57 protein-coding genes and 1 pseudogene (1 of these 58 cut by a window edge) are annotated in these 54,634 nt (G+C 67.3%); 28 read left to right on the plus strand and 30 right to left on the minus strand.

All coding sequences use genetic code 11. The annotated features are described in order from the left end of the window. Positions 1 to 26: 26 nt before the first annotated feature. On the minus strand, positions 27 to 467 hold the full coding sequence (locus tag ABDZ36_RS09435; RefSeq protein ID WP_343749293.1) for a hypothetical protein: 441 nt from the start codon (positions 465 to 467) through the stop codon (positions 27 to 29). Between the two features lie 113 nt (positions 468 to 580). Here ABDZ36_RS09435 and ABDZ36_RS09440 point away from each other — a divergent pair, with 113 nt between their 5' ends. After that, positions 581 to 1,924, plus strand: a complete 1,344-nt coding sequence (locus ABDZ36_RS09440) for a DEAD/DEAH box helicase family protein (protein ID WP_211312630.1) — start codon at positions 581 to 583, stop codon at positions 1,922 to 1,924. Positions 1,925 to 2,043: 119 nt separating this feature from the next. On the opposite strand, the gene ABDZ36_RS09445 is transcribed toward ABDZ36_RS09440, so the two are convergent. After that, complete coding sequence (locus ABDZ36_RS09445) at positions 2,044 to 2,403, minus strand: hypothetical protein (protein ID WP_211312629.1); 360 nt, start codon at positions 2,401 to 2,403, stop codon at positions 2,044 to 2,046. Positions 2,404 to 2,457: 54 nt separating this feature from the next. Between ABDZ36_RS09445 and ABDZ36_RS09450 the strand changes: the two genes are divergently transcribed. Then, entirely contained in the window at positions 2,458 to 3,966 is a 1,509-nt protein-coding gene (locus ABDZ36_RS09450) for a DUF790 family protein (RefSeq protein WP_211312628.1), read from the plus strand. On the opposite strand, the gene ABDZ36_RS09455 is transcribed toward ABDZ36_RS09450, so the two are convergent. Next, the gene (locus tag ABDZ36_RS09455) at positions 3,963 to 4,481 is read right to left on the minus strand and encodes a DUF7122 family protein (RefSeq protein ID WP_211312627.1); all 519 of its coding nucleotides are present in this window, start codon (positions 4,479 to 4,481) and stop codon (positions 3,963 to 3,965) included. The genes ABDZ36_RS09450 and ABDZ36_RS09455 overlap by 4 nt on opposite strands. Then, positions 4,478 to 5,386, minus strand: coding sequence for an RsmB/NOP family class I SAM-dependent RNA methyltransferase (locus ABDZ36_RS09460; protein ID WP_211312626.1), 909 nt, complete (start codon positions 5,384 to 5,386; stop codon positions 4,478 to 4,480). Before ABDZ36_RS09460 ends, ABDZ36_RS09455 begins: the two co-directional genes overlap by 4 nt. Positions 5,387 to 5,514: 128 nt before the next feature. On the opposite strand from ABDZ36_RS09460, the gene ABDZ36_RS09465 reads away from it, so the two are divergent. Then, positions 5,515 to 6,261, plus strand: coding sequence for a proteasome assembly chaperone family protein (locus ABDZ36_RS09465; protein WP_211312624.1), 747 nt, complete (start codon positions 5,515 to 5,517; stop codon positions 6,259 to 6,261). A 29-nt stretch (positions 6,262 to 6,290) separates the two neighbouring features. Here ABDZ36_RS09465 and ABDZ36_RS09470 read toward each other — a convergent pair whose 3' ends face one another. From ABDZ36_RS09470 to ABDZ36_RS09485, 4 genes are all read right to left on the minus strand, one after another. After that, the gene (locus ABDZ36_RS09470; RefSeq protein ID WP_211312623.1) at positions 6,291 to 6,551 is read right to left on the minus strand and encodes a hypothetical protein; all 261 of its coding nucleotides are present in this window, start codon (positions 6,549 to 6,551) and stop codon (positions 6,291 to 6,293) included. Positions 6,552 to 6,836: 285 nt separating this feature from the next. Next, positions 6,837 to 8,099, minus strand: coding sequence for a digeranylgeranylglycerophospholipid reductase (locus tag ABDZ36_RS09475; protein ID WP_211312622.1), 1,263 nt, complete (start codon positions 8,097 to 8,099; stop codon positions 6,837 to 6,839). 211 nt (positions 8,100 to 8,310) lie between these two features. Beyond that, positions 8,311 to 9,177: a 2-oxoacid:ferredoxin oxidoreductase subunit beta gene (locus ABDZ36_RS09480; RefSeq protein ID WP_211312620.1), complete on the minus strand. Its 867-nt coding sequence runs from the start codon at positions 9,175 to 9,177 to the stop codon at positions 8,311 to 8,313. Beyond that, the gene (locus ABDZ36_RS09485) at positions 9,174 to 10,925 is read right to left on the minus strand and encodes a 2-oxoacid:acceptor oxidoreductase subunit alpha (protein WP_211312618.1); all 1,752 of its coding nucleotides are present in this window, start codon (positions 10,923 to 10,925) and stop codon (positions 9,174 to 9,176) included. Before ABDZ36_RS09485 ends, ABDZ36_RS09480 begins: the two co-directional genes overlap by 4 nt. Positions 10,926 to 11,143: 218 nt before the next feature. On the opposite strand from ABDZ36_RS09485, the gene ABDZ36_RS09490 reads away from it, so the two are divergent. Next, a complete protein-coding gene (locus ABDZ36_RS09490; RefSeq protein ID WP_211312616.1) occupies positions 11,144 to 11,662 on the plus strand; it encodes an NUDIX hydrolase in 519 nt (172 codons plus the stop codon). 39 nt (positions 11,663 to 11,701) lie between these two features. Continuing rightward, entirely contained in the window at positions 11,702 to 12,820 is a 1,119-nt protein-coding gene (locus ABDZ36_RS09495) for an aminotransferase class V-fold PLP-dependent enzyme (protein ID WP_211312614.1), read from the plus strand. Here ABDZ36_RS09495 and ABDZ36_RS09500 read toward each other — a convergent pair. After that, positions 12,817 to 13,551: a hypothetical protein gene (locus ABDZ36_RS09500; protein ID WP_211312612.1), complete on the minus strand. Its 735-nt coding sequence runs from the start codon at positions 13,549 to 13,551 to the stop codon at positions 12,817 to 12,819. The two genes, ABDZ36_RS09495 and ABDZ36_RS09500, sit on opposite strands and share 4 nt — an antisense overlap. A 139-nt stretch (positions 13,552 to 13,690) precedes the next feature. Between ABDZ36_RS09500 and ABDZ36_RS09505 the strand changes: the two genes are divergently transcribed. Continuing rightward, on the plus strand, positions 13,691 to 14,536 hold the full coding sequence (locus ABDZ36_RS09505) for an aldo/keto reductase (protein WP_343749294.1): 846 nt from the start codon (positions 13,691 to 13,693) through the stop codon (positions 14,534 to 14,536). A gap of 155 nt (positions 14,537 to 14,691) precedes the next feature. Here the strand turns inward: ABDZ36_RS09505 and ABDZ36_RS09510 are convergent. Both ABDZ36_RS09510 and gfcR read right to left on the minus strand, forming a co-directional pair. Continuing rightward, positions 14,692 to 15,036, minus strand: a pseudogene (locus tag ABDZ36_RS09510) (glutaredoxin family protein); the annotation flags it as partial. Between the two features lie 129 nt (positions 15,037 to 15,165). Then, positions 15,166 to 15,822, minus strand: coding sequence for a transcriptional regulator GfcR (gfcR, locus tag ABDZ36_RS09515; RefSeq protein ID WP_211312610.1), 657 nt, complete (start codon positions 15,820 to 15,822; stop codon positions 15,166 to 15,168). A 162-nt stretch (positions 15,823 to 15,984) separates the two neighbouring features. Here gfcR and ABDZ36_RS09520 point away from each other — a divergent pair, with 162 nt between their 5' ends. After that, the gene (locus ABDZ36_RS09520; RefSeq protein ID WP_211312608.1) at positions 15,985 to 17,196 is read left to right on the plus strand and encodes an HAD family hydrolase; all 1,212 of its coding nucleotides are present in this window, start codon (positions 15,985 to 15,987) and stop codon (positions 17,194 to 17,196) included. 48 nt (positions 17,197 to 17,244) lie between these two features. Continuing rightward, on the plus strand, positions 17,245 to 18,483 hold the full coding sequence (locus ABDZ36_RS09525; protein WP_211312607.1) for a mandelate racemase/muconate lactonizing enzyme family protein: 1,239 nt from the start codon (positions 17,245 to 17,247) through the stop codon (positions 18,481 to 18,483). 488 nt (positions 18,484 to 18,971) lie between these two features. On the opposite strand, the gene phoU is transcribed toward ABDZ36_RS09525, so the two are convergent. From phoU to ABDZ36_RS09555, 6 genes are all read right to left on the minus strand, one after another. Next, entirely contained in the window at positions 18,972 to 19,652 is a 681-nt protein-coding gene (gene phoU / locus ABDZ36_RS09530) for a phosphate signaling complex protein PhoU (protein WP_211312605.1), read from the minus strand. A 41-nt stretch (positions 19,653 to 19,693) separates the two neighbouring features. Next, positions 19,694 to 20,599 (minus strand): phosphate ABC transporter ATP-binding protein PstB, encoded by a 906-nt coding sequence (gene pstB / locus ABDZ36_RS09535; protein ID WP_211312603.1) that lies wholly within the window; start codon positions 20,597 to 20,599, stop codon positions 19,694 to 19,696. Between the two features lie 3 nt (positions 20,600 to 20,602). Beyond that, positions 20,603 to 22,225: a phosphate ABC transporter permease PstA gene (gene pstA, locus ABDZ36_RS09540; RefSeq protein WP_211312602.1), complete on the minus strand. Its 1,623-nt coding sequence runs from the start codon at positions 22,223 to 22,225 to the stop codon at positions 20,603 to 20,605. Next, the gene (gene pstC, locus ABDZ36_RS09545) at positions 22,222 to 23,289 is read right to left on the minus strand and encodes a phosphate ABC transporter permease subunit PstC (RefSeq protein ID WP_211312601.1); all 1,068 of its coding nucleotides are present in this window, start codon (positions 23,287 to 23,289) and stop codon (positions 22,222 to 22,224) included. The genes pstA and pstC overlap by 4 nt, the downstream gene beginning before the upstream one ends. Further along, a complete protein-coding gene (locus tag ABDZ36_RS09550) occupies positions 23,286 to 24,389 on the minus strand; it encodes a PstS family phosphate ABC transporter substrate-binding protein (RefSeq protein ID WP_211312637.1) in 1,104 nt (367 codons plus the stop codon). The genes pstC and ABDZ36_RS09550 overlap by 4 nt, the downstream gene beginning before the upstream one ends. 80 nt (positions 24,390 to 24,469) lie before the next feature. Beyond that, complete coding sequence (locus ABDZ36_RS09555; protein ID WP_211312599.1) at positions 24,470 to 25,558, minus strand: PstS family phosphate ABC transporter substrate-binding protein; 1,089 nt, start codon at positions 25,556 to 25,558, stop codon at positions 24,470 to 24,472. 217 nt (positions 25,559 to 25,775) lie between these two features. Between ABDZ36_RS09555 and ABDZ36_RS09560 the strand changes: the two genes are divergently transcribed. Continuing rightward, a complete protein-coding gene (locus ABDZ36_RS09560; protein WP_211312597.1) occupies positions 25,776 to 26,780 on the plus strand; it encodes a PhoU domain-containing protein in 1,005 nt (334 codons plus the stop codon). Between the two features lie 14 nt (positions 26,781 to 26,794). On the opposite strand, the gene ABDZ36_RS09565 is transcribed toward ABDZ36_RS09560, so the two are convergent. Further along, positions 26,795 to 27,133, minus strand: a complete 339-nt coding sequence (locus ABDZ36_RS09565) for a 2Fe-2S iron-sulfur cluster-binding protein (protein WP_211312596.1) — start codon at positions 27,131 to 27,133, stop codon at positions 26,795 to 26,797. 120 nt (positions 27,134 to 27,253) lie between these two features. Between ABDZ36_RS09565 and ABDZ36_RS09570 the strand changes: the two genes are divergently transcribed. The 3 genes from ABDZ36_RS09570 (at position 27,254) to ABDZ36_RS09580 (ending at position 30,574) form a co-directional block, all read left to right on the plus strand. Next, a complete protein-coding gene (locus ABDZ36_RS09570) occupies positions 27,254 to 28,624 on the plus strand; it encodes a geranylgeranyl reductase family protein (RefSeq protein WP_211312595.1) in 1,371 nt (456 codons plus the stop codon). A gap of 175 nt (positions 28,625 to 28,799) precedes the next feature. Beyond that, positions 28,800 to 30,302: a Na+/H+ antiporter NhaC family protein gene (locus ABDZ36_RS09575; protein ID WP_211312636.1), complete on the plus strand. Its 1,503-nt coding sequence runs from the start codon at positions 28,800 to 28,802 to the stop codon at positions 30,300 to 30,302. Then, positions 30,299 to 30,574, plus strand: a complete 276-nt coding sequence (locus ABDZ36_RS09580) for a DUF7513 family protein (RefSeq protein ID WP_211312594.1) — start codon at positions 30,299 to 30,301, stop codon at positions 30,572 to 30,574. The genes ABDZ36_RS09575 and ABDZ36_RS09580 overlap by 4 nt, the downstream gene beginning before the upstream one ends. A 162-nt stretch (positions 30,575 to 30,736) precedes the next feature. Here ABDZ36_RS09580 and ABDZ36_RS09585 read toward each other — a convergent pair whose 3' ends face one another. Beyond that, a complete protein-coding gene (locus ABDZ36_RS09585) occupies positions 30,737 to 31,072 on the minus strand; it encodes a 30S ribosomal protein S10 (RefSeq protein ID WP_211312593.1) in 336 nt (111 codons plus the stop codon). Between the two features lie 124 nt (positions 31,073 to 31,196). Here ABDZ36_RS09585 and ABDZ36_RS09590 point away from each other — a divergent pair, with 124 nt between their 5' ends. Both ABDZ36_RS09590 and ABDZ36_RS09595 read left to right on the plus strand, forming a co-directional pair. After that, the gene (locus tag ABDZ36_RS09590) at positions 31,197 to 31,622 is read left to right on the plus strand and encodes a bis(5'-nucleosyl)-tetraphosphatase (protein ID WP_211312592.1); all 426 of its coding nucleotides are present in this window, start codon (positions 31,197 to 31,199) and stop codon (positions 31,620 to 31,622) included. Position 31,623: 1 nt separating this feature from the next. Then, a complete protein-coding gene (locus tag ABDZ36_RS09595; RefSeq protein WP_211312591.1) occupies positions 31,624 to 32,721 on the plus strand; it encodes a DUF5787 family protein in 1,098 nt (365 codons plus the stop codon). On the opposite strand, the gene ABDZ36_RS09600 is transcribed toward ABDZ36_RS09595, so the two are convergent. Next, entirely contained in the window at positions 32,718 to 33,218 is a 501-nt protein-coding gene (locus tag ABDZ36_RS09600) for a DUF5797 family protein (protein WP_211312590.1), read from the minus strand. The two genes, ABDZ36_RS09595 and ABDZ36_RS09600, sit on opposite strands and share 4 nt — an antisense overlap. Before the next feature lie 102 nt (positions 33,219 to 33,320). Here ABDZ36_RS09600 and ABDZ36_RS09605 point away from each other — a divergent pair, with 102 nt between their 5' ends. From ABDZ36_RS09605 to ABDZ36_RS09640, 8 genes are all read left to right on the plus strand, one after another. After that, positions 33,321 to 34,094, plus strand: coding sequence for an enoyl-CoA hydratase/isomerase family protein (locus ABDZ36_RS09605; protein WP_211312589.1), 774 nt, complete (start codon positions 33,321 to 33,323; stop codon positions 34,092 to 34,094). A 173-nt stretch (positions 34,095 to 34,267) separates the two neighbouring features. Beyond that, complete coding sequence (locus ABDZ36_RS09610) at positions 34,268 to 34,525, plus strand: DUF5789 family protein (protein ID WP_211312588.1); 258 nt, start codon at positions 34,268 to 34,270, stop codon at positions 34,523 to 34,525. A 57-nt stretch (positions 34,526 to 34,582) separates the two neighbouring features. After that, positions 34,583 to 34,897 carry a transcription factor S gene (locus tag ABDZ36_RS09615; protein WP_211312587.1) on the plus strand — a complete coding sequence of 105 codons (315 nt, stop codon included), beginning with the start codon at positions 34,583 to 34,585 and terminating at the stop codon, positions 34,895 to 34,897. A gap of 286 nt (positions 34,898 to 35,183) precedes the next feature. Next, positions 35,184 to 36,938: a pyruvate kinase gene (pyk, locus tag ABDZ36_RS09620; protein WP_211312586.1), complete on the plus strand. Its 1,755-nt coding sequence runs from the start codon at positions 35,184 to 35,186 to the stop codon at positions 36,936 to 36,938. After that, complete coding sequence (locus ABDZ36_RS09625) at positions 36,938 to 37,156, plus strand: DUF7312 domain-containing protein (RefSeq protein WP_211312585.1); 219 nt, start codon at positions 36,938 to 36,940, stop codon at positions 37,154 to 37,156. Before pyk ends, ABDZ36_RS09625 begins: the two co-directional genes overlap by 1 nt. Before the next feature lie 43 nt (positions 37,157 to 37,199). Then, positions 37,200 to 37,754, plus strand: coding sequence for an NfeD family protein (locus ABDZ36_RS09630; protein ID WP_211312584.1), 555 nt, complete (start codon positions 37,200 to 37,202; stop codon positions 37,752 to 37,754). 335 nt (positions 37,755 to 38,089) lie between these two features. After that, a complete protein-coding gene (locus ABDZ36_RS09635; RefSeq protein ID WP_211312583.1) occupies positions 38,090 to 39,286 on the plus strand; it encodes an SPFH domain-containing protein in 1,197 nt (398 codons plus the stop codon). 44 nt (positions 39,287 to 39,330) lie between these two features. Beyond that, positions 39,331 to 39,927, plus strand: a complete 597-nt coding sequence (locus ABDZ36_RS09640; RefSeq protein WP_211312582.1) for a winged helix-turn-helix transcriptional regulator — start codon at positions 39,331 to 39,333, stop codon at positions 39,925 to 39,927. On the opposite strand, the gene ABDZ36_RS09645 is transcribed toward ABDZ36_RS09640, so the two are convergent. Next, positions 39,928 to 40,170 (minus strand): DUF7123 family protein, encoded by a 243-nt coding sequence (locus ABDZ36_RS09645; protein ID WP_211312581.1) that lies wholly within the window; start codon positions 40,168 to 40,170, stop codon positions 39,928 to 39,930. A gap of 216 nt (positions 40,171 to 40,386) precedes the next feature. On the opposite strand from ABDZ36_RS09645, the gene ABDZ36_RS09650 reads away from it, so the two are divergent. Next, positions 40,387 to 42,225, plus strand: coding sequence for a flippase-like domain-containing protein (locus ABDZ36_RS09650; protein ID WP_211312580.1), 1,839 nt, complete (start codon positions 40,387 to 40,389; stop codon positions 42,223 to 42,225). Here ABDZ36_RS09650 and ABDZ36_RS09655 read toward each other — a convergent pair whose 3' ends face one another. Together ABDZ36_RS09655 and ABDZ36_RS09660 are read right to left on the minus strand one after the other, a co-directional pair. Continuing rightward, positions 42,226 to 42,978 carry an SAM hydrolase/SAM-dependent halogenase family protein gene (locus tag ABDZ36_RS09655; RefSeq protein WP_211312579.1) on the minus strand — a complete coding sequence of 251 codons (753 nt, stop codon included), beginning with the start codon at positions 42,976 to 42,978 and terminating at the stop codon, positions 42,226 to 42,228. It abuts the gene before it with no gap. A gap of 39 nt (positions 42,979 to 43,017) precedes the next feature. Beyond that, complete coding sequence (locus tag ABDZ36_RS09660; RefSeq protein WP_211312578.1) at positions 43,018 to 43,545, minus strand: nicotinamide-nucleotide adenylyltransferase; 528 nt, start codon at positions 43,543 to 43,545, stop codon at positions 43,018 to 43,020. A gap of 173 nt (positions 43,546 to 43,718) precedes the next feature. Between ABDZ36_RS09660 and lonB the strand changes: the two genes are divergently transcribed. Then, positions 43,719 to 45,758, plus strand: coding sequence for an ATP-dependent protease LonB (gene lonB / locus ABDZ36_RS09665; protein WP_211312577.1), 2,040 nt, complete (start codon positions 43,719 to 43,721; stop codon positions 45,756 to 45,758). 121 nt (positions 45,759 to 45,879) lie between these two features. Continuing rightward, positions 45,880 to 46,311, plus strand: coding sequence for a DUF7575 domain-containing protein (locus tag ABDZ36_RS09670; RefSeq protein ID WP_211312576.1), 432 nt, complete (start codon positions 45,880 to 45,882; stop codon positions 46,309 to 46,311). An 11-nt stretch (positions 46,312 to 46,322) separates the two neighbouring features. On the opposite strand, the gene ABDZ36_RS09675 is transcribed toward ABDZ36_RS09670, so the two are convergent. The 6 genes from ABDZ36_RS09675 to trpC are packed head-to-tail and all read right to left on the minus strand — an operon-like array spanning position 46,323 to position 52,070. Next, positions 46,323 to 47,489, minus strand: a complete 1,167-nt coding sequence (locus ABDZ36_RS09675) for a 3-dehydroquinate synthase II (RefSeq protein WP_211312575.1) — start codon at positions 47,487 to 47,489, stop codon at positions 46,323 to 46,325. Positions 47,490 to 47,533: 44 nt separating this feature from the next. Continuing rightward, positions 47,534 to 48,322: an SDR family NAD(P)-dependent oxidoreductase gene (locus ABDZ36_RS09680; RefSeq protein ID WP_211312574.1), complete on the minus strand. Its 789-nt coding sequence runs from the start codon at positions 48,320 to 48,322 to the stop codon at positions 47,534 to 47,536. 42 nt (positions 48,323 to 48,364) lie between these two features. Further along, on the minus strand, positions 48,365 to 49,144 hold the full coding sequence (locus tag ABDZ36_RS09685; RefSeq protein ID WP_211312573.1) for a 2-amino-3,7-dideoxy-D-threo-hept-6-ulosonate synthase: 780 nt from the start codon (positions 49,142 to 49,144) through the stop codon (positions 48,365 to 48,367). Between the two features lie 24 nt (positions 49,145 to 49,168). Continuing rightward, positions 49,169 to 50,002 carry a tryptophan synthase subunit alpha gene (trpA, locus tag ABDZ36_RS09690; protein WP_211312572.1) on the minus strand — a complete coding sequence of 278 codons (834 nt, stop codon included), beginning with the start codon at positions 50,000 to 50,002 and terminating at the stop codon, positions 49,169 to 49,171. After that, entirely contained in the window at positions 49,999 to 51,273 is a 1,275-nt protein-coding gene (trpB, locus tag ABDZ36_RS09695) for a tryptophan synthase subunit beta (RefSeq protein WP_211312634.1), read from the minus strand. The genes trpA and trpB overlap by 4 nt, the downstream gene beginning before the upstream one ends. A 29-nt stretch (positions 51,274 to 51,302) precedes the next feature. Then, positions 51,303 to 52,070, minus strand: a complete 768-nt coding sequence (gene trpC, locus ABDZ36_RS09700; RefSeq protein WP_211312571.1) for an indole-3-glycerol phosphate synthase — start codon at positions 52,068 to 52,070, stop codon at positions 51,303 to 51,305. Between the two features lie 94 nt (positions 52,071 to 52,164). Here trpC and ABDZ36_RS09705 point away from each other — a divergent pair, with 94 nt between their 5' ends. From ABDZ36_RS09705 to ABDZ36_RS09715, 3 genes are all read left to right on the plus strand, one after another. Continuing rightward, complete coding sequence (locus tag ABDZ36_RS09705; RefSeq protein ID WP_211312570.1) at positions 52,165 to 52,620, plus strand: MGMT family protein; 456 nt, start codon at positions 52,165 to 52,167, stop codon at positions 52,618 to 52,620. 91 nt (positions 52,621 to 52,711) lie between these two features. After that, positions 52,712 to 52,888 carry a protein translocase SEC61 complex subunit gamma gene (locus ABDZ36_RS09710; RefSeq protein ID WP_211312569.1) on the plus strand — a complete coding sequence of 59 codons (177 nt, stop codon included), beginning with the start codon at positions 52,712 to 52,714 and terminating at the stop codon, positions 52,886 to 52,888. 3 nt (positions 52,889 to 52,891) lie between these two features. Continuing rightward, positions 52,892 to 53,329 (plus strand): transcription elongation factor Spt5, encoded by a 438-nt coding sequence (locus ABDZ36_RS09715; protein ID WP_211312568.1) that lies wholly within the window; start codon positions 52,892 to 52,894, stop codon positions 53,327 to 53,329. Between the two features lie 250 nt (positions 53,330 to 53,579). On the opposite strand, the gene ABDZ36_RS09720 is transcribed toward ABDZ36_RS09715, so the two are convergent. Further along, positions 53,580 to 54,634 carry the 3' portion of a zinc-binding dehydrogenase gene (locus tag ABDZ36_RS09720; protein WP_343749296.1) on the minus strand. 52 nt of this gene lie beyond the right edge of the window, so only the last 1,055 of its 1,107 coding nucleotides appear in the window; its start codon lies off the right edge, out of view; the stop codon is at positions 53,580 to 53,582.

A 54,634-nucleotide genomic window follows, 5' to 3' on the forward strand; every position in this document is an offset into this window, starting at 1 on the left:
CCAGACGGCGTCCAAATCCCCTGAAATCAGCGATACAATCCGCAGAGGGCGTCGGCGTTCAACGGAGCACCATAGGTGAAATCGGCCGCCATCGACCGCTGCCACGGCCAGAGGTTCCGTTCCTGCCCAACAGGAGTTACATCTCGGTATCGGAGAAGCATCAGGTTCACCCTGATTTCGGGCGGATCTTCGACCATCCCGCGGTATTCGTCGAGTATCAGCGGAAACAAAACCCCATCAAGCAGTGGCTCAAGTTTGTCGTCTGTCACTCGCCGCTGGCGGCGTAAGGAGTCAAAGTAGTATGCACCTCCAGCGAATACGACACCGGCGAAGACGAGCGTTATCTGAAGCCAAAGACGGTGAATCCCCGTAGCGACGAGCGAAACGATGATCCCGAAAGCGTAGTATCCGATGCCGATGATCCGGCGGACAGTGCGGCGTATTAACCTCCGAGACGTGCGCTTCATCACCAAATACGAAACGGTATTCCACACTTTGAGTGATCAATCTATCGACACGGGAGGGCCATCACCACGCAAAGAGCGGGGTGTTTTATCCGGGTAGTTCATACGGTGAGGCGATGCCGGTCACGCTCGACTACGCGGACGGAACGGTACGAGTCGGTGGCGACGCCGATGTCTATGGCCGCCTCCCGTACGTCGAGCGCGACGAGCGCACGGACAGCGGGCGCGTGCCGGGCTATCGCTACGGGCCACTGCGCGCCCACCTGCGAACGCTCGGCGTGACCGTCGAGGATTCGGTGCCGCGCTGGGAGCGCCTCGACGTCGCCTCGACGTACGACCTGCGCGACTACCAACACGAGGCGCTCGACGCGTGGGAGGACAACGACGAGCGCGGCGTCGTCGAACTCCCGACGGGCGCGGGCAAGACCGTCCTCGCGCTGAAGGCCATCGAGGCCGTCGGGGAGACGGCGCTCGTCGTCGTCCCCACCATCGACCTCCTTAACCAGTGGCGCGCGGAACTCGAAACGGAGTTCGACTGCAAGGTCGGCCAGCTCGGCGGCGGCGAGCAGGTGGTCGGCGACGTGACCGTCGCGACGTACGACTCGGCGTACCTCCGCGCGGACGAACTCGGCGATCGCTTCGGGCTCGTCGTCTTCGACGAGGTCCACCACCTCGGCGGCGAGGGGTATCGCGACATCGCGCGCTTGCTGGCCGCGCCCGCCCGCCTCGGTCTCACCGCGACGTTCGAACGCCCGGACGGTGCCCACGAAATCCTCAAAGAGCTCGTCGGCGACGTGGTGTACCGCCTCGACGTCGACGACCTCGCGGGCGAGCACCTCGCGCCCTACGACGTCCGCCGGATCGAAGTCCCGCTCACGGCCGAGGAACGCGAGCGCTACGAGGACGCACAGGGTACGTTTACCGACTACCTCCAGCAGGCGAACATCACGTTCACCTCGGGGAGCGACTACCAGGAGCTCGTCAAACGATCCGGGAACGACCCGCGGGCGCGGGAGGCGCTCCTCGCCAAACAGCGCGCGCGAACCATCGTGCAGGAGTCCGACGCGAAGGTCGCTGAGCTCGCGTCGATCCTCGACGACCACCGCGGGGACCGCGTCATCGTCTTCACGGCCTCGACGGACCTCGTCTACCGGCTCTCCGAGCGCTTCCTCCTCCCGCCGATCACCCACGAGACGGGCGCGAAGGAGCGCCGCGAGATACTGCGGAAGTTCCGCGAGGGGACGTACTCGCGGGTCGTGACCGCGAACGTCCTCGACGAGGGCGTGGACGTCCCGGACGCGAACGTCGCCGTCGTCTTCGCGGGGTCGGGGAGCGAGCGCGAGTTTACCCAACGCCTTGGTCGGGTGCTCCGCCCGAAGGCTGACGACTCGCGCGCGACGCTCTACGAGCTCGTGAGCGCCGACACGGCAGAAGAACGCGTCGCGGATCGCCGGCGATAGGCGCGTGTGGCGACCGCGATAGGCGCGTGTGGCGACCGCGGTAGGCGCGCGTGGCGACGGCGCGAGGTGCGCGTGGCGACGGCGGGGGTGTGAGGCCGGCGGTAGGCATGGGGCCGGCGCTACGCCCGCCGGACGTCGCGCAGCGAGACGTGTGGCGTCACGCTCGGCGCGTTCGCGCGGCGAACGTCCTCGTACGTCACCGTCACGGTTCGCGTACTGTTCGGCGCGAACGTCACCTCGACGGTACGCTCGCGCGTCTTACCGTCGACCTCGGGGTGGAAGACGACGGTCGCCGCATACCGGTCAGCCTCGACGTTCGAAACGATGGCCTCGACGGCGAGCGCGCCCTCATCGCCGAAGCTGATGTCGCTACTCGCGACGATGAGCGGGGCCGGATCGTCCGACGCCCCGAGACAGCCGGCGAGGCCGCAGAGGCCGGCGGCACCCGCACCGCGCGCGAGGAACGTCCGTCGGTCCATACTGCCACGATCGGTTCCCGGTGTCTTTTATCCGCCGGTCGTCAACGTCGTGGCGTGCTCACGAAGGACCTCCTCCGGGTGTCGCGCGCCGGCGGCGGCTACCGACCGCGCTTCGCCGACGCAGACGATACCGCCGTCGCTGGCCGGGTCCTCGACGCCTATCGCGACGCCGTCGGCGACGACCGTCGAGCGCTGTCGGCGGCCCTCACCGCCCTCGAACGCGACGCGCCCGACTTCAAGCTCGTGCGCGGCTTCGCGAAGCTCGTCGATCGCGACGCGACCTTCGAGGTCCGCGCACCTGTCGAGCCCCGAACGGCCCGCAACGTGGCGTTCGCCGCCGCGGAGGACGTCGGCGTCGTCACGGAGGGCGAACGCGAGCGCGCGCTCGCCGACGCCGCCGAGCGCCTCGACGCGACGCCTGACGACGTGGCGACCAGCCTCCACGCCGACCGCGACGCCCGCGAAGTCCTCACCGCCGTCGAGTCGCGCTGGGGCGCGGACGCGCTCGTCGCCCAGTACAACATCTCGCTCGCACAGACGGCGCTCTTCGACGCAACGGAGGTTCGCGTCCGCACGGACGATCCGCGCTCGCTCGTCCTTGCGATCAAGCGCCTCGGCCTCCTCTACGAGGTCCACGAGGTCGACGGCGGTGTCGGCCGCGAGGTCGTGCTCACCGGCCCGGATGCGCTCTTCCGCCGAACCAGACGGTACGGGACACGCTTCGCCCGCGTCCTCCGCGCCGTCGTCGGGCGCGACGAGTGGCGCGTGGAGGCGACGATCGACGACCGGGGCACCGAGCGGACGATGACCCTCAGCGATGCCGACCCGCTTCGCGTCCCGGACGCGGAGCCCGTGACCGACGTCTCCTACGACAGCGGCGTCGAACGCGAGTTCGCGGCGCGTTTCGCGGCGCTCGACCTCGACTGGGATCTCGTGCGCGAACCCGACCTCCTCGACGCCGGCGACCACCTGATGGTCCCCGACTTCGCCTTCGACTACCGCTACGCCGACTTTCGGGTGTACTTCGAGATCATGGGGTTCTGGACGCCCGAATACGTCGAGAAGAAGCTCGCACAACTGGACGCGACGGACGTTGAACTCCTCGTCGCCGTCGACGAGTCACTCGGTGTCGGCGACGAGATCGAGACGCGCGACCACCGCGCGATCCCCTACACGGGGTCGGTGCGCGTGAAGGACGTCGTGGACGCCCTCCGCGAGTTCGAGACGGATCTGGAGGCGGCCGCGAGCGACGACCTCCCCAACGCGCTCGTGCCGGACGCGGACGTCGTGGCGCTCGACGCGCTCGCGGAGTCTCACGGCGTGCCCGTCGACGCGATCGAGGACCGCGCGTTCCCCGAGCACGACCTGGTGGGACGGACGCTCGTCCGCCCCGCGGTGATCGACGCCCTCCGCGACGAGATCGAGGCCGGCATGGCACTTGATGAGGCCGAGGAGCGGATCGAGCAACGCGGGCTCACGGAGACGAGCGCGGTGCTCGCCGCGCTGGAGTACCGCGTCGAGTGGGAAGGGTTGGGTGGCGGTGTCGTGCGCGAGAAGACTTAGAACTCCCGTCGACGGCCCTTCGGGATCATCGAGCGGAGCTCGCCGTGGAGATAGAGGCCGACGCCGAGCGGTTCGGGTCGCCCGGCCGCATGCTCGCCCGCAATGTCGTGGGCGGCGATCAGGTAGCCCCAGTCGCCGTTCCACTCGACCTCTCGGTCGTCGCCCGCGACGAACGCCCGCGCCTCGTCGTCGGTGAGCGTGAGGACGTTCTCGGTGGCCAGTCGGCCGAATCGCTGGGCGGCGTTCGTCGTCGGCTTCCAGTGCTCCTGTCGCGTCCGGAGGAACGTCATCCCGAGCGACTCGACTGCGAGGCCGTCGGGGACGTCGCTCGCCGCGATCCAGACCTTCCCTGCGCCCTTCTCCCAGAAGGTGTAGGGGTCAAGGACGGACTCGGGGACGCCGAAGCGATCCGTCCAGTAAGAGATGACCGCCGCGCGGGTCGCCCGCCCCTCGACGTCGCGCTCGTCCGCGGTGGCGGGCAGGCGCTCGAATCGATAGCTCGTGTTCTCGCTCATCGCGCCACCTCCAGCTTCGCACAGAAGAACCCGCCCGTGTCGTTCTGGTGCGGATAGAAGCGTTTGGCCTTCGCCAGCGACGCGTCGTACGTCTCGTCGTCCCACGCGGTGAGGCCCGGCGAGGAGTCGAGATCGACCTCGAAGTCCACCAGCTCGACCGGCTCGTCGTCGAGGACGCGATCGAGAACGCCCTCGTTCTCCTCGGGCGCGAAGGTGCAGGTCGAGTAGACGACCGTCCCGCCGTCGCGCGTGAGGCGGATCGCCCGCCGGAGGATGTCCGCCTGGAGCGCGGCGATGTTCAAACTCGCCTCGCGGCCGACCGTGTCGAGCGCGTCCGCGTTCTTCCGGATCGTCCCCTCGCAGGTACAGGGGACGTCGGCGAGCACGGCGTCGAAGGCGTCGATCCCGAACCCTTCGGTGGTGAAGCGCCGGGCGTCCTCGTTCGTCACGGCGACGCACGTCGCGCCGAGGCGCTCGGCGTTCGAGCGTAGCGCCGAGAGTCGCCCGAGGTTGTCGTCATTCGCCACGAGCAACCCCTCGTCGTCGAGCAGGTCGGCGAGCTGCGTCGTCTTCGATCCCGGCGCGGCGCAGGTGTCCCACACCGCATCACCCGGTTCGGGGTCGAGGACCGCCGCGGGGATCGCGGACACTTCCTCCTGGCCGTGGATCCAGCCGTGGAAGTACGGCCAGGTGTTGCCCGGCTTGTCCGTGTCGACTTCGAGGATCGCGGGGTTCCACGCGCGACGCGTCACACCCACGCCCTCTGCTTCCAGCGCCGCGGCCGCCCGGTCCGGGTCGGCCTTGATGCCGTTCGCTCGGACGACGGTGGGGAGCGGGCGCGCGACGGCCTCGCGGAACGCCCCGTAGTCGTCGATGATCGGCTCGTAGCGTTCGAGCGCGTCCATACGTGTCCCGTGACTCGCGCCGGCCGTGCTTGGGGGTTGCGTTCTGCCCGCCACCGTCGCGCCCACCGTCCTCAGCATCGTCGAGTGCCGCCCCCGGACTTATCTCCCTCGCGTGAGTCGTCGCCACCATGGCACGCGTCAGAGAACGAGCCGAATTCGACCTCGAGGACCCCGTGCTCATCGAGGGGTTGCCGGGCGTCGGTCTCGTCGGGAAGATCGCCACTGACCACCTCGTCGACCGGTTCGACATGACGTACGTCGCTAGCGTCGACTGCGAGGGGCTTCCGGAGGTCGCCGTCTACGGCGAGGGCGACTACACCGCGCGCCCGCCGGTCCGCCTCTACGCGGACGAGGAGCGCGACCTGCTCGCCCTCCAGGCCGACATCCCCGTCAACCGCGTCGCAGCCGCCGAGTTCGCCGAGTGCGTCACCGACTGGGTGACGGACGTCGGCGCGACGCCGCTCTACCTCAGCGGCTTCCCGGTGCAAGAAGAGGACCCGAGTCACGTTCCCGAGGTGTTCGGCGTCGCCACCGGTACCGGTGCCGAGGTTCTCGAAGCACACGACATCGACGCCCCGCCCGAGCAGGGCGTCGTCGGCGGGCCAACGGGTGCGCTCGTCAACCGCGCCGACGTCAACGACATCGACGGCGTCTGCGTCGTCGTCGAATCCGACCCGCAGTTCCCCGACCCCGCGGCGTCCAAACAGCTCATCGACAAGGGGATCGAGCCGATCGCCGATATCGAAATCGACACCGACACGCTCGTCGAGCAGGCCGAGGAGATCCGCGAACAGAAAGAACAGCTCGCCCAGCGGATGCAGCAGGCCGGCGAGGAGGAGTCCAGTCAGGCTCAGTCGATGCGGATGTTCGAGTGAGCTCGGTCGCCGGACGCGTTCTGCGACCCTCATCGGTCTCGTCCCGCCGCGTCCGCGCGAGCGAGCGCGTGAGAGAACCGGGTCGCGAACCGCTCGCCCGTCTCGACATCGAACGTGAGCGCGATATCGATCGCGTCGAAGTCAAGTCGTAGAACGACGTGTCCGGCACCACCGATCTCGCGGACGACAACGCGCCACGTTACCGCGTCAAGTCGGTGGCCGCCGCGTATCTCGCCCGTGCAGGCGTCGTCAGTCATCGCACACTCCGCGGGGGCGTCGTTCGAGCACATACGAGGGTCGTGCCGTGATGGCACTTGTACCCGCGCACGCAGCCCGCCGGACGGAGGGCGCGTCGTTCAGCATTTTCGAGGTGGGTCCCCGACCTCAAGGAGCGACCGAAGTGAGCGAGTAGGTCGGGGAGCGGAGACGCACCAGTAGATGTGCGTATAAATGATGGGACGTTGAACGGCAAGAGTCACCAGCCAATTGCCGGTGGCTGATTGCCAGGAGTCCACATCAAATCCCCACCCTCAAGGACCGAGGCGCGTAGCGCCGAGGGAGTAGGGTGAGGTGGTTTACAGGAACGGGACGTAGTCGGAGAGACCCACCTTGACGATCCCGGGGTTCTCGCGGGCGAAGTCGCGAAGCATCGGGAGGTCTTCACGGTGGAGGAGCTTCGAGATGGCGCGCAAGCTCCCGCCGTTCGCGGCGGCGAGCGTGTCGAGGTCCATCGCGTTGATGTCGCGCATGAGCCGGTCGTACCGTTCGTTGGGCGCGTAGTAGAGGAGGTGGGTCATCAGGAGTCGGACGCCGGCGTCGGGCGCGACGTCGCGGTGCCAGAGTTTGTCGTAGACGTCGATCTCCTCGGCGGAGGTGTCGACCGTCCCCGTGAGGCAGTGATCGGTGGCGACCGCGGCGGCGCGCGCGGACTTCATCCCCTTGTGGATGCCCTCGCCCCAGAGCGGGTCGATGGACGGGACGGTGTCGCCGATCGCCATGAAGCCGTCCGTCGAGAGCTGACTCGGCGGCTGGATGTGCGCGGAGCCGCGGTGCTGTTTGCCCTCGAGTTTCTCCGCGTCGTCGAAGCGCGGGTCGCTCTCCAGCCAGTGTTCGAGGTAGTCGTCGATGCTCATGCCGTCCGTGTTCGAGTGGTACTTCTCGTTCTGGATGTAGCAGAGTCCAACCTTCGCCGTGTCGCCGCCCGTGTGGAAGATCCACGAGTATCCGCCCGGTGCGAGGTCGTGGTCGAGGCGCAACATCATCGCGTCCGTGAGATCCGCGTAGTCAGGATGGTCAACCTCGACGCCCTCCATCTCCCACTCGATGCCGATGGCCTGGTTCTGCCGTTCGAGCTCGACGACGCCGAGTTGCTTCGCGAGCGGTGCTGCCGGCCCCGTCGCGTCCACGACGATATCCGCGTGGACCGCCTCGTCGCCGTTGTACCGAACGCCGACGACCGAACCGTTCTCCGTGATCGGCGCGGTCGCGCGCGAGTCGAAGCGGTACTCCGCGCCGTGCTCGCGCCCCTCGCGGACGAGGAAGCGCTTGAACTCCGCGAACTCCAGCACTGCACCCGGCTGGTGTTGCGTGAAGTGATTGGTGGGCGATTCGAGGACGACGTCGTCCGTGAACTGCATTACGACGTCGTCCGGGATGCCGAACGAGCCCATCATGCCGGGGAACGTCCCCGCCGTGGACTTGTTGCTCTGTCGCGGGAACTCGTTCTCGTTCTCGGTTTCGAGGACGAGCACGTCGTAGTCGCGTGCCGCGAGATCCCTGGCGCACTGCGCGCCCGCGGGCCCGGCCCCGGCGATAACCACGTCGAAGTGGTCAGTCATACAGTACGGAACCGGGGTTTCGCTAATGAGTGTTGCTGAATACGCACGCCTCCACGTCGTTTTCGACGTTTGGGCGAGAACAGAAGCCGGCGGCGGGCCCCGCGGCACGATTCCGAAGCGACGCCGTCGCTTCGGTCACGGGCGTTCGCGGTACGCACCCACGAAGCCGCCGAGCGGGTCGCCGGGCGACCCCTCGGCGTAAAAAAGTCCGTTAGTAGAACTCGCGGACGAGGTCGGTTGCACCGTCGGGCGCGCCGCTCTCGTCGATGTCGGCCATGTTGCCCTCGACGCCGTGGGCGGTGTTGTAGTCGACTGCGTCCTCGTCCTCCCAGAGCACGCCGATGTACTCCTTGTCGTTGTCGAGGATCTTGTCCTTGGCCGCGTCGCGGTCGGTCGGGTCGTGGTCCGTCTCGTCGAGATCGACGATGGAGTCGCGGAAGTAGTCGTAGGTGTCGACGTCGTTGAACGTCACGCACGGGCTGAACGTGTTGACGATCGAGAAGCCGTCGTGCTCGATGGCCTGCTGGACGATCTCCTGGTGGCGCAGGGCGTTCGAGGAGAACGACTGGGCGATGAAGCTCCCACCGGCGGAGAGCGCGAGCGCGAGCGGGTTGACCGGGGGCTGTTTGGGGCCCTCGGGCGTCGTCGCCGTCTCGAAGTCCGGCCGGGACGTCGGGGATGCCTGCCCCTTGGTGAGCCCGTAGATGCGGTTGTCCATCACGACGTACGTGATGTCGATGTTGCGCCGGACAGCGTGGATGAAGTGGCCGGCCCCGATGGAGTAGCCGTCACCGTCGCCGCCGGCGACGACGACCTCGATGTCGGGGTTGGCGACCTTCACACCGGTTCCGACGGGGAGCGCGCGCCCGTGGACGCCGTGGAGGGCGTATGAGCGCATGTACGTCCCGATCTTGCCGCTACAACCGATGCCGGCGACGACGAACGTCTCGTCGGGGGAGTTGCCGGTCTCGGCGAGCCCCTTCATGATGCCGTTCATGGTCCCGAAGTCGCCGCATCCCGGGCACCACGTCGGCTGTTTGTCGGACTTGAAATCGGTGAATCGAACGTCTGAGCTCATGCGATGACCTCCTTGATGTCGGCCGCGAGTTCGTCCGCCTTGAAGCGGACGCCGTTGTACTTGTTGATGCGATCGACGCGTTCGAGCACGTCGCTCTCGATGACGTCGGCGAACTGTCCCGTCGCGTTACACTCGACAACGATGGTCGTCTCCGCGTCCGCGACATCCTCGGAAAGGTCGGGGCGCGGGTAGATGTAGGGGACGGAGAGGACGCGGACGTCGACGCCCTCCTCCTCCAGGAGGTCGAGAGCCTCGACGAGTGCTCCTTCGTTGGATCCCCAGGAGACGACGAGCGTGTCTGCGTCCGCGTCGCCGTATTCGACCGGGCTCCAATCCTCTTGCTCTTGGGCGGTCTCGACCTTCCGCTCGCGCTTATCGACCTGCTCGATGCGTTCTTCTTCCTCCTCCGTGCGGCGACCGAGCTCGTCGTGCTCAAGCCCGGTACTCATGTGGACGCCGCCTTCGGTTCCGGGGAAGGCGCGCGGGCTGACGCCGTCTTCGGTGATGGCGTGGGGTTTGAACTGGTCCTTCTCGTTCTGCCAGGCGGAGATGTCGTCCTCGTCGACGACCTTCCCGCGGTCGATCTCGACTGCGTCCATATCGAACTCCTCCGGGGCGAACGTCTGCTCGGTGACCGCCATCGCGAGGTCGGAGGCGAGATACACCGGCGTCTGATACTTCTCGGCGAGGTTGAACGCCTCGATGGTCTTGTGAAAACAGTCCGCGACCGTCGTCGGTGCGAGGACGAAGCGCGGGATCTCGCCGTGACCACCGTAGAGGAGCATGTTGAGGTCGCCCTGCTCCTGCTTCGTCGGCATCCCCGTGGAGGGGCCCGAGCGCATGACGTCGGCAATGACGAGCGGCGTCTCGGAGGTCGCGACGAGCCCGAACGTCTCGGTCATCAGGTCGATACCCGGACCCGACGTCGCGGTCATCGAGCGCGCACCGGCGCGGGCCGCGCCGAGCGCCATGTTGATCGCGGAGAGCTCGTCCTCGGCTTGGACGACATGCCCGCCGAACTCCTCGATACGGCCCGTAAGGTACGTCATGACGTCCGTCGCGGGCGTGATCGGATAGCCGGCGTAGAACTTACAGCCGGCGGCGATCGCGCCCATCCCGATGGCTTCGTCGCCGTTGAGGAGGACGTAGTCGTTGTCCGTCGTCTCGAGTTCGTAGTCGAGCGTGCCCACGTCGTCGGCGTAGTGCTCGTCGACGTAGTCGGCACCGAGGCGCGCGGCCTCCTTGTTGTTCTCGACGATCTTCTCGCCCTTGGAGCCAAAGCGCTTCTGGAGCGACTCGTCGAGGTTCTCGATGGGGAACTCCGCGACCTCGCAGACGGCACCGAGGGCGACGATGTTCCGCATCAGCGCGCCGCCCGCGTCCTCAGCGAGCGACTTCAGCGGGACGTCGAGGCCGATCATCCCCTCGGGGACCTCGAAGTCGCTGAACTCCGTCCGTTCGCCGTCGTAGATGATGACGGAGTCGTCGTGTAGTTCGTCCATGTTCTCCTCGACGGTCCGCTCGGTGAGCGCGATGAGGACGTCGAGGCGGTCGACGACGCTCTGAACGCGATCAACCGAGGTTCGGACCTTGTAAGCGGTGTAGCCACCTCGGATGCGGGACGCGAAGTCCTTCGAGGTGAAGACGTGGCGGCCGGCGCGGGAGAGTGCCTGCGCGAACACCTTCCCGGTGGAGGCGATTCCATCGCCGGCTTCCCCGCCGATGGCCCAGTTCAGGTCATCGTGCATGTATCCCACGGTTCAAAGCGGGCAAGCAAAAGGCTTCTGAAGCGATGATCGGGGCCTGAGATGACCGAATACGGCGTTCTCGGAGGTGTCTTGGACGTGCGTCTCTCGGAGTCGAGACGGTCCGGTATGGGTACCCATCCCAAACAATACCGTATGAGGAACGAGCGGTCACAACACGACCCCAATAGTTTTTCCCGCCAAGGCCCCTACGAATGTGCATGTCGCGACAGGGGAACGCGGCTGTCGGTGACACTATCGAACAGCTGCGAGGGGCGTACGGGGAGTTCCCCGTCGTCGAAGAGCGGACCACTGTACCGCGCGAGGCGCTCGTCGACTGTCTGACGAGCGCGAGCGAAGGCCGGCTCGGCGGGGCACGCACGCTGCTCGAAACCGACGGCCGGACGCTGCTGGTTCGCTACCGGGGGAACCCGGACGTCTGGGACCTCCCCGGTGGGGGCCTCGAGCGCCACGAGAACCACGAACAGACCGCGAAACGCCACGTCGCCGAACAGCTCGGCGTCGAGTGCGCGCTCACCGGCGCGTTCCACGCACGCCGACAGACGTTCTCGATCGTCGACGACGGCGAGGGGGCCAGCGGCCTCTGGATCCACTTCGAGGCCGAACCCCTCGGCAGCGACGTCGAACTCGACCCGGGCGACGAGATCGTCGAGACGCGGTGGTTCGACGCCCCACCGGACGCCGTCGCAGCGCCGATCCGCGAACGCCTCGCCGAGTAGTCCCCCAAGATTTCTGTCCCGTGGCGACGGAGTGAGCGTATGGATCCGGAGACGCTCCGCGCCGATATCCCCGCACTCGCCGACGCCACGTACCTGAACACGGGCGCGAGCGGGCCGTCCCCTCGGCGGGTCGTCGAGGCGGCCGAGGACGCGCTCGAACGCCACGAGTACGAGGCGCACGCTGCGGACAACCCGTATCGGACGGCGGCCGCCCTGTTCGACGACGCCCGCGAGCGTCTCGGAACGTTTCTCGACACCGACCCCGCGAACGTCGCGCTCACGCAGTCCACGACAGACGGGGTGAACCGCATCGCGACCGCGATCGACTGGAAACCGGGCGACGTCGTCGTCCGGACGGACGTCGAGCATGCGGCCGGCGTCCTCCCGTGGCGACGACTCCGTGACGCCCACGGTGTGACGACGCGCGTCGTCCCCACCGAGGCGGGCCGAATCGACCGCGCGGCCTATCGGGAGGCCGTCGCCGACGCCCGCCTCGTCTGTCTCTCCGCGTTGACGTGGACCGCGGGCACGCATCTCCCCGTCGCGGACCTCGTCGCCGACGCCCACGACGCGGGCGCGGAGGTGCTCGTCGACGCCGTGCAGGTACCCGGCCAAGCGCCGATGCCCGTCGAGTCGTGGGGTGCGGAGTACGTCGCCGCCGCCGGCCACAAGTGGCTCTGTGGCCCGTGGGGCGCGGGGTTCCTCTACGTCGACCCCGTAGCCGCGGAGCGCCTCGAACCGTTACAGGTCGGCTACCGGAGCGTCCGCAATCCCGAGGGTGAGGGCTACGAGTTTCACGCGGGCGCGCGCCGCCTCGAAGTCGGGACAGTTTCGCCGGGCCCACACGCAGGCCTGATCGAGGCGCTCGACGTCGTCGACGAGATCGGCCTCGACACGATCCGTGCGCGGATCGAGCGGCTCACCGACCGCTTCAAGGATGGCCTCGCCGACGGCCGACTGGTCGGGCCGCGCGAGTACGAATCAGGGCTCGTCGCATTCGAGAGCGACGATCCAGAGACGCTCGTCGCCGGCCTCCGGGAGCGCGACGTCGTCGTCCGCGCGCTCCCCACGGGAACCGTACGGGCGTCCTTCCACGTCTTCAACACCGCCGACGACGTCGATCGGCTCTTGGCGGCGATGGCCGAGGTCGAAGGCTAGAACGAGAGCACGCGACCCTCGGGCACGCTGTCGACGTCATCAGTCACGATCGCGACGTCACCGACCGCCGCGCCGTCCGTCTCGGTATCGTCCGCACTGTCCGTTTTGTCGTCAATCCCATCGTCCGGCAGTAGCACCGTCGCGCCGGCACGGAGCGCGCCGAGGACGCCGACGACTGTCGACTCGTGGGTGAACGGTGCCCGGATCGCGACGACGTTCTCGGCGTCGAGGGTTGTAGCGACGTTCCCGGCACGCGCGAGGAGGGCCGCTTGGCTCGAACCGTCGCCGTCGGCGTCGCGAAGGGCGCGGACATCGCCGTCGAACGAGACGGGCGGAAACGCGGGATTCTCGCTCCAGACGCCGCCCTCGAAGTGGCCGTCGGCCGGATTTTCGGGGCGCTCGCCGTAGCCGACGCGCTGACCACCGGGGCCGAGGTCGTAGGCGTCGAGCGTCGCGGTGGGGGCGACGACGGCGCGGCCGTCGAACGCGTGCGGCGGATCGAAGCGGACGGGCGCGGCGAGGAGCGTTGCCCCGAGGAAGGCGAAGACCGCCTTCGGGTCCGGATCGTCCGCGACGCCGACGACGGAGCCGCGATGTACGCCGCGCGAGCGAAGGTAGTTCCCAACCTTGTACGACGTCGCGCGGACCTCACGGGCGGGGAGCGACGCCGGGGGCGCGCGGAGCGTCGCGCTCGCCGGGAGGTCGGCGAGCAGTTCGTAGACCGTCTCCATACGCGCCCTACGGACCCCGACACACAAAGGGGGCGCGCTCGCCGGTTGTGGTGGTACGTACCGTGCCAGAGCGATGTCGTCGGTGGTGGGACTCGCCGCCGCCCGAACGCCTTTGGCGCTTCCGGGGCAGGTATCGGCTATGTCGAAGTTCACCAGCGACGACGTTCCGCGCGCGAACGGGATGCCGCGACTCGGCCTCGGGACGTGGGAGAACACGGATCCCGACGCGTGCGCGAACGCCGTCGAGACGGCCCTCGAAATGGGGTATCGCCACATTGACACCGCCCAAGCGTACGGCAACGAGGAGGACGTCGGGCGCGGGATCGCGAACGCCGACGTCGAGCGGGAGGACGTCTTCCTGGCGACGAAAGTGTGGATCGACCATGCCGACCACGACGGCGTCATCAAGAGCACCGAGGAAAGTCTCGACAAACTCGGCGTCGACTCCGTCGACCTCCTCTACATCCACTGGCCGGGCCGGACGTACGATCCCGAGGAGACTCTTCCTGCTCTCGAGGAGCTGAAAGCGGACGGAAAGATCGAGCACATCGGCGTCTCGAACTTCGAGCGACGACACCTTGAGGAGGCCCAGGAGGTCATGGACGAACCGATCTTCGCCAACCAGGTGGAGCTGCACCCCTTCCTCCAGCAGCGTCAGCTCCGTTCGTTCATGGCGGAGACGGATATCGAACTCGTCGCGTACTCGCCGCTCGCGCGCGGCGATGTCTTCGGGGACGACGTGCTCGGCGACATCGCCGAGGCTCACGACGCCAGCGAAGCACAGGTCGCGCTCGCGTGGCTCCGCGAGAAGGGCGTCACGGCGATCCCGAAGGCAACCTCCGAAGACCACATCGCGGACAACTGGGACAGCCTCGGTGTCGACCTCACCGACGACGAGATCCGCCGCATCGACGCCATCGACGCCGCCGAGCGCCGCGTCGATCCCGGTTTCGCGCCGTGGAACGACCTGCCGGACGACCGCTAACCAGACGCGTCACGCCACTTCTCGTCCGTCGTTCCGGTACTCGAAGAATACGGGCAGCTCGGCCGTCAGAAAGGCGCGTCGAGGTCCTCGTCGCTCCCACCGTCAGGGGCGGCCTCCGCGTCGGCGTCCGTCTCGGCGTCAGCGTCCGCGGCGTCGGCGGCGTTGAGCGTGTCGGCGAGGTCGCCCTCCTCGTCGAGCTGCGCGAGGACGTCGCTCCCGCCGACGAACTCGCCCTCGACGTACGCCTGGGGGATCGTCTCCCAGCCGGAGTGCTCGTTCAGCGCCTCGCGGAACGCCTCCAGGTTCTGGAGGGTGTCGACGGCCTCGAAGTCGTCGCGGTACTGGCCGATGAGGCCGACCGCCCGCTTCGAGTAGCCACACTGGGGCATCACCGGCGTCCCCTTCATGAAGAGGACGACCTCGTTGTTCTCGATCGCTGAATCGACCGTCTCCTGCACCTCGTCATCGTCTAGCCCCTCGCTCATCGGATCGAACGTCATGCACGTCGGTTGGCGGTGAGGGGGGAAAGGCGTTGTGCTGGGGGCGACTGCGTCGCCGCCAAACGAGTGAGCGGCAACGCACGAGCGACGGAGGATGTGGCTCCCGATGTCTGAACGACGGTGTAGCCGTTACGCGTCGTCCTCGTTGGAATCGTTGCCGACGCGGATGACCTGCATGAGCGCATCGACGGGAACGCCGTCGACGTCGCCGACACCCTGCTTGTCGACGAGAACGGACGCGGCGATGGCGTTGCCGCCGCTCTCCTTGATGGCCTCGACGGCCTCGCTGATCGTCGTTCCGGAGGTGATGGTGTCGTCGACGACGAAGCAGTCTCGACCCTCGACCTGCGCGAAGTTCCGGCTGAAACTCCCACCGAGGTCCTCGATGTCGCCTTCCTCCCACTGGTGTTTGCGTGGCGTGTACGTCCCGAGGTCGGTTTCGAGTTCGCGCGCGACGGCGGTCGCGAGCGGGACGCCGGCCTTCTCGACGCCGATGACGAGGTCGACCTCGTGGCTGTGCTCGCGCAGGAGGTCGGCGAGGGCCGCACCGACCGCCGAGAGGCGCGCGCCGGCTTCACCGATCGCGCTCCAGTCGACGTGGACGTCCTGCGGGCCGCCCGCACGGGTGGTCTCGGACTCGACGGCATCGGTACTCCGCCCGGCGCGCTCGACGAGCCAGCTCGCCGTCTCGCGCGAGACGTTCAGTTCGTCCGCGATCTCGCCCCGCGAGAGGCCGCGGGCAGCGAGATCGCCCGCGCTGTCGATGAGGTCGTCGACGTTCTTCATGTCTCCCGGTTTCGAGTGCCGGTTGTATGGTCGTTTCGTTGCCGATGGAGTTGGCACGGTATCGGTTCGGGGCCCGGCGGCGAGCAATCCGACGCCGGGCGGGGAGACGGGCGTCGCACCGCGACCGGGGCCATTTATACGGTGACGGGAACGACACGGACCATGGAGCGGTACGACGAGCTGTACACGCTGTACGAGACGTTCGACACCGGCACGCTCCGCGCGTATCAGGACTTCATCGATCTCTTCCCGCCGGTCGACTCGCGGGTCGCCCTAGAGTATTGGGAGGAGGCCAGCGACGAGCTCGCGGAGCGCCGGGACGCGGTAGCGGACGCACACGGCGAGACCTACGCGTCACTCGCCGCGCACGCGACCCGCGAGCAGGCGTTCACCGCGCTTGACCTCCACAGCAAACACGAACGGCCGGTGAACGTCCTCGTGCTCGACGTCGACGAGACGCTGCGCTCGGCCGGAAGCACGGACAACGAGATCCCGCGCGAGACCCTCCATCTCCTCACGGTCTTCCACGAACACGGCGTCCCGATCGTCGTCTGTACGGGACAGACCTTGGAGAACGTCAAGGGGTTCCTCAATCAGGGGTTGGGCAACGAGCTCGTCCACTCAGGGGACGTCTCCATCGTTTACGAAGCCGGGAGCGGCGTGTTCACGCCAGGTCACGGGTCGGAGACGAAGCGGCTGCTCTACGAGGATCTCGACGAGCGCGTTCGGGACGTCTTCGGCTACGTCCGCTCGCGCGTCCTCCCCGACGCCCCCGAGCGCGTTCGGCGGGGCTGTCACCTCCAGGGCAACGAGTTCAACGTCACCCTGAAGCCGAACCACGAAACGGGGAGCGAGGCCGCAGTCGAGATCATCGACGAGGCGATCGTCTACGTCACCGAGCTCCTCGCGGCCGCGATCGACGACGCGACGCCCGCCGACGTCCGCTCGTACTACGCGACGCGCGACCCGGAAATCGCGGCGGTCCTCGACGAGGCGGGCGTGCTTCCCGACGAGGCCGACGTCTCGGAGGGAGCTGCGTCCGTCCTCGATCGCGTGCAACTCGCCTACTATGAGGGCGACGCCGCGGAGGTGACGGCGCGCGAACTCGATAAGGTCGCGGGCGTCGAGGCCGCACTCGACGTGCTCGGAATCAACGATCCGTTCACGCTCGTAATGGGCGACTCGAAGAGTGACCTCCGCGTGATGGAGTGGGCCGAGACGAACGACGCGGGGATCGCCGCCGCGCCCGAGCACGCCTCGGAGCGCGTCCTCAAACACGTTCGCGAGACAGACGGCCTCACGTACGCGCGCGGGGCCGCCGGGAACGTCCTCCGCACCGTCTACGCTCTCAACCGCCTCGCCGACGAAGACTAACGCGAAAGACTCACAAGATTTACCCCTTGGCGAGTGAATCTCGCGACTATGGCGAAGGATTACCGACAGCTCCACGACCCGAACGCGGAGTACACGATGCGCGAACTCTCCGCAGAAACGATGGGTGCTACGGCGGAGCGCGGCGGCGGACGCGACGTCGAGATCACTGACGTCCAGACGACGATGGTCGACGGGAACTTCCCGTGGACCCTCGTCCGGATCTATACCGACGCGGGCGTCGTCGGCACCGGTGAGGCCTACTGGGGTGCGGGCGTCCCCGAACTCATCGACCGGATGGCACCGTTCGTTATTGGCGAGAACCCCCTCGACATCGACCGGCTCTACGAGCACCTCATTCAGAAGATGAGCGGCGAGGGCTCCGTCGAGGGCGTCACCGTCACCGCCATCGCCGGCATCGAGGTCGCACTCCACGATCTCGCGGGCAAGATCACCGAACTCCCCGCCTACCAACTGCTCGGCGGGAAATACCGAGACGAGGTCCGCGTCTACTGCGACTGTCACACCGAAGACGAGGCCGACCCCGAGGCCTGCGCGGACGAGGCCGAGCGCGTCGTCGACGACCTCGGCTACGACGCCCTCAAGTTCGATCTCGACGTCCCAAGTGGGCACGAGAAGGACCGCGCGAACCGCCACCTCCGGCCGGGCGAGATTCGCCACAAGGCCGAGATCGTCGAGAAGGTCACCGAACGCGTGAAGGACAAGGCAGATGTCGCCTTCGACTGCCACTGGACGTTCAGCCCGAACAGCGCGAAGCGCCTCGCCGCCGAGATCGAGGAGTTCGACGTCTGGTGGCTCGAAGACCCTGTTCCGCCGGAGAACCTCGACGTGCAGGAGGAAGTCACGAAGTCCACGCTCACGCCGATCACGGTCGGCGAGAACCGCTATCGCGTCACCGAGGAGCGCCGCCTCATCGAGAACCAGGCGGTCGATATCGTCGCGCCCGACCTCCCGAAGGTCGGCGGGATGCGCGAGACCCAGAAGATCGCGGACGTCGCGAACCAGTACTACATCCCGGTCGCGATGCACAACGTCTCCTCGCCCATCGGCACGATGGCCTCCGCGCACGTCGGCGCTGCAATCCCGAACTCGCTCGCCGTCGAGTATCACTCCTACGAGCTCGGCTGGTGGAGCGACCTCGTGGAGGAGGACGTCATCGAGGACGGCTCTATCACGGTCCCCGAATCGCCCGGCCTCGGCCTGACGCTCGACCTCGACGCCGTCGAGGAACATATGGTTGAGGGCGAGACGCTCTTCGACGAAGCCTGAGAGGGTTCGTCGAGCACGCGAGTCACAGCGCCCGAGCGTGAGTGAAGGCGACCGTCTCGCTCGATTCGACGAGGCAGAAGCGGTGGCGGGCGCTGATCGACACGCTGACACCATTTTGTGCGACGCCGAGTGGGGAGCCGCGGCTGGCGGACAGGCGACTGCTTCGATCACGGGACGCGCGTCGCGCAGTGGTGGCGCACATGTGGTGCGCTCCGAGTGTCGGTCACGCGCGGCATCGCTCGCGTCGACCGACCGCATCCCGCGGCAGGTGGTCAGAACATACGCCGCGGTGGTCGCCTTCTGGTACGTGAAGGAACGGGAGAGGACCGCCTCGCGCAACCGAACGAACCACCGGGAGCGTTCGCGGACCGAGCGGGTCGAAGACCCCGGACGGTCCGCGATTCTCTCGCGACTTCGTCGCGCGGCCTTTTTCGTGAAGGGTTTTGCTTCGAGTGGGTCGCGTCAGCGACCCCGAGGAGGAAAACGGTTCAGTAGATGAGCTCTTCGTCGTTCTCGACCATGTAGAGGGTCCGCGCGGCGATGTTGACGGCGTGGTCGCCGACGCGTTCGAGGTCGCGAACGGTGAGCAGCATTCGGGAGACGTCCTGCATGAGTTCCTCGACACGCTCGTCGGGGTCCTCGGGGTCGAGTTCGGTCTCGATGAGGTCGCGGACGACGGTCTGGGAGGCGCGCTCGCAGAGCTGGTCGAGTTCGTCGTCGCGCTCGGCGATGTCGTAGCAGGCCTCGTCGTCGCGAGCCTCGTAGGCGGCCATGGCGTCTTCAAGCATCTCGACGGTGAGGTCGCCGATCGCGTTGATGTCGACCTCGGGGAACATGTCCTGCTGGGACTCAAGGGTGTACTCGCCGAGATTGACGGCGAGGTCGGCGACGCGTTCTAAGTCGGTGATGATCTTGAACGACGAGGCGATGAGTCGGAGGTCGCCGGCAACGGGTTGTTGGAGCGCGAGCAGGTCGATGCAGTCCTGTTCGAGATCGAGGTAGAGGTCGTTGATCTCGTCGTCGCCCTCGATGAGTTCGTGGGCGGCCTCCTCGTCTTTCTGTTCCATCGCCTCGAGTGCGAGCCGGAGACGGTCGATGACGACCTCGCTCATGTAGAGGACATCCCCCTGCATGGTCTCCAGTTGTTCTTGGTAGCTTTCGCGTGGCATGGGTGGTGGTGTGGGTGGGGTGTTGTAAAGCGTTCGGGGAGTTACCCGAACTTGCCGGTGATGTAGTCCTCGACGCGCTGGCTCTGCGGGTTCTCGAAGATCTGGTCGGTGTCGCCGTACTCGACGAGCTCGCCGCCGGTGAGGAAGACGGCGGTCTGATCGCTGATACGGGCGGCCTGCTGCATGTTGTGGGTGACGATGACGACCGTGTACTCCTCGGCGAGGTCCTCGACGAGGTCCTCGATCTTCGACGTCGCGATGGGGTCGAGGGCGGACGCGGGTTCGTCCATGAGGAGGACATCGGGGTCGACGGCGAGCGCGCGGGCGATACAGAGGCGCTGTTGTTGGCCGCCGGAGAGCCCGAGAGCGTTGTCGTCGAGGCGGTCGTGTACCTCGTCCCAGAGCGCGGCCCCGCGGAGACAGCGTTCGACGAGGTCGTCCTCGGCGTCGCTGTCGTCGCGGCCGAGGAGCCGCGATAGCAGCCCGGTCTGGATATCGCCGTGCTTGCGCGGTCCGTAGACGATGTTCTCGCGGATGGATTTTGGGAAGGGGTTCGGGCTCTGGAAGACTTGCCCGACGCGCTTTCGGAGCTCGACGAGATCGACGCCCTCCTGGTAGATTTCCCGCCCGTCGAGTTCGACGGAGCCCTCGACGCGTGCGGCCTTGATGCGGTCGTTCATTCGATTGAGACACCGGAGGAATGTGGACTTCCCACAGCCGGATGGCCCAATAAGGGCGGTGACGGAGTTCTCGGGGATGTCGATCGTGATGTCGTGGAGCGCGTGGTCGTCGCCATACCAGACGTTGAGGTCGGTCGCGGAGAACTTGGCGTCGCCGGCGAAGTCGTACTCCGTCCACTCGTCCTCGACCGCCTCGACCGTCTCCCCGGCCGTAGTGTTCGGTGACTGTGCGTCGGTCGCGGTTTCGGTGGCGATGTGTTCACTCATGTGTTAGGCCTCCAAGCGCTTGCGGAAGTAGATTCGCGAGGCGATGCCGATGGCGTAGAACGAGAGGACGACGAGCAGGAGGACGAGCGCGGTCCCCCACGCGAGTCCGGGGTTGTCGTTGACGCCGGCGGTGATGACGGCATAGAGCTGATAGGGAAGCGCGCTCGTCGCCTGTAAGAGCGCGTCGTTCGTGACGAACGGTGGCGTCGTCGACAGGTGGAAACCCGAGAGGACGTTCGGCGCGGTGCTCGGGAACGGTGACCCGGCGGAGACGAGCAGGATCGGAGCCGTCTCGCCGGCGATGCGGCCGACACCGAGGATGATCCCGGTGGTGACGCCGGGCATCGCGGCGGGGAGGACGACGCTCTTGATCGTCTCCCACTTGCCGACGCCGAGCGCGGCGCTGGCGTCCCGGTAGGCGTCGGGGACGCTCATGAGCGCCTCACGGCTCGTGATGATGACGAGCGGGAGGAGCATGAATCCGAGGACGAGCTGGCCGGCGAGGATCGATTGGTTGTTCCCGAGTCGCGGCACGAGAAACGCCCATCCGAAGAGCCCGTAGACGATGCTCGGCGTGCTCCAGAGGCCGTTCGTCGAGACCTCAACGAGCTGCGTGAAGCGGGACTGGCCGGCGTACTCAGTGAGAAAGACGGCGGCACCGACGCCGAGGGGCACGGCGAACAGGATGGCCCCGAGGACGAGCCAGACGGTGCCGACGATGGCGGGCATGATGCCGTTGATATCGTTCAGGAGGGCGTGCCCGTTCATTACGAACGGCCAGTGGAACCAGAGGACGGGCCCGTCCACGATGACGTAGCGGTCGATGGGTGGAACGTAGAAGTACGTCCAGTTCGCCCAGAAGAGCCCCCAGCGGACGCCTTCGGTCATCGGTCCCCAGCCGCGGACGACGATGTAGGAGACGAGCAGGAGGAGGAGAACGAGCATGCCCGCGGCGCTCGCGGAGACGAGTAGGTAGGCGCTCGCCTGTTTCCCCTGCGTGCCGAAGCCGCTGTACGCTCGCGCGGCCATCCACGCGACGAGGAAGCCGATGACGATCACCAGAACGGGGACCGCGATATCGCCGTTCAGCGTGAACGATCCTTGGATCGGCGTCCACGACCAACCGGGCGCGACGACGCCCGTGGCGACGACCGCGCCCGCGAAGAGCGCGAGTGCACCGCTCGGAAGCGTCGCGCCGACGTCTCCCCGCGGGTAGACGGTGCAGAGCGTGGCGACGCCAGCGACGGCGAGCGCGGCGAGCGGCCAGAGCGTGCCGAGGCTGAGCGTCTGCGAGGCGACGAGGCCACCGACGACGAAGCCGATCAAGCCGAACACGACACCGGCGACAGGGCCGGCCGTCCGGTCCGGTTCGGACCGGACGACGCCCGCTCGCGAGGCGGCACCGACGACGAGCAGACCGAGACCGAGAGCGGCGAGCAGGACGCCGAACCACGTCGCGACAGTGAGGCCAGCCACCGTATCCGTGACGGCGAACACCTCGAAGAGCGCGAGAGCGCCAAATACCGCACCGAGGAGGGCGAAGCCGGCAATACCGGTGGCGACGACATCAAGCGTGGAGTTCCCGCGTTTGACGAGCGCGTTCCGCGCGTCGATGTCGGCCTTCATGCGCCACCACCGAGCTTCTCGCGCATCCGCGCTTCGACCAACTGCGAACCGATACTGAGCGTGAGGACGGTGATAAAGAGGACGACGCCCGCGGCGAACAGCGCGCTCATGTGGTCGCCGGAGGCGATGCCGTACTGGCTCGCGATGAGGCTCGTGAGCGTCTCCTGTCCGTTCGCGCCGAAGACGTCGTAGAGCGGGTCGGGGAGCGTCTGCGTGTGCGCGAGCATGACCGTGACGGCCATCGTCTCACCGAGCGCACGCCCGACGCCCAGTATGACGGCCGCCGAGACGCCCGAGAACGCGGACGGGAGCGTGACGGCGGTGATCGTCTGCCAGCCGGTCGCGCCGAGCGCGGCAGATCCGTCCTTCATCTCGGCGGGGACGGCCGCAAGGGCGTCCTCGGCGACGGAGACGATGGTTGGGAGCGCCATCAGGCCGATGACGACGCCCGCGCCGAAGAGGCTGCCGTAGATCGGGAGGGAGAGTTCGCGCATCATGTAGTCGTTGACGATGACGAAGCCAAGGAAGCCGTAGACGATGGAGGGGATGCCGGCTAGGATCTCGATGGCGGGCTTGATGACTTCGCGGGCCCAGCGGGGAGCCATCTCGCTCGTGAAGAGCGCGCCAGCGATGCCGAGTGGGCCGGCGACGCACATCGCGATGATGGTGGTGAGGAAGGTCCCCCACATCATCGGAACCAACGAGAAGACGCCGGTGTTCGGCGACCACATCGTCCCGCCGACGTGCGTGAGTAGCCCGAGCCCCATCTGTCGGACAGCGGGGAGAGACTGCAACAGGAGGTAAGCGGTGATGAGTGCGAGGATGACGACAGTCGAGGCCGTCATGAGTGCCATCACGACCTTCGCGGTCGCCTCCTGATAGCGCCACCAACCGTAGCCGACGACGGCGAGGAAGCCGAGGAGCGGATAGATCGTCGCGGCGGGGAGCGCGAGGAACGCGGCGACGGTGGCGACGATGGTGAGCGCACATCCGGAACCGACGCGTCGCGTCCCCTCGTCGAGGTTCGCGAGCCGCGTGCGTGCTGTCCCGTCTGCGATACTCATTGTGGGTCGGGGAGTGCGGAGAGTTGATTCTGCCGTCGCTCGTCGGTGAGTGCGGCGTAGCCTGTTGGCTTGACGAAGTTCTCCTGCCCGTAGTCGCTGATGATCATGCGGAGGAAGGCGGCCTCCTTCTTCGAGGTGCCGTCGTAGGTGTACATGTGGAGGTCACGCGACAGCGGGTAGTCGGGATCGCCGAGATTCTCGCCGGGGACAAAGCGCTTCCCGTCGAAGACGAGGGTAATAGCGGGGACGGAGTCGTCGACGAACGCGAGCGCCATGTACGCGATGGCGTTGTCCGAGCTGGAGACGACGGTTTTGACCTGCTGATTCTCGCCCTTTCGGAGGTCGATGCCGGGAATCGGGGCGTTCGGATCTCCAAAGAGGTTCGCGCGGAACGCAGTGTCCGTGCCCGACCCCGCGGCGCGACCGATCACTTGGATGGACTTAGACGGCCCCTCGTAGCCGGGGACGTCCCGCCAATCGTCGATCTCGCCCTTGTATATAGCCTTCAGTGTCTCCGCGGAGATCTCCGTGACACCCGCGTCGTAGATCGCCTGACTGACGACGATAGGCTGGGCGTCAACACCCACGACGTGGTTCTCGAACGTCGCGAGTTCGTCCTCGCTGGCGTCCGGGAGCTCGGCCGAGACCGGCGCGCTGGAGTTACCGATGTCGACCTGCTGGTCACGGAGCTTCTCCAAGCCAGTCCCGGAGTGACTGAGGGTGACGGAGACGGAAAAGGGGGCCTGCCCACCGTTCCCATTCTCGAAGCCGTAGCGGCCGGCCCAGTAGTCGGCGAGGGACTGCTCCGTGTCGATACCGTACTGCTCGGGCCCCCAATACTCGGTGTTCGACGGCGGGGCGTTCGCCTCCCAGTACGACGACGCGGTGTCAGCGATCGGGTAGACTGTCGAGGAGCCACCGGCCGTCAGCGGGGACGGACGTTCGGTACCCGTTCCACCCGAGTTCCCGGTCGTCGCGGGTTCGTCACTGCCGCTACCGGGAGGTGTCTTGCTCGTGCTGATACAACCAGCGAACGATGCCGCGAGTCCCGCTCCACCCGCGAGGACCGCACGCCGAGAAACCGGCTCGTCGGTCATCATCGTGAGAGAGCCCACATACGAATAAGTATTCTACTATTAGAGATATATAGATCTATATAGACACCACCGAGCCGCCCCGTTCAGGATCGGGCGGGGAGCTTCGAGCGCTCCTCCTCCCGGCGGCTATCGGTGAGCGTGAGGTAGTTGTTCGGCTCGACGAAGGTCTGTTGGCCGAACTCGCTGAGAATCATGTTGAGGAAGGCGGCTTCCTTCTTCGAGGTGCCGTCGTAGGTGTACATGTGGAGGTCGCGCGCCAGCGGATACCCCTTCTCGGAGAGGTTCTTCCCGTATTCATAGGTCGTGCCCTCGATCTCGAGCGCGACCGGCGGAACCGCGCCGTCGGGTTCGATGAAGGCGAGGGCCATGTACGCGATCGCGTTGTTAGAGTTCGCAACGACAGTCTTGACCTGTTGGTTCTCCCCCTTCCGGAGGTCGACGCCGGGCATCGGCGCGTCGGGACCGCCGAGGACGTTCACGCGGAAGGAGGTGTCCGTGCCCGATCCCTCGGCGCGCCCGACCGCCTGGATGGCCTCGTCAGGTCCGCCGAGCTCCGACCAGTTCGTGATCTCGCCGCGATAGATCCCCCGGAGCTCTTCGATGGTGAGCTTGGTGACGCCCGCGTCGTAGATCGCTTGGCTGACGACGATGGGTTGGGCGTCGACACCCACGACGTGGTTCGTGAACTTCGAGAGTTCTTCCTCGCTGGCGTCCGGGAGTTCGGCCGAGACCGGCGCGCTCGCGTCGCCGAAGTCCACCTGACCACGGCGGAGCTTCTCCAGGCCCGTCCCGGAGTGACTGAGCCCGACGGCGACCGAGAACGGAACGCCGGAGCTGCTCGTCTCGAAGCCGTAGAGGCCAGCCCAGTAGTCGGCGAGGTTCTGCTCGGTGTCGATCCCGTACTGCTCGGGTCCCCAGTACTCCGTGTCGGAGGCGGGAGCGTTCGCCATCCAGTAGGACGCCGCCGTGTTTGCGATGGGATAGACGGTCGAGGAGCCCCCGGCCTTCAGATGCGAGCTGTCCGACTGCGTCGGGCTCGTCTCCGTGCTGTCTTCCCCGGTACCCGTCGACTGTCCGCCGGTACATCCCGCGAGTGTCCCGATACCGGCGATGCCGACGCCGGCCAGAACGTTCCTACGCGAGACGATGTCGGAGCCGCTTGTCCGTGCCATCACGTCGTATGTCCGCGAACTCGCGTATGTACCCTGCTATGAGGTATATATTTTTGTTTGTATCTATAGGCTTAGGACGAGAGTGCTATAGACCACTCAATAGCTCTCTACCCCTGAACGTATATATCGGTATATTCGCCCCCTAAGCCACGAATAGGCCATATTCTGAGTATATAGATAGGAGAATTAATATATCGAACCAGTTCATGGGTCACGTATGGAACGCCGCAAGGTGCAGGTCACCGGTGGCTCGACGTTCACCGTCTCGATTCCGAAGGACTGGGCGCGCGACCACGACGTCAGCGCCGGCGACGAAATCTCCTTCCACCCGGACAGCGGGTCGCTGTTGCTCTCCCCCGTGAGCGAGGACGAGACGCAGCGCGGGACGTTCGACATCACCGGCATGGAGGGCGACGCGCTCACGCGGACGGTGATGACGATGTACGTGAGCGGATTCGACGTCCTCGTCTTGGAGGCGAGTCGCATCACGTCCGATCAGCGCCGCGTCGTCCGCAACGCCACGCAGGGCCTCGTCGGGCTCGAAGTCCTCGAGGAGACGAGCGACCGTATCGTCGTCCAAGACCTCCTCGATTCGAGCGAGCTCTCGATTCACAACGCCGTCCGGCGGATGCGCCTCATCGCGCGCTCCATGCTCGACGACGCCGTTACGGCACTCCGTGAGAACGACCACGATATGGCCGAGGACGTCATCGAGCGCGACGACGACGTCGATCGCCTCTGGTTCGTCGTCTCGCGCATCTTCCGCGGGTCGCTGCGCTCGCCGCGTACCGCCCAGGAGATCGGCGTCACGCGCGAGACGTGTTTCGACTATCACTCCAGCGCGCGCCAACTCGAACGCATCGGGGACCACGCCGCGAAGATCGCCAACGTCGCCCTCGAACTCGACGAACCGGTCCCCGAGGGGGCCGCCGACGCCCTCGACGACCTGCGCGCGGACGCCGCGGACGTCGTCGACACCGCCATGGAGGCCCTCTTCGCGGACGAGCGCGACGACGCGACGGAACTCGCGAACCGCGCCCGCGAGTCCGTCCTCGGGATCGACGAGCACGCGCGCGCGCTCGACGACCTCCTGCGCGACCTCGAACCGCACGAGGCCCAACACCTCGGGCTCGTCGTCGACTCGCTCTCGCGGTGCGCCGACTACGGCGGGAACGTCGCCGAGACCGCGCTCCAGAAGGCCGCGCCCGCACCGGATCTCTGATTCGGTCGGCGGCCCTAGTCGTCGGCCACGGTGACGGGGCCGTCCGGGTCGACCGACGCGGCGTCGGTCTCGATACTCGGCGGGTATTTGCCGCGCTCGATCGTCAGATCCGAGAGCGGCCGCGCCATGCAGGTGAGACAGTAGTCCTCGGCCTCCGCCTCGCTGAGGCCGCGCGCGGCCGGCTGGGCGACCTCGCCCTCGACGATCTCGGCCGAGCAGGCCAGGCACATCCCGACGCGACAGGAGTACTCCTGGGCGATCCCCTCACGGAGGCAGGCCTTCAGGATCGTCTCGGTCTCCGAGACTTCGATGCTCTCGTCGCGTCCGACGAACTCGACGGTGTGGTCGGTCATGGAACGCCGTTCGACGAGCGCCGGTAAAACTCTTTATCGCGCCGTGTCCCCGCGTGGACGACGGATTCGATCCCAGAACGTCCGTAAAGAGTTTTCACGGCCCGTCACAATCACCGCGGTATGACTACGCACGAGTTCGACTTCGTCGTCGTCGGTGCCGGCACGTCAGGGTGCTACGCCGCCGCGACCGCCGCGAAGGCGGGGTACGACGCTGTCGTCGTCGAACGCAAGGACGCCGAGCAGGCGGGCCACATCGCTTGCGGGGACGCGCTGAAGGGCGCGGCAAACTTCCCCGACGCCATCCCGAAGACCGAGCTCGAACCGGCGTTCACCAACACCGGTGTCGATCACGGCCGCTTCGAGATCCCCCAAGAGGACACCGTCCTCGAAATCCCCATCCCCGGCGAGCTCGCCGTCATCGACCGCTGGAAATACGGCCGCCGCATCATCGAGAGCGCCGACGAGGCCGGCGTCGAGTTCCACTACGACACGGTCGTCCAGGACGTCGAACAGGACCGCTCGGGGCGCGTCACCGGGGTGACGGCGACGCGACAAGGTGACGCCGTCACGTACGACGCCGAGTTCGTCGTCGACGCCGCGGGGTCGCTCTCGCTCCTCCAGGACAAGGTGGACTTCTCCGAGTCGACGTTCGATACGAACGTCGACTACTCGCAGTTCTGTTCGGCCTACCGGGAGATCGTCGAGGTCCCCGAGCCCGTCGAGTGGGACGACGCCCTCGTCTTCAAGCCGACCGAGCGCGCCGCCGGCTACCTCTGGTACTTCCCGCGCACGGACACGGAGATCAACGCCGGCCTCGGCTTCCAGATGAACGAGGAGCCGATGCACCTCGTTGAGGACCTCAAGCACGACCTGCGCAACCGTAGCGAGTTCCAAGGGGCCGAAGTGACGGACAAGCTCGGCGCGGCGCTCCCGACTCGCCGGCCGTACGACTCGGCAACACATCCCGGCTACCTCGCGGTCGGCGACGCCGCCGGCCACGTCAACCCCACGACGGGCGGCGGGATCGCCGGTGCCGCCTACGCCGGCATGTACGCCGCCGAGGCCGCCATCGACGCCCTCGAAGACGGCGTCCACGACGAGGCCGCCCTCTGGTCGTACAACGAGCGCGTTATGGATCACTTCGGCGCGCGCTACGCCGCCCTCGACGTCTACAACGTCCTCTCGACGGCCGTCGACGTCGACGACCTCATGAGTCTGCTCGCCGCTCTGCCCGGCAAGCAGCTGAGCGAAGCGCTCTACGCCGGAACGTCGAGCTTCGGCGTCGGCCTCGCCGCGAAAGTCGCCGCGAAGAGCTTCGGCCACTGGGGACAGATCTACAAGATGTACCAGACGAAGCGCGTCGCCGATCGGCTCCTCGATCACTACGAGTCGTACCCGTCGAGCCCCGACGGCCTCGCACGCTGGCAGTCGCGGCGAGACGACATCATGGACGACGTCTACGAGGTCACCGGCGCGGACGCGAAATACTGAGCGAATACCGAGGTGTCGGTTCCGCGCTAAGGTGTCGGTTCCGCGCGCGACGCGGACCGTCACCGACCGGGTGTCCCGTTCCGTGGCTATTTACCTACCGAACACTCAGTCGTGAGTCGTGAGTCGCACGAACAACGACGACGGGACCCCTGGCGACGTCGAGGCGGAACTCGACATGGCCGACTCGTCCGGGCCCGACCTGGAGTTCTACGGCGGGGCCGCGGCGAGTGCGATCCCGCTCGGGGTCTTCGTCGTGTGGGCAGTGGTACAGAGCGGCCTGTTCGGGATCGGCGACACGACCGGGCTCGTGGTCGGAATGCTGTTCGCGCTCATCGTCGGACTGTTCTTCGCGAAGGGGAACTGGTCGGCGTACGCGAACGCGATCTTCGAGGGAATGACCCAACGCGTGGCCGCGACGGCCATCGTCGCGTGGCTCTGGGCGGGGATGTTCGCCCAGCTCCTGCAGGACGGCGGCTTCGTCACCGGCCTCGTCTGGATCGCCCAGTCGCTCCCGGTGTCGCAGGCGACGCTGCTCGCCATCCTCCCAGCGGTGACGTTCATCCTCGCGGCGCTGCTCGCCACCGGGATCGGCACCGGCTACGGGACGGCCGTGACGTTCGTCACGACGTTCTTCCCGGCGACGGTGTTGCTCGGCGCGAACCCCGTCCTCATGTTCGGCGCGATCCTCTCCGGGGCGGCGTTCGGTGACAACCTCGCGCCCGTCAGCGACACCACGATCGTCAGCGCGGTGACGCAGAACGCGGACATCGGCGGCGTCGTCGCCTCGCGGTTCAAGTACGCGATCACGGCGGCCGTGCTTGCGTTCGCCGCCTACCTGATCGCGGGCGCAGTGATGCCGACGGGCGGCGGCAGCGGCGCGCTCCCGAACGGCAATCCCGTCGGACTCGTCCACCTCGTCTCGATGGGCGTCGTCATCTACACGGCCGTCCGCGGCCGGCACATCATCGAGGCGATCACATGGGGCATCCTCGTCGCGATTGCCACCAACCTCCTCCTCGGTCTCGAATCGCTCTCCGGGATCGTCTCGTTCGTCGCACCGGCGAACGCGCCGTTCGCGGAGGCGTTCACATGGCTCCCGATCCTCTCGACGGCCGGCCCCGACACGACCGCGGGCGTCGGTGGGAGCCTCTACGTGGGGGCGTCAGGTTTCTTCCCGCTCATCGTCCTCACACTCCTTATCGTCGCCGGCGCGCGAATCATGATCCGCGGCGGGGCGTTCGAGGCCATCCAGGACTTCCTGCTCTCGACGGCGGCGACCTCGGTGCGGCGCGCGGAGACGACGCTCGTCCTCGGGACGGCGCTCGTCAACGCCGCCATCACGATCAACACCGCCGCCGAGATCGCCATCTCGCCGTACGTCGCGCGCGTCGGCGAGTCGTTCAACATCAACGGCTACCGGCGGGCGAACATCCTCGACGCGAACACCTCAGCGCTCGGCTACATCTTCCCGTGGGCGGGCGGCGTCCTCGCCGGCTACTCGCAGATGCCGGCGCTCGTCGAGCAGTACGGGCCCGAGATGCTCGTCAGCCCGGTGAAGGTGGTACCGTTCGTCTTCCACGGCTGGTTCCTCTTCGCGGTGTTCCTCGTCGCCGCACTCACCGGGTTCGGCCTGGAGTACGTTCCCGACCGCGAGTCCGAGGAGGTGAGTCGCGTATGAACTGGACGAAGCTCACCGCCGGCTGGTCGTTCCGCACGACCACGCCAAGTTTCGAGGTGGGCGAGGAGTTCGCGGTGTACGTTACGGACGCAGAGGCCGATAGCGACGGGGACGTACGCGCCCGTGTCGGTGATACCGTGCTACGCGTCCACGACGCACCAGCGAACGTGCGCGAAGGGATGAAGATCGCGGTGCGGGTGACGGCGTTCGACGACGACGCGCATACCGGTGACGTTGACTATCTGCGGACGGTCGGCCACTCCGCGTACTGAGGCGGCCGTCCGGCAGACGGAGGCGGTCAGCCATTCCGCGTACTGAGGCGGCCGTCCGGCGGACGGAGGCGGTCAGCCATTCCGCGTACTGAGGCGGCAGCCGTCACGAAACCCGTGTGGCCGTCGCTCCGTGCCGATATGTGGTGTAGGAGAGAGAGAGGACTACGCCGGCGAGCCGACGTGCTGGACGCGTTCGATGTCCGCGGTGACGTGGACGCTGTTCGGGAAGTCCCAAGACATCATGATGTCGCGCGCGAGGTCGTCAGCACCGCGGATCTCGACGCGGCGTCGATACACCGTGTAACTCCACGCGTCGAACGTCTCGCCCTCGCCGTCGAGGCCCTTGTACTGCGGGACGAAATGTTGGTTCGGCGATTCGGAGTGCGGGCCCTTGAGCTCCGCACCCTTGCGGCGGACCACGTCGCGGATGTCCTCGACGACGTCGTCGAGGGCCGCTCGGTCCCCGCTCTCCAAGGTGAGGCTGGTTACGAAAGTCATGGCTGGGATGCGCGTAACCGTACTCGACGACGTCCACCCTCAAAAGCGGCGTGGTTGTGCGCCGCGGCCGTCTCGCGGGGAGTCTCCGACATTCTCTTAATCCGTCGTCGATTTAGTACACATAATGACGGTCGAAGCAACGAGCGCCGGTGCCATCCTCTACCGGGACACCCGGGGCCGGCGCGAGTACCTCCTTCTCAAAAGCCGCCCCGGGGACTGGGAGTTCCCCAAAGGCGGCGTGGAAGGGGACGAAGAACTCCAACAGACCGCCATCCGGGAGGTGCAGGAGGAGGCGGGAATCGAGGATTTCCGCCTCATCGACGGCTTTCGCGACGATTACGACTACGTCTTCGAGGCGAACGGGGATCGGATCCACAAGACGGTTCATCTCTTCATCGCGAGATCCTTCGAGGCCTCCGCCGAGCTCTCCAACGAGCATTCGGACCTCCAGTGGCGCGACTACGAACAGGCATTAAACACTATCACGCAGGACGGTCCCCGGAACATCCTGGAGGACGCACACGAGTTCCTCGCGGAAAAGGACGCCTGAGATGGCCGGCGCGGAGTTCGGGTTCGAACTTCGCGTCTGCGCGTGGGCCGAACGACAGTGGGACCCCGCGGACGCCGACAGCGACGTCCTCGTCGCGCGCCAACTCGGCACGCAGCGACGGCGCTGGGACACCGTACTCATCGAAGCCGACCCCGACGCGCTCCGCGAACGCGCCGCCTTCGGGCCTGACGAACTCGATCCCGACCTCCGCTCGCTCGTCGCGAACGCACCCGCCGAGTGGACGTACTACCGTGACGCGCTCCCCGATCCGGGCTACCCGTGGCGCTACGCCCGCGAGGCGATCCACCGCGCGTCCGCCCGGGGCGTACTGGCGGAACGCAAGCGCGACAACCGCATCGAGATTCGCCGGATCGCCCCCTACCCCGACTGGGTACGCCGGCTCGTCGCGATCGAGAACAAACCGGACCTCGACGCATCGGCCGCGCGCGCCCTCGCCGACCAGCTGGAGCGCGACGTGGCGCTCGGCCTCGCGGACGAGGTGTGGGTCGCCACCCGCGCCGACGCGACGCACGCGCTCGTCACGGAGATGCCGAGCGCCGCGGGCGTGCTGACGTTTGACCGGTCGGCGCGAGGCGATGCGAGTAGCGGTCGAACGGGCGAGCAGGAACGACAACCGGGAGCGACACGCGAGCGCGACACGATGGACGCCAACATCGTGTGGCATCCCCGAACGCTCGACCCCGAACGGACGGGCGTCCGCGTCACCGACCACGGGGACCCGACGAACTTCGAGTACGTCCCAGCTAACGAGAAGCGCGAGACGCGCGCCCGGATCGCCGAGCGCGCCTACGGTCGCGGCTGGCGCGCGTACGCCGACACGATGCGCCCTGACTGCCGGGCGTTCGACCTACGGAAGGACGGGGATGGGTACGTCCCGTACTGTCACGCGAACGGATGTGAGCAGACCGCGGCGGAGTGCGCTGGATCGTGCGCCGAATTTTCCCCGGAGCCCCCAGGGTGGCGACAGCGCGGCTGGCCGATCGAGGGCGGACCGGGCACGGCGATCAAACGATTGCTCGACGTACGTCGCCGACGTCGGCGACCTGGACTGGACGAACGCGACGGCGAGGCGGACTAGTCCACCTCGTCAACGGTGACGGCGTCGCGCTCAACGGCGAGGCGGAACGTCGGGACAGTCCGGTAAATCAGTTCGACGACGCCCTTGCGTTTGAGCGACTGGAGCGCGCGCCGGACGTCCTTCGCGCCGGGGTCCTCGCCGTCGTCGTTTTCGAGGTCGTCCCCGTACTCCTCGCGGAGGCGGTGGAGGACGTTGACGACGCTCGCCGACTCCTCATCCGGACCGGGCGCGACGGCGAATACGTGGCGCTCGAAGTCCGTCATATGGACTGCAAACGACTCGGGTTTCTCGCCGGTGACGACGGCGCGTGCCTCCGCCGTCGCACGGATGAGACTGTTCTCGTCGCGATAGTAGTACTCCTTTAGCTCCGATTCGAGGTACTGGTGGACGTCGCTGCCGGACTCCATCCCCCAGCGCTCCTGCAACGCTTTGTTCTTCGTCGGCTGGAGTTCCACGATGTCCGCGAGGCGTGCCTCGGCCTCCTCCGAGAGGGTCATAGTCCCGCGTATTCGGCGGCCCTATTTCGCCGTTTCCCCTCCGAGGCCGTCGGGGCACCACATCCCCCCACCGTTATGGACCCCCTCCGCGTCCACCCCGCCATGAGCGACCCCGTTCGGCTCGACATCGACGAGGATGACGTCGCGACGATCACGATCGACCGCCCCGACCGGCTGAACGCCCTCGACAGCACGACGCTCGACGCGCTCGCCGACGCGCTCACGGACGCCGAAGCGGCCGACGCCCGCGCGCTCGTACTCACCGGGGCGGGCGACGACGCGTTCGCCGCGGGGGCCGACATCGCCGAGATGACCGACTTCTCTCCCGCGGAGGCCCACGCGTACGCCGCCCTCGGCCACGACGTCACGCGCGCGATCGAGACGTTCCCCGCGCCCGCGATCGCCGCGATCGGGGGGTACGCGCTCGGTGGCGGCCTCGAACTCGCGCTCGCCTGTGACCTCCGCGTCGCCGCCGAGAGCGCAGTCCTCGGGCAGACCGAGACCGACCTCGGGATCGTGCCGGGGTGGGGTGGCACCCAGCGCCTCCCGCGACTCGTTGGCGACGAGACCGCACGGCGGCTGATCTACTACGGAGACCGGCTCGACGGACAGGACGCCTACGACATCGGCCTCGTCGGTGATCTCGTCGCGCACGACGAACTCGACGAGTACGTCGCCGACCTCGCCACCGATCTCGCCGGGCGTCCGCAGTTCGCGCTCGCCGCCGCGAAGGAGGCGATCACGAAGAGTCACGAGTCTGGCCTCGACACCGGCCTCGACTTCGAGCGCCGCACCTGGTCGTCGCTGTTCGGCACGCACGATCAGCGCGAGGGAATGCGCGCCTTCGTGGAGGATCGAGAACCGTCGTTTGAGTAATACGTGGTGGCTTCGCCGCCACGGAAGGACGAACGGCGAAAGCCGTGAGTAGCGTGGGGGCCGAACGAACGGAGGGGCCACGATGTCGAGCGACGACGCCACACCGCGAACAACGCGCGGCGTCACGACTACACCGACAAACAGTTAAGGAGCGCCCAGCGCTATCGGAAGCCATGTCCGAACAGGTGAAGCTCAAGGATCTCGAAGAAGCCCTCGAAGGGCTTCCGTACCCGCTCAGCAAGCAAAATGCAGTCGAGGAGGTAGAGGGGATCGTGCTCAGATACGCGGACGGCGAGGAGGCCGCGAGTGACGTCGTCGAGCGCATCGAGGAGGACGTGTTCGACGATCCGGCGTCGCTCGCCGCGTCGATCCGGAACAACCTCCCGACGGAGGCCGTCGGGGAGCCCGGTCAGTCCGAAGGCGAAGGGTAGCGAGAGGCGACGCGGAACACCGGAGGCTTATACGGGCGGACGAGCTACCGGGGTAGCATGGAATTCTGCGACGAGTGCGGGTCGATGATGCAGGCGGAGGACGACTTCTGGGTGTGTACGTCCTGCGGGCACGAACAGCCGAAGGGCGACGCCGCCCAGTACACGGTCACCGAGGGCCAAGAGGAATCGGAGATCATCGACGTCTCCGACGCCGAGGACCGCGGGCTCCCTTCCACCAAGACGTTCTGCCCCGAATGTGGCAACGATCGGGCGTACTACTACATGCAGCAGATCCGGAGCGCCGACGAGTCCGAGACGCGTTTCTTCATCTGCACGGAGTGTGAGAACCGCTGGCGCGAAGACGACAACTAGGACCGTTTTCCGTGTCGGATACGCTTCGCACACCGTCTCCGAAAAATCCCCGGTAGCATGTATGAAACGGCGTGTACTACGTGTTTGGGTTTCGTCGGACAACCGATGACGGGTAGTCCGCTCGATGTCGGATTCACGCTCGCCGTGAACGGCGGGATTCTCACCTCGGAAAAAGAATGGGTGTGAAGAAAGCACACGGCCAAGAGCGGAGTGTCGGTTCGACAAACCGAACTCGGGGCGTAGTAATCCCCGACCTTTTACCCCACCGCGAGCGAAGCGGGCGACAATGAGGAACGCGAAGATCATCTGTACGCTCGGCCCGGCGACGGACGACCGGGACACGATCCGCGATCTCGCCGACGCCGGCATGACGATCGCACGACTGAACGCGAGCCACGGGACAGTCGAGGACCGCCGCGATCGGATTCACGCCGTCCGCCAGGTGGACGAGGTCACCGACGAACCGCTATCGGTGATGCTCGACACGAAGGGCCCGGAGGTCAGGACGGCCGAGATCGACGAGCCGATCGAGATCGCGGACGACGCGACCGTGGAGTTCGTCGTCGGCGACACCGCGACGCCCGAGCGTATCGGTCTCTCGAACGACATCACGGCCGTCGAGCCTGGCGACGTCGTCCTTCTCGACGACGGCCGGATCGAGACGCACGTCGAGAGCGTCGAAGACGGCGTCATCACTGCTCACGTCGTCAGTGGCGGCGAACTCGGCTCCCGCAAGGGCGTGAACGTTCCGGGCGTCGAACTCGACCTCGACATCGTCACCGAAAAGGATCGACGCGACTTGCAGCTCGCCGCCGAGGAGAACGCGGACTTCGTTGCGGCGTCGTTCGTCCGGAGCGCGGACGACGTCTACGAGATCTCATCAACGTTGGAGGAGTTCGGTGCGGACATCCCGATCATCGCGAAGATCGAGCGTGCCGGTGCGGTGGAGAACCTCGACGAGATCATCGACGCCGCGTACGGTGTGATGGTCGCACGCGGGGACCTCGGCGTCGAGTGCCCGATGGAGGACGTCCCGGTGACGCAAAAGCGGATCATCCGAAAGTGCCGGGAAGCGGGGTCGCCGGTCATCACGGCGACGGAGATGTTGGACTCGATGGTTCACTCCCGCCGACCGACGCGCGCCGAGGCGAGCGACGTGGCGAACGCCGTTCTCGACGGGACGGACGGTGTGATGCTCTCCGCGGAGACGGCGATCGGCGACGACCCCGTGCACGTCGTCGAGACGATGGATCGGATCGTCCGCGAGGCCGAGGCGAGCGACGAGTACGACGAACTGCGCGAACAGCGCGTCCCGAAGGCCGACGACTCGCGGACGGACGCACTCGCGCGATCCGCGCGCTACCTCGCACGCGACGTGGACGCGAGCGCGGTCGTCGTCGCCTCCGAATCCGGCTACACCGCGCGGAAGGCCGCGAAGTTCCGCCCGGCGATGCCCGTCGTCGCGACGACGCCGAACGACGACGTCCGCCGCCAGCTCGCGCTCTCCTGTGGGGTCGCCCCGCAGTACGCCGACTACACGACCGGCGGTGCCTCCGCGGTGATCGAGAACGCGGTCTCGGCGGCGATCGACGCTGGGATCGTCGACTCGGGGGACACCGTCGTCGTCATCTCCGGGATGATGACCGAGCTCGACGGGACGGACACGACGAACACGCTGAAGGTCCACGTCGCCGCCGAGACGGTCGCGACGGGGCGGTCGATCGTCGGCGGCCGGGCGAGCGGACCCGTCCACCGCGTCTCGGATGGCGACCTCGCGGAGGTCCCGGACGGCGCGATCGCGGTCCTCTCCTCCGACTTCGAGGGCGAGTTCCAAGGCGATCTCGAGAAACTCGCGGGCGTCGTCAGCGCTGACACCGGGCTGACGGGGTACGCGGCGATGGTCGCGCGCGAACTCGACCTCCCGATGGTCGGGAGTGCGGCCCTCAGCGACGACGTCGCGGACGGCGAGACCGTCACCGTCGATGGCGAACGCGGTGTCGTCTACGCCGGCCGTATCAGCGGTAACAAGGGCGAGCGCTGATGGCCGACGGCACGAGTGACGACCGCCGTCTCGACGATGCGGACGACGGTGGCGAGTGGCGATTCGCTATTGATGAGGTCGGCGAGGACGGCGTCGTCGAACCCGACAAATCGTCGAGCCCGCCCATCGAACCCGGCTCGCCGAGCGTCGAGAACGTCGCGTTCTTCGTCGTCGGCATCGCGCTGGCAGTCGGCGTCTTCGCGCTCCTCCTCCTCTGAGTCGCGGGTAACGTTCTTCCCACTTGCTCCCGACGTATCGGGTATGGCGGACCTATTCGGGGCGTCGCTCTCCCTCGTTCTCGTCGTCGCGGGCGTCGCGCTCTGCATCGCGGAGGCGTTCGCGCCCGGCGCGCACTTCGTCGTCATCGGCGTCGCGCTCCTCGCCGCGGGCCTCGCCGGCGTGCTCCTCCCCGGCATCGTCACGCCCGTCGTCCTCTCCCTCCTCGTCTTCCTCGTGGGGGCGCTGGCGCTCTGGGGGTACCGGCGCTTCGAGCTGTACGAGGGGACCGGCCGCGGGCAGACGGAGGGATCGACATCGCTGCGCGGTGCACGCGGCGTTGTCACCGAGCGTGTCACGGGCGCGACGGGGCAGATACGCCTGCGCGACGCCGGTGGCTTCGACCCGACGTACGCCGCGCGCACTATCGACGGCGCGAACGACATCGAGGAGGGTGCGGACGTGCTCGTCGTTGATCCCGGTGGAGGGAACGTACTTACGGTCGTGGCGGCCGACGACGCGGACGATATTGACCGCGAACTCGCCGCGGGACGCGAAGCGAAGGCGGAGGACGAGGCGGACGCGGAGCGAGAGCGGTAGGCAGATGCGGAGCGGTAGGCGAAGGCGGGAGGTGGAGGCTGAGCGGAAGCGGGAGATGGAGGCTGAGCGGAAGCGGGAGATGGAGGCTGAGCGGAAGCGGGAGATGGAGGCTGAGCGGAAGCGGGAGATGGATGCGGAGCGGTAGGCGAAGGCGGACGCAGTCGGTGTCCCTCCCGCGAGCGACCACCGGGAGCGAGCGGACCCAAGAGCCGACGATCGGGAGGCTCGCAGGGTTTTGGTCGAGCTTTTGCCAGCGCCGGGCGCGGCTTCGCCGCGCCGAGCGCAGCAAAAGGTCGGGGCGAAGCTTTATCCGGTATTTCTACGACCGTTCACCTATGGTCCCAGCTGTGCCGCTGCAAACGCTCGGGGGGAGTCTTCCGTTGACGCTGGTGGCGGTGCTCCTCGTTGCGCTCGCGGCGGTGACGGTCTATCAGATGGTGGAGATCGTGGACGCCTACGAGAAGAAGGCGCTCACGGTCTTCGGGGAGTACCGCGGACTCCTTGAGCCCGGTATCAACTTCGTCCCGCCGTTCGTCTCGCGGACGTACACGTTCGACATGCGGACGCAGACGATCGACGTCCCGCGCCAGGAAGCGATCACGCGCGACAACTCGCCCGTGACCGCGGACGCCGTCGTCTACATCCGCGTGATGGACGCCAAACGCGCCTTCCTCGAAGTCGACAACTACAAGCGCGCGGTGTCGAACCTCGCGCAGACGACGCTTCGTGCCGTCATCGGCGACATGGAGCTCGACGACACGCTAAACAAGCGCCAGGAGATCAACGCGCGGATCCGCAAGGAGCTCGACGAGCCCACGGACGAGTGGGGTATTCGCGTCGAGAGCGTGGAGGTCCGTGAGGTCAACCCGTCGAAGGACGTCCAGCAGGCGATGGAGCAACAGACCTCGGCGGAGCGCAAACGCCGTGCGATGATCCTCGAAGCGCAGGGGGAACGCCAGTCCTCGATCGAGGAGGCCCAGGGCGAAAAGCAGTCCGACATTATCCGCGCACAGGGCCAAAAGCAGTCCCAGGTCCTCGAGGCGCAGGGTGACGCCGTCTCGACCGTCCTCCGCGCGAAATCCGCGGAGTCGATGGGCGAGCGCGCCGTCATCGAGCGCGGGATGGAGGCCATCGAGCGGATGGGCGAGAGCGAGTCGACAACGTTCGTCCTCCCGCAGGAACTCACGAGCCTCGTTGGGCGCTACGGCAAGCACCTGACGGATAGCGACGTCGCGACGGAGACTGAGGGGTTGGATAGCCTCGACTTCGACGAGGAGACGCGCGAACTCCTCGGGCTCGACAGCATCGACGAACTGCTGAACGAGATCAGCGAGAAGGCGGACGTCGACCCCGAAGCGCTCGAACAGCAGGCCGAGGAAGTGATGGCCGGCCAGGACACGGGAGCTGAGGAGACCGAGCAGGTCATCGAGGAGATGGACGCCGAGTTCAACGATGGTGACAGCGGGAGCGCGTCGGCGTCGGGAACGACTGAGCCGACGGACGACGCCGAGACCGAAACCGAACGCTCGTAGGGCGTCCGAAGCTTTTTGCGCACGCCTGACGTATCCGTGGCCGAATGGGGATCGACGAGAGCAAGCGCGCTACTCTCCGGCGGTTCGCCGCGGTCGGAGCAGCGAGCCCGCTCGTCGGTCTTGCCGACGACGCCGCGGGCGAGAACGACGTCCGCGGGGCGATCGGCGGGTACTTGACGACGACACCCGGCGCGCATTTCTCGAAGCTCCGCGACGACCTCCAGCTTGGCACCGGCGAGGCACAACACCATCTCCGTCGCCTCGTCGACGCCGGGACGGTCGAAAGCTACCGGGACGGCGACTATCGCCGTTTCTACTCGGCGGGTGAGTTCACCGACTTCGAGAAGGTCACGCTCGGGTATCTCCGCCGCGAGACGCCACGCTCGATGCTCGTCACGCTCCTGCGCGACCCGGATGCGGACGGCGCGACGCTCGCCGACGCCGCCGGCGTCTCGCGGGGCACGATTAGCAAGTACGCGGCGGAACTCGACGGCGTCGGCCTGCTGTCGCGTGCGGACGGGTACGCGATCACGCGCCCCGAGACGGTGCTCGTCCTCGTGGTGCGCTACGCGGACTCGTTCGGCCCCGCGGCGGGAGCCCTCGCTCGCGAGGCGGACACGCTCCTCGCCTACGACCCGTAGCTAGAGCGAGACCTTCCACGTCGTCGCGGAGGAGTACCCCCACTTCTCGACGTCGACGCCGTAGTCGCCTGTTTGTAGCGCCGTCATGTTGGTCCCGACTTCCTTCGCGGAGAGATCGAGCGCGTCGCCGATGAGCCGCGATTTGAAGTAGGTCTGCGTGGCGGCGTGCTCGCGGAGGTACGCGAGGATGCGTTCCTGCTTCGGGGTGAGGGTGCTCGCCGCCGCGGCCGCGCTCGTGCTCATACACCGTGGTAGGATCGTGACAGACATAGGGGGTTTGGTACGAGAGGCAAAATACGGTTTTGAGCGCTCAACGATCTGTTATTCGGAGGTATCGCGAGTTGCTTGATGGGGTGCGGGACGCCGTAGACCCCCCGACTGGTAGGATCGCGAAACCGCCCCGTCCATCGATCCCGGATAGCAGAAGGTACTTACTTCGAGCGTGGCGAGTACCGATAGATGAGCGACCGGCAGATCGAGGTCAGTGTCGTCCTCCCCGCGTACAACGAGGAGGACACGATCGAACACACCGTCCGCACGACGCGCGACGCGCTCGGTGCGTTCCTCCCCGCCGGGAGCTACGAGGTCGTCGTGGCCGAGGACGGCTGCGACGACCGAACACCCGAAATCGCGGACGAGCTCGCCGCTGAGTTCGACGACGTTCGGCACTTCCACAGCGACGAACGCCTCGGCCGCGGCGGCGCACTCGATGCCGCCTTCGAGGCCGCCCACGGCGACGTGCTCGTCTACTTCGATACGGATATGGCGACGGATATGCGCCACCTCGAACACCTCGTCGAGAGCGTGCGCTCGGGCGAGTACGACGTCGCGACGGGGTCGCGCTGGATGTCGGAGAACGTCGCGGATCGCCCGGCGAAGCGCGGCGTCCCTTCGCGCGGGTTCAACTTCGCCGCGCGCCTCTTCCTCGGCTCGGATCTGCGCGACCACCAGTGCGGGTTCAAGGCGTTCTCGTGCGAGGCGTTCGAGGCCCTCGAATCGGCCGTCGAGGACCAACACTGGTTCTGGGATACGGAGATGCTCGTCCGCGCACAGCGCCGCGGATTTCGTGTCCACGAGTTCCCGGTCGACTGGGAGCCGAAGGGCGACTCGAAGGTCGATCTGGTGCGCGACGTCTTCGGGATGGGCTCGCAGGTGCTGCGCTGTTGGTGGGAGTTCAGCGTCGCACCGTACGCTAACCGCCGAACCGGCGCGCTCGCGGGGATCGCGCTCACGCTCGTCGCGCTCGGGTTCATGTTGTTCTATCTCGATCCGAGTTCGGTGCTCGCCGCGATGGCGGACGCCGACCCGACAACGGTTGCGCTCGCCGCTGTCATCTACGGCCTCTCGTGGCCGCTGCGCGGTGTCCGCTACCGTGACATCCTCGCCGAACTCGGCTACTGGGAGGACGTCTGGTTCCTCACTGGCGCGGTGTTCGTCTCGCAGACGGGGAACCTCGTCTTCCCGATGCGTGGGGGCGACTTCATTCGTGCGTACGTGGTGAAAGCCCGCCGTCACGTTCCCTACACGTCCGGGTTCGCGTCGCTGGCCGTCGAGCGCGTCTTCGATCTGCTCACGATCACGTTCCTCGCCGGGACGGTGCTGCTCGGTCTCGCGCTCTTTGCGCCCGAACAGGTGACGGCGCTCCTCGGTGCTGTCACGGGCGAGGGGGCGCTCGCCGCTGATGGCCAGCAGAGCGCCGAGACCGCGCTCGCCGTCGCCGGCCTCGTCGGCGCGCTCGCGATCACGGCCGTCGTCGTCATCGTCGCCTCCGCCCGCATGGACGGCGGCTACGCCCGGCGCGCCGTCGAGTGGGCGAGCGACGACGGCTACGTCGAACTCGTCGCGAGCGTCCTCGAATCGTTCGTTTCCGACGTACAGACCGTCGCCGCGGACGGATCGGCGTTCGCCCGCGTCGGCGCGACGAGCGTCCTCGTCTGGACGATCGACGTCGTCACGGCGATCTGCGTCGTCGTTGCCTTCGGGATCGACCTGCCGCTCTCGACGCTCCTCGCGACCGGCTTCTTCGCCGTCTCCGTGGGGAACCTCGCGAAGGTCCTCCCCCTCTCGCCCGGTGGGATCGGCCTCTACGAGGGGGCGTTCACGCTGCTCGTGGTCGCACTCACACCCATCACCGCGCCCGTGGCGCTCGCCGTTGCGATCGTCGATCACGCCGTGAAAAACGCCGTCACGGTCGTCGGCGGCGTCGTCAGTATGCTCACGCTCAACGTCTCGCTCACCGAAGCCGTCGAGGGTGCGAGCACCGAGACCGTCGAGACCGAGACGAAGACTGGCGACTGATCACGGGAGGGCGAGTCGGATCGTACCCCCCGGCTCGACACCGAACGCCTCGTCGCCCCGGCCACGGTTTACCGCGAGTTCGACGTTTCCGTGACTGCCGACCGTCAGCAGTCGCTCGTCCGCCCCGACCGCGTCGTACGTCCGTGCGACCGGCACGCGCTCGCCGTCGATGCGGGCGTACGCGCCCCAGTGGCCGTGGAGGATATCGCCCGGGATGTTCGTGATCGCGTTCCCGAACCCATCGACGACGAGCACGTCGCCGCGCGCCTCGTCGCCGCGGACGGTCGGCTTCGGGAAGGTGAGATCGACGGGATCGCGCACCGCGGGATAGTCGAGTCCGTCGATCCCCCCGTCGTGGACGGCGGCCGCGGCGGGCGCGAAGACGTCGCGCCCGTGGAACGTCGTGCTCTCGGGATCGTCGACGGGAATCTCGTAGCACGACACGTCGCCGCCGTCGGCGAGGGCGCGGGCGGCAGGTAGAAGGAGGCCGTTGTCGGGCCCGACGAGGGCGTGCTCGCCGGCGGAGACGGCGATCGGGCGGCGGTCGGTGCCGACTCCGGGATCGACGACTGCGAGGTGGACGGCGGCCGGGAAGGTCGGGAGGAGCTCGCGGAGCCAGAACGCGGCGGTGCGGACGTCTTGTCTGGGGAAATCGTGTGTGACGTCAACGAGACGGGCGTCGGTACGCGAGCAGAGGACGCCGCGCATCGCCGCCGGGTAGGGCGAGCCGAAGTCGGAGGCGAGGGTGATCACGTCGGGGGCGGACGTGAGCGAGGGATAAAAGCGGGCGGGTCAGTCGCTCGGTGTGGCCCCGACGTCAGTGTCGCTCACCTGTCTGATGCGTTCGATGCCGTCGACCTCGGCGACGACGCTCTCGACGGCGTCTGGGACGAGATCGCCCCACTCGTCGCCCGCGATCATCCGTTCGCGGATCTCGGTGCCGCGCAGGACTTCGCGATCGAACATCGGCGAGCCCCGGACCTCGATGCCGGCCTCCTCGAAGAGCCGAACGACGAGCGGGTTGTTCGAGTACGCGACGTCGAAGTTCGGGCTCATCGAGCGGACGTGACTCACCCAGACGGCGTTCCGGTTGATGTCCTCGAGCGGGACAGCGTACGTGACGAGGTCGAGGTCGGCGAGCGCCTTCGTAATCATCATGATCCGCTCGCCGCCGGTGAAGGGGTTGCGGACGCTGTGCGATTGGTCCGCGCTGCCGATGCCGACGACGAGTTCGTCGACCTCCTCGGCAATGTCGGCCACGACGCGGTGGTGACCCTGGTGGTACGGCTGGAACCGCCCGATGTAGAACCCACGAGTCATAGTCGGTTGTTACGCTACGCACACCCACCGGGACTGCATAAGCGTGGCGAGACGTCGTCACCGACCGGCGAATACCCGGCGCTCCGCGCCGGTGTCGGGCGTTTTCGTCGCTCCGTGCAGGGAGAAAGTATATCAATCGCGCTCTCCTTCCTCCACCTAGCGATAAGGGTTCTATGAGCAACGACCGTACGACCGACACTCCCTACGAGGGGGAGAACGACACCGACGCCCGCCCCGACCCCTCGCCCGACGGCGAACTCGACGACCTCGGCAGTGAAGTGGACGTCGAGGGCGACGTCGAGATCGACGAGGACGACGCGGAGGACGACCTCCTCGGCGGCCTCAAGGTCGATTCGACGGCGGACATCAAGGTGCCAGACCGACTGGTCGATCAGGTGATCGGCCAGGAGGAGGCCCGCGATATCGTGATGCGCGCGGCCAAACAGCACCGTCACGTGATGATGATCGGCACTCCGGGGACGGGGAAGTCCATGCTCGCGAAAGCGATGAGCCAGCTCCTCCCGAAGGAGAGTCTCCAGGACGTCCTCGTCTACCACAACCCGGACGACTCGAACGAACCGAAGGTTCGGACCGTCCCCGCCGGGAAGGGCGACCAGATCGTCGAGGCCCACCAGGAGGAGGTGCAAAAGCGCAACCAGATGCGCACCTTCCTCATGTGGATCGTCCTCGCGGTCGTGGTCGGCTACGCCTTCCTCGTCGAGGGCGCGCCCCTCCTCGGTATCCTCGCAGCCGGGATCATCTACTTCGCCTTCCGCTACTCGAATCGCGGGAGCGACGCGATGATCCCGAAGCTCCTCATCAACAACGCGGAGCGCCAGACGGCTCCGTTCGAGGACGCGACGGGTGCACACGCCGGCGCGCTCCTCGGCGACGTTCGGCACGACCCGTTCCAGAGCGGTGGGATGGAGACGCCGGCGCACGAGCGCGTCGAGGCCGGCGCGATCCATAAGTCGAACAAGGGCGTGTTGTTCCTCGACGAGATCAACACGCTCGACGTCCGCTCCCAGCAGCACCTGATGACGGCGATTCAGGAGGGCGAGTTCGGGATCACCGGCCAGTCCGAGCGCTCCTCGGGCGCGATGGTCCAGACCGAACCCGTCCCCTGTGACTTCATCATGGTCGCCGCGGGGAACATGGACGCGATGGAGAATATGCACCCGGCGCTGCGCTCGCGTATCAAAGGGTACGGGTACGAGGTGTACATGGACGACACCATCGACGACACCCCGGAGATGCGCCGCAAGTTCGCGCGCTTCGTCGCCCAGGAGGTCGAACGCGACGGCCAGCTACCGGACTTCACGCCGGACGGCGTCCGCGAGGTCATCCTCGAGGCGAAACGCCGTGCGGGCCGCAAGGAGCACCTCACGCTCGAACTCCGTGACCTCGGTGGGCTCGTCCGCGTCGCGGGCGACATCGCCCGCTCGAAGGGCCACGAGTACACCGAGCGCGACGACGTCCTTGAGGCCAAGAAACGCTCGCGCTCCATCGAACAGCAGGTCGCGGACAACTATATCGAGCGCCGCAAGGCCTACCAGATGGAGAGCTCCGGCGGCGAGGCGGTCGGCCGCGTCAACGGCCTCGCCGTCATGGGTGGGGACTCCGGCATCATGATGCCCGTCATGGCCGAAGTCACGCCCCGGCAGGGCGAGGGTGGCGAGATCTTTGCCACCGGCAAGTTGCAGGAGATCGCCCAGGAGGCCGTCGAGAACGTCTCCGCGATCATCAAGAAGTACAGCGGAGAGGGGATCGCGGATAAGGACATCCACATCCAGTTCGTCCAGTCCTACGAGGGCGTCGAGGGCGACTCGGCGTCGATCACGGTCGCCACCGCGGTCATCTCCGCCTTGGAGAACATCCCGATCGCACAGGACCTGGCTATGACCGGCTCGCTCTCCGTGCGCGGCGACGTTCTCCCCGTCGGGGGCGTGACGCACAAGATCGAGGCCGCCGCGAAATCCGGCTGCGATCGCGTCATCATCCCGAAGGCCAACGAGCAGGACGTGATGATCGAGGACGAGTACAAAGACCAGATCGAGATCATCCCGGTCAGCCACATCAGCGAGGTCCTCGACATCGCGCTCGTCGGCGAGCCCGAGAAGGACTCGCTCGTCGACCGGCTGAAGAACATTACCGGCGGTGCCCTCGAGAAGGGGAGCGCTAGCGCGCAGGGCGGCAGTCCGTCGCCGCAGTAACGCGTTCGCTCCGTAGCGCGTTCTCGACACACACACAACGCGTCCCGGATTCGTTTTTTCGCCGTGCTCCTCACCCGAGAGGACCGTGTTTAAGAAGCGCGGCGCTCTACACGTCGTAACTGTGAGTCTCAACCGTCGGGGCGTCGTCGCGGCCGCCCTCTCCGTCATCTACCCGGGGATCGGCCACGCGTACCTCCGTGCGTGGCTCCGCGCGATCGGCTGGATCGCGCTCTCCTTTGCCACCGCGTACGTCCTCGTCCCCGCGTCGACGATCCAAACCTATCAGATCGCGATCCAGAACGGGAATTTCGGCGCGCTCGGTGCCGCGGCGCTCCCGACGGAGGCGGCCGCCGCACTGCTCGTCGTCCGCCTCTGCAACGTCGTCGACGCCTACTTCCTCGCCGTTCGCCAGGCGACCCCTGCGCGGACGACGGACGGCGAACCGACGTGTCCGGTCTGCGGGAAGGAACTCGACACGGACCTCGACTTCTGTCCGTGGTGTACGACCGAACTGGAGTGGGAGTATCCGGGCGAGGAGCGACGCGACGCGTAGCGCGGGCCGCCCTACTTCTCGATGATGCGCTCTTCGACCTGCTCGCCGAAGTGCCGGCCACCCTCCTGTGTGAAGACCTTGATCCGATCGCCGGCCGCGACGTCGGTGATGGCGGTGCGTCCGTCCTCCGTTTCGACCTTGATCGTCTCCGCGTTCTGAATGAGGGTGTCGATGCGAACGCCGTCCTCCGTCTCGGCGGTAAGGCGGAACATCGGGCGGCGTTCGATCTTCGCGCGGCCGACGACGGCCTCGCGGGTGCGGCCCTCGACGTCGACGACCTGCACCTCGTCGCCGCTCTCCAGTTCGGCGAGGTATTTCGTGCCACCGCCGGGCGTCCGGATGTAGGCGTGGACCGCGCCGGCGTTCACGCGGAAGGGCCGGGAGGCGACGTACGGTGATTCGGCGGTTTCGGCGTAGACGAAGAAGAGCCCGCGACTCATCGAGCCGACGAGCATTCCCTCGTCGCCGTCCATCAGCGTGCCCGTGTCGACGCAGACGCGATCCGCCGCGCCGGCCTCGGCGATCTCGACGACCTCCGCCCATTCGAGGTCGAGCGTCTCGCGGTCCGCCCGGTCGCGGACGCCGACGGTGCGTCTGATCTCGTCGGGGTCGTCGCTGTCGAGGAGGACGGCGTCCGCGCCGATGTCGAGCGTCTCGAAGGCGGTGTCGGCCTCCTCAGCGGTGGTGACGCCGGCGACGATGGACGTGTCGCCGCCGATGCGCGCGATGAGGTTTTCGAGGGGGATGATCGTCCAATCCTCGCCGACGACGAACGTGTAGTCGGCATCGTTGGCGGCTTCCTCGGCGAACGCTTCGTACTCCTTGCCGAGGATACGGACGTACGCGCCCGTGACGTCGTCGTGCCGGCGGAGCGTCGTGAGGTCGGCGGACCCCGAGAAGTCGCTCGGGAGGTCGACGGTCCCGTCGCCTTCGCCGTTCTTGCCGACGACGTAGGTGTCGGCTTCGCCGTCGTCGTCCTCGGCCTCGCCGATGACGTCGGCATCCTCGCTCGTGAACGCGGCGACGTTTACCTGTCCAAGTTCGCGGACGCGCGCGACGTCTGCCTCGTCGACGAGCACCCAGTCGACGCCGGCTTCGAGACCGGCGGTGATCCGTCGCTTCCGGGCCTCCCAGTCGCCGACGGCACCGTCGGCCTTCAGCCACACTTCGCGTGTCATTAGTTGCACCTCAGTACGCGGCGGCTTGAACGTGGCGACTACGGCTACGTTACCAGCCAGCCACCGTCGACGGTCAGCGTCTCACCGGTGACGTAGCCCGCGTCGTCACTCGCGAGCCAGAGGAACGCGCCCGCGACGTCCGCCGGCGTGCCGGCACGCCCGAGCGGCAACGGCTTGAGGAGGCCGCTCTCGCGGTCGTACGAACTGGCCTCCTCGGTCCACCCCTCGATGATCTCGGTGCCGATGTGGCCCGGTGCGACGGCGTTCACGCGGACGCCGTGCTCGCCGAGCTCGAGGGCGGCCCCGCGCGTCGCCATCTGTACTGCAGCCTTCGAGACGTCGTAGGCGGACTGGCCGTACTGGCTCACCTCGGAGCTGATTGAGGCGGTGTTGACGATACAGCCGGGGTCGTCGCGCTCGATCATGTCGCGGCCGGCGGCCTGCGTGCCGACGAAGACGCCCCTCACGTTCACCTCGTAGAGCGCGTCGAGGACCTCGGGGTCGATGTCGAGGAACGGTGCCTGGCGGCTGACCCCCGCGTTGTTCACCATGACGTCGACACCGCCGTACTCGCGTGCCGCCTCGACGACGCTCTCGACCCCGTCGGGGTCCGAAACGTCGGTCTCGACGAAGTGGGCCTCGCCGCCGGCGTCGCGGATGCGCTGTGCGGTCGGCACGACGGCATCCACGTCGCGCGGCTCTTCGTCCACGTCCGCGATCAGTACCGTCGCGCCGGCGTCGCCGAAGCGCGTCGCGGCCGCACGCCCGATGCCCGAACTGCCGCCGGTCACGATCACCGTCTCGCCGTCGAAATCGTAGCTGAGTCGTCCCACGGCGAAAGGGTGGCGCGGCGCGGAGAAAAATAACGCGGGGATTCAGCCGAAGTGAGCGAGGGCATCCTCGACTGCCGCGTCGTCGTGGACGATGGCGGAGACGGCGCTCGCCATCGCGCCGGGGTCGTCGTGCTGGAAGATCGAGCGGCCCATGGAGACGCCGCGGCCGCCGGCATCCATCGCGCCACGGACAGCGGCGAGCGTCGCACGATCTCCCTCGGGGCTGCCACCGGCGATGATGACGGGTTTGGCCGTCGAGTCGACGACGTGCTCGAAGCTCTCGGCGTCGCCCGAGTAGGCGGTCTTCACGAGGTCCGCACCGAGCTCCTCGGCGAGACGGACGGCGTGCCCGAGTGACTCGGGATCGTGGCCGTCGACGCCGGGGCCGCGGGCGTAGGCCATCGCGAGCACGGGCATCCCGAGGGCATGGGCCTCGCTCGTCACCTCGGAGAGCTCGGTGAGCTGATCGGGTTCGTGATTGCCCCCGACGTTGATGTGGAAGGAGACGGCGTCCGCGCCGGCGCGCACGGCGTCCTCGACGGTGCCCGTCCGGCGTTTATCGTCCTCGTCCGGGCCGATGACGGTCGAGCCGTTGAGGTGGACGATGTAGCCCGCGTCGTTCTTGTTCTGGTGGACGCGCTCGGCGATCCCCTTCTGGGTGAGGACGGCGTCCGCGCCGCCGCGTGTCACCGCGTTGATGGTGGACTCGATGTCGCGCAGGCCCGCGACCGGCCCGAGCGTGACGCCGTGGTCCATCGGGACGGTGAGGTAGTTGCCGTCCGTGCCGATCCGGTCGAGGCGTGCCCGTGTACCCGTGTGCATCGTTGGTATGTGGTACCGTAGGGGCTACTTTGTCGTTTCCGGTTCGGGCGCTCCGTTCCGGGTGGCCGCCTCGATACCGGCCGCCAGCTCCGCGGCCTTCTCGCGCAGCGCGTCGGCGACCGCTTCGACGCTCTCCGCCTCGGCGATGATGTCGACGAAGACGCTCCCAGCGACGACGCCGTCCGCGCCGCCCTCGACGATGGATTTCGCGTGTTCGCGCTCGCTGACGCCGAAGCCGACCGCGTACGGCAGGTCGCTCTCGGGGAGACGCTCGAGGCTCTCGTAGGTGTCTTCGGAGACGTCGGTGCGCGCGCCGGTCGTCCCCATGCGCGCCTGCACGTAGACGAACCCGGAGGCACGCTCGAGGATTCGTTCGATGCGCTCCGCGGTGGTCGTCGGCGCGACGATGAAGATCAGCGCGACGTCGTGTGCCTCGCAGGCGGCCTCAAGCTCGGCCGACTCCTCGACGGGGAGGTCGGGGACGATGAGCCCGGAGACGCCAGCCTCCGCGGCGGCCTCGACGAACGTCTCGACCTCGTCGCCGTCCCCGTACTGGAGGAGGAGGTTGTAGTACGTCATGCAGACGACCGGGACGTCGACGTCGAGGTCGCGCACGAGGTCGAGATAGCGCTCCGGCGTCATCCCGGCGTCGAGCGCGCGCCGGATGCCCTCCTGGATCGTCGGGCCATCCGCGATCGGCTCCGAGAAGGGGAGACCGAGTTCGATCACGTCCGCGCCGCCGTCGACGAGCGCCTCGACGTACCGCTCGGTGGCGTCGGCGCTCGGGTCGCCCGCGACGATGTAGGGTACGAGGGCCGGGCCGTCCGCGAACGCCGCGGTGACGTCGTCGGCGCTCATGCGCGGAACACCTCCATATCGGGGGCCTCATCGAGATCGCGTTTCGCGGACTCCTCGATGACCGTATCCAGGTCCTTATCGCCGCGCCCGGAGACGTTCACGATCACGGGGCCGTCGCCCGCTCGCGGTTCGTCACCGCTCGCGTGTTCCGCGTCGCTCCGCGACGCGTAGTGCTCCAAGTAGGCGACGGCGTGACTCGACTCCAGGGCGGGGATGATCCCTTCCTCGCGCGAGAGCCGGTGGAACGCCGCGAGCGCCGCATCGTCGTCGACGTTCACGGGCGTGACGCGGTCCTCGTCGACGAGATACGCGAGCTCGGGGCCCACCCCCGCGTAGTCGAGTCCCGCGGAGACCGAGTGGGACTCGACGATCTGCCCCTCGCCGGTCTGGAGGAGCTTCGTCTTCGCACCGTGGAGCACGCCCACGGAGCCGGTGCCGAGGCTCGCCGAGTTCGGGGCGTACTCCTCTGCTTCTTCGACGCCGAGGCCGGAGCCGCCCGCTTCGACGGCGTAGAGGCCGACGTCCTCGTCGTCGACGAAGTTGTGGAACGCACCCATCGTGTTCGACCCGCCGCCCGCGCAGGCGATGACGGCTTCGGGAAGCTGTCCGAGCTGCTCACGCGCCTGCTCGCGGGCCTCCTCGCTGATGACGGCCTGGAAGTCCCGAACCATCGTCGGGAACGGATGCGGGCCGACGACGCTCCCGATGACGTAGTGGGTGTCCTCCACCGTCGTCGCCCAGTCGCGCATCGCCTCGTTCGTCGCCTCCTTCAGCGTGCCCGAGCCGACGTCGACGGGGTTGACCGTCGCGTCGTGGGTGCGCATCCGGAAGACGTTGGGCCGCTGGCGGTTGATGTCCGTCCGGCCCATGTAGATCTCGCAGGGCATATCGAGATACGCCGCGGCCATCGCGGTCGCGGTGCCGTGTTGGCCCGCGCCCGTCTCCGCGATGATCCGCTCTTTGCCCATGTACTTCGCGAGCAGCACCTGTCCGAGCGCGTTGTTCAGCTTGTGTGCGCCGCCGTGGAGCAGGTCCTCGCGCTTGAGGTAGACGTCGAAGCCATACTTCTCGGAGAGGTTGTCCGCCTTCCCGAGCGGCGTGGGTCGCCCGCCGAAGTCGCGCAGGCGCGCCCGGAAGTCGTCCATGAAGCCGTCCTCGTTTCCGCGGACGTAGCGCTCGTAGGCGTCGGTGAGTTCCTCGACCGCGGGCATCAGGACCTCGGGGACGTACTGGCCGCCGTAGCGACCGAACTTCCCTGCGCCCGCGTCCATACCCGTGTCCGCGGCAGTCTCGCGTCGGCTCATGTGGACTCCACCACCTCCGCGTTCACCAACGCTTCGGTGTTCGTGGCGACATCGCCGTCCATGATCGCGGAGCCGACGAGGAGCGCGTCTGCGCCCGCTTCTCGCATCCGTCGGACGTCCGCGGGCGTCGAGATGCCGCTCTCCGCGATGAGCGTCACGTCATCGGGAACTGCCGGCGCAACCTCCTCGAACGTTCCGAGGTCGACATCGAGCTCGGCGAGATCGCGGTTGTTCACGCCGACGTACGTCGCGCCGGCGTCGATGGCGCGTTCGAGCTCGTCCCGGTCGTGGACCTCAACGAGTACCTGGAAGCCGCGCTCGCGCGCCGCGTCGTGAAGGCGTTCGAGGTCGTCGCCGACGAAGCGTGCGATGAGGAGCACGACGTCCGCCGCGACGGCGTCCAGCTGCGCCTCGCGCACGACGAAGTCCTTGCGCAACACGGGGACGTCTACCGCTGCTCGTACCCGTTCAAGGTTTGCCGTCGACCCGCCGAAATGTTCGGGCTCGGTGAGCACGGAGAGGGCGCTCGCGCCGCCCGCGACCATCGCTTCGGCGAGTTCGACGGGGTCGTCCGTCCGCTCGCCCTCCGTCGTGGGACTCGTCGGTTTCACCTCCGCGATCACGGGCACGCGTCCATCCGCCTCGGCGTCGTCGAACGCCGCCGTGAGCGGGCGCGGTTCGACCGACACCCGGCCGTCCGTGACGTCGCGCTCGCGCGCCGCCCGCAGGATCGAACGCACCTGTGGTGCGAGATCATCGTCCATTACTGTACACTAATGCACTCTTTTGTACAAGAGGGTTTCCCTCCAACCGTCCGGAGCATGAACCTTCAAGTCCGCGCTCGCCGACCGACCCCGTATGGACGCCGGCATCTACGCGCTCGCCACGACGTATCTCGATCGCTACGTGCAACTCGGCGTCGCCGGCGACCGCGTCATCGACGTCTCCTTCCCGAAAGACCCCGACGAGGACGCGATGGACGACCATCCCCTCTTCGACCGGCTAAACGCCTACTTCGAGGGCGTTGCGGACGACTTCGACGACGTCCCGGTCGGCCTCACGATGGCGACGGACCAGCGCGCCGTACTGGAAACGGTGCGGCAGGTCGGCTACGGCGAACAAGTGACCGTTGAGGCGCTCACCCGCATGACGGCGGGGCTTGACGCCGACGAGGAGGCCGACCGGCAACTCGCGCGCACCGCGCTCGCGGAGAACCCCGTGCCGCTCGTCGTTCCCGACCACCGCGTCCGGGACGCCCCCAGCGGCGCGCCCCCCGAGGTCGAGCAGAAACTCCGCAGTCTCGAAGGTCTCTGAGCGCGGCCCGAACCCTGCCGCCGGCGAGGCGCAGCGACACTCCCGCGACCCGTTGCGGAAGATAGAAAAGTACCGCTCCCGAATCGCCGGTATGGACGTTCCCCTAGAGCTTTCAGCGTACACGCGGGTGCTGAAACTGGCCAGTACCCCGGAGTGGGAGGAGTTCTCCCAGATCGCCCTCATCGCCGGGGCCGGCATCCTCCTCATCGGCGTCATCGGCTTCGCGATCTTCCTCATCATGGGCTTCGTCCCCGGGACGGGTGTCTAACGCATGGGCGTGTTCGCCGTCAAGACGACCGCGAGCCAGGAGCAGACGGTCGCGAGCATGATCGCCAACCGCGAGGAGGACGAGGTTCACGCCGTCCTCGCACCCGACGCGCTCACCAGCTACGTGATGGTCGAGGCGGACAACGACGCCGTCATCTCGCGCGTCATGGAGGAGATCCCGCACGCGCGCAGTATGGTGCCCGGCGAGTCCTCGATCAGCGAGGTCGAGCACTTCCTCAGCCCGAAGCCCGACGTCGAGGGCATCGCGGAGGGCGACATCGTCGAGCTCATCGCCGGCCCGTTCAAGGGCGAGAAGGCGCAGGTCCAGCGTATCGACGAGGGCAAGGACCAGGTCACCGTCGAACTCTACGAGGCGACCGTTCCGATCCCGGTCACGGTCCGCGGGGACCAGATCCGGGTGCTCGACTCTGAGGAGCGCTGAGCGACGCGAGGCGCTCCTCGTGAACACAAGCGGGGAGCGAGGTAGGAGGCATGCTAGCGCGCTCTCCCTACCCACTGCCCGCTTCCACTTGCGGTGACAGCGCGGGACGCTGAGCATCGCGACGCGTTCCCCGACGAACGCGGGCGGCGTCGCCGCGAGCGCCGAAGGGTGGTGCACGCGGTTCTCGCGGTTTGGACCGGGTTCGAGGCATTCCCCCGTCCGGAACGCGAGGTCGCCTCAGCCCTGTTCTCTAGTCCCCGTGGCCGGGGGAGAGCGACGGGCGCGTCATCTCGCGGTCGTCCGCCTTCTGGAGCGCCGTCGAGACGTCAACGAGGTCGAACTCCGCGTCGATCAGCTCCGCGTAGGGGTAACGATCGACGGTGCGCGAGAGGAAGTCGAGGCCCTGTCCGAGATACCACGGGTCGTAGTGCATCGTCGGCGTCACCTCGATGTTCTTGCGCGTGAGGAGCGCGGGGTCGAACTCGGTCGTGTGGCCGGGTGTGATGTTCCCAATTTCGAGATAGCGCGCGCCGTTGCGGAGGAGGTGGGGACCCTCCGCGAAGGCGTCGGGGACACCCGCGACCTCGACGCCGACGTCCGCGCCGCGGCCGTCCGTAAGTTCGGCGACACGATCGGCACGCGCCTCGACGGTCTCGTGCTCGCGGAAATCTATGACGTGGTCGACGCCGAAGTCGCGAGCCCGTTCGATGCGCTCGTCGACGCCCTCGACGAGGATGGTCTCTGCACCGAACTCGTTCGCGACGGCGATGGCGTTCTGTCCGAGTCCGCCGCCACCCTGAATCACGACGGTCTCGCCGTAGGAGAGCTCGACCTGTTCGAGGCCGAAGAGGACCTGCGTGAGCGCGCAGTTCGCGGCGGCGGCGACGCCATCCGGAATGTTCTCGGGGACCTTGTAGAAGTGCTGTTCGGGATGGATGTAGTAGTGGGTCGCAAACGTCCCGTGAAAGTGGGGGAACTCGTCCGGGTGGTTCACCCAGTGGGAGAGGTCGTTCTCGCAGGAGCGGAACTCGCCGCGGCCGCACGCCGCGCACTTCCCGCAGGCGACGAAGTAGGTGGGGGCGACGTGATCGCCCTCCTCGATCGGTTCGCCGTTGTAGTCGGTCGTGACGCCCTCGCCGAGGTCGCTGATGCGACAGAGCGCTTCGTGGCCGAGCACCATCCGGTCGAGGAGCGGGTGCTCCCCGTTCCAGATGTGTAACTCGGAGCCACAGACGTTCGCACGAACGACTTCGGTGACGAGCGCGCCCGGTTCGGGATCGGGGACCGGATACTCGCGGATCTCGA

The organism is Halarchaeum salinum (assembly GCF_039520965.1).
Lineage (GTDB): Archaea > Halobacteriota > Halobacteria > Halobacteriales > Halobacteriaceae > Halarchaeum > Halarchaeum salinum.

Bases quoted from the DNA above. Each gene is read 5' to 3' on its own strand.
- ABDZ36_RS09685 (WP_211312573.1), bottom strand. From the start codon at position 49,144: ATGCACACGGGTACACGGGCACGCCTCGACCGGATCGGCACGGACGGC.
- ABDZ36_RS09490 (WP_211312616.1), top strand. From the start codon at position 11,144: ATGTCGCGACAGGGGAACGCGGCTGTCGGTGACACTATCGAACAGCTG.
- ABDZ36_RS09710 (WP_211312569.1), top strand. From the start codon at position 52,712: ATGGACGTTCCCCTAGAGCTTTCAGCGTACACGCGGGTGCTGAAACTG.
- ABDZ36_RS09520 (WP_211312608.1), top strand. From the start codon at position 15,985: ATGGAGCGGTACGACGAGCTGTACACGCTGTACGAGACGTTCGACACC.
- ABDZ36_RS09625 (WP_211312585.1), top strand. From the start codon at position 36,938: ATGGCCGACGGCACGAGTGACGACCGCCGTCTCGACGATGCGGACGAC.
- ABDZ36_RS09660 (WP_211312578.1), bottom strand. From the start codon at position 43,545: ATGACTCGTGGGTTCTACATCGGGCGGTTCCAGCCGTACCACCAGGGT.
- ABDZ36_RS09585 (WP_211312593.1), bottom strand. From the start codon at position 31,072: ATGACTTTCGTAACCAGCCTCACCTTGGAGAGCGGGGACCGAGCGGCC.
- ABDZ36_RS09600 (WP_211312590.1), bottom strand. From the start codon at position 33,218: ATGACCCTCTCGGAGGAGGCCGAGGCACGCCTCGCGGACATCGTGGAA.
- ABDZ36_RS09480 (WP_211312620.1), bottom strand. From the start codon at position 9,177: ATGAGCTCAGACGTTCGATTCACCGATTTCAAGTCCGACAAACAGCCG.
- ABDZ36_RS09500 (WP_211312612.1), bottom strand. From the start codon at position 13,551: ATGGAGACGGTCTACGAACTGCTCGCCGACCTCCCGGCGAGCGCGACG.
- ABDZ36_RS09640 (WP_211312582.1), top strand. From the start codon at position 39,331: ATGGGGATCGACGAGAGCAAGCGCGCTACTCTCCGGCGGTTCGCCGCG.
- lonB (WP_211312577.1), top strand. From the start codon at position 43,719: ATGAGCAACGACCGTACGACCGACACTCCCTACGAGGGGGAGAACGAC.
- ABDZ36_RS09675 (WP_211312575.1), bottom strand. From the start codon at position 47,489: ATGACACGCGAAGTGTGGCTGAAGGCCGACGGTGCCGTCGGCGACTGG.
- ABDZ36_RS09465 (WP_211312624.1), top strand. From the start codon at position 5,515: ATGGCACGCGTCAGAGAACGAGCCGAATTCGACCTCGAGGACCCCGTG.
- ABDZ36_RS09470 (WP_211312623.1), bottom strand. From the start codon at position 6,551: ATGTGCTCGAACGACGCCCCCGCGGAGTGTGCGATGACTGACGACGCC.
- ABDZ36_RS09615 (WP_211312587.1), top strand. From the start codon at position 34,583: ATGGAATTCTGCGACGAGTGCGGGTCGATGATGCAGGCGGAGGACGAC.
- ABDZ36_RS09705 (WP_211312570.1), top strand. From the start codon at position 52,165: ATGGACGCCGGCATCTACGCGCTCGCCACGACGTATCTCGATCGCTAC.
- ABDZ36_RS09555 (WP_211312599.1), bottom strand. From the start codon at position 25,558: ATGGCACGGACAAGCGGCTCCGACATCGTCTCGCGTAGGAACGTTCTG.
- pstA (WP_211312602.1), bottom strand. From the start codon at position 22,225: ATGAAGGCCGACATCGACGCGCGGAACGCGCTCGTCAAACGCGGGAAC.
- trpA (WP_211312572.1), bottom strand. From the start codon at position 50,002: ATGAGCGCCGACGACGTCACCGCGGCGTTCGCGGACGGCCCGGCCCTC.
- ABDZ36_RS09580 (WP_211312594.1), top strand. From the start codon at position 30,299: ATGAACTGGACGAAGCTCACCGCCGGCTGGTCGTTCCGCACGACCACG.
- ABDZ36_RS09525 (WP_211312607.1), top strand. From the start codon at position 17,245: ATGGCGAAGGATTACCGACAGCTCCACGACCCGAACGCGGAGTACACG.
- ABDZ36_RS09475 (WP_211312622.1), bottom strand. From the start codon at position 8,099: ATGACTGACCACTTCGACGTGGTTATCGCCGGGGCCGGGCCCGCGGGC.
- ABDZ36_RS09460 (WP_211312626.1), bottom strand. From the start codon at position 5,386: ATGGACGCGCTCGAACGCTACGAGCCGATCATCGACGACTACGGGGCG.
- ABDZ36_RS09650 (WP_211312580.1), top strand. From the start codon at position 40,387: ATGAGCGACCGGCAGATCGAGGTCAGTGTCGTCCTCCCCGCGTACAAC.
- ABDZ36_RS09505 (WP_343749294.1), top strand. From the start codon at position 13,691: ATGTCGAAGTTCACCAGCGACGACGTTCCGCGCGCGAACGGGATGCCG.
- trpB (WP_211312634.1), bottom strand. From the start codon at position 51,273: ATGGACGCGGGCGCAGGGAAGTTCGGTCGCTACGGCGGCCAGTACGTC.
- ABDZ36_RS09565 (WP_211312596.1), bottom strand. From the start codon at position 27,133: ATGACCGACCACACCGTCGAGTTCGTCGGACGCGACGAGAGCATCGAA.
- ABDZ36_RS09610 (WP_211312588.1), top strand. From the start codon at position 34,268: ATGTCCGAACAGGTGAAGCTCAAGGATCTCGAAGAAGCCCTCGAAGGG.
- gfcR (WP_211312610.1), bottom strand. From the start codon at position 15,822: ATGAAGAACGTCGACGACCTCATCGACAGCGCGGGCGATCTCGCTGCC.
- trpC (WP_211312571.1), bottom strand. From the start codon at position 52,070: ATGGACGATGATCTCGCACCACAGGTGCGTTCGATCCTGCGGGCGGCG.
- ABDZ36_RS09635 (WP_211312583.1), top strand. From the start codon at position 38,090: ATGGTCCCAGCTGTGCCGCTGCAAACGCTCGGGGGGAGTCTTCCGTTG.
- ABDZ36_RS09715 (WP_211312568.1), top strand. From the start codon at position 52,892: ATGGGCGTGTTCGCCGTCAAGACGACCGCGAGCCAGGAGCAGACGGTC.
- ABDZ36_RS09645 (WP_211312581.1), bottom strand. From the start codon at position 40,170: ATGAGCACGAGCGCGGCCGCGGCGGCGAGCACCCTCACCCCGAAGCAG.
- ABDZ36_RS09550 (WP_211312637.1), bottom strand. From the start codon at position 24,389: ATGATGACCGACGAGCCGGTTTCTCGGCGTGCGGTCCTCGCGGGTGGA.
- ABDZ36_RS09435 (WP_343749293.1), bottom strand. From the start codon at position 467: ATGAAGCGCACGTCTCGGAGGTTAATACGCCGCACTGTCCGCCGGATC.
- ABDZ36_RS09560 (WP_211312597.1), top strand. From the start codon at position 25,776: ATGGAACGCCGCAAGGTGCAGGTCACCGGTGGCTCGACGTTCACCGTC.
- pstB (WP_211312603.1), bottom strand. From the start codon at position 20,599: ATGAGTGAACACATCGCCACCGAAACCGCGACCGACGCACAGTCACCG.
- ABDZ36_RS09440 (WP_211312630.1), top strand. From the start codon at position 581: ATGCCGGTCACGCTCGACTACGCGGACGGAACGGTACGAGTCGGTGGC.
- ABDZ36_RS09495 (WP_211312614.1), top strand. From the start codon at position 11,702: ATGGATCCGGAGACGCTCCGCGCCGATATCCCCGCACTCGCCGACGCC.
- ABDZ36_RS09570 (WP_211312595.1), top strand. From the start codon at position 27,254: ATGACTACGCACGAGTTCGACTTCGTCGTCGTCGGTGCCGGCACGTCA.
- ABDZ36_RS09605 (WP_211312589.1), top strand. From the start codon at position 33,321: ATGAGCGACCCCGTTCGGCTCGACATCGACGAGGATGACGTCGCGACG.
- ABDZ36_RS09595 (WP_211312591.1), top strand. From the start codon at position 31,624: ATGGCCGGCGCGGAGTTCGGGTTCGAACTTCGCGTCTGCGCGTGGGCC.
- ABDZ36_RS09485 (WP_211312618.1), bottom strand. From the start codon at position 10,925: ATGCACGATGACCTGAACTGGGCCATCGGCGGGGAAGCCGGCGATGGA.
- ABDZ36_RS09630 (WP_211312584.1), top strand. From the start codon at position 37,200: ATGGCGGACCTATTCGGGGCGTCGCTCTCCCTCGTTCTCGTCGTCGCG.
- ABDZ36_RS09590 (WP_211312592.1), top strand. From the start codon at position 31,197: ATGACGGTCGAAGCAACGAGCGCCGGTGCCATCCTCTACCGGGACACC.
- ABDZ36_RS09455 (WP_211312627.1), bottom strand. From the start codon at position 4,481: ATGAGCGAGAACACGAGCTATCGATTCGAGCGCCTGCCCGCCACCGCG.
- pyk (WP_211312586.1), top strand. From the start codon at position 35,184: ATGAGGAACGCGAAGATCATCTGTACGCTCGGCCCGGCGACGGACGAC.
- ABDZ36_RS09445 (WP_211312629.1), bottom strand. From the start codon at position 2,403: ATGGACCGACGGACGTTCCTCGCGCGCGGTGCGGGTGCCGCCGGCCTC.
- pstC (WP_211312601.1), bottom strand. From the start codon at position 23,289: ATGAGTATCGCAGACGGGACAGCACGCACGCGGCTCGCGAACCTCGAC.
- phoU (WP_211312605.1), bottom strand. From the start codon at position 19,652: ATGCCACGCGAAAGCTACCAAGAACAACTGGAGACCATGCAGGGGGAT.
- ABDZ36_RS09575 (WP_211312636.1), top strand. From the start codon at position 28,800: ATGGCCGACTCGTCCGGGCCCGACCTGGAGTTCTACGGCGGGGCCGCG.